This window comes from Priestia sp. FSL P4-0332 (assembly GCF_038005845.1).
Lineage (GTDB): Bacteria > Bacillota > Bacilli > Bacillales > Bacillaceae_H > Priestia.
The window spans coordinates 95,001-151,516 of record NZ_JBBOUA010000001.1; the positions used below are offsets into that span (position 1 = coordinate 95,001).

At 39.7% G+C, this 56,516-nt stretch carries 72 protein-coding genes and 2 other annotated features (1 of these 74 only partly in view); of the genes, 70 read left to right on the top strand and 2 right to left on the bottom strand.

The window, feature by feature from the left end:
• Positions 1-230 precede the first annotated feature (230 nt).
• The 70 genes from MKY06_RS00515 (at position 231) to MKY06_RS00860 (ending at position 55,056) form a co-directional block, all read left to right on the top strand.
• A complete protein-coding gene (locus MKY06_RS00515; protein WP_013054895.1) occupies positions 231-692 on the top strand; it encodes a CtsR family transcriptional regulator in 462 nt (153 codons plus the stop codon).
• A gap of 41 nt (positions 693-733) precedes the next feature.
• Positions 734-1,276, top strand: a complete 543-nt coding sequence (locus MKY06_RS00520) for a UvrB/UvrC motif-containing protein (protein WP_013054896.1) — start codon at positions 734-736, stop codon at positions 1,274-1,276.
• Positions 1,277-1,279: 3 nt separating this feature from the next.
• The gene (locus tag MKY06_RS00525) at positions 1,280-2,353 is read left to right on the top strand and encodes a protein arginine kinase (RefSeq protein WP_013054897.1); all 1,074 of its coding nucleotides are present in this window, start codon (positions 1,280-1,282) and stop codon (positions 2,351-2,353) included.
• A gap of 20 nt (positions 2,354-2,373) precedes the next feature.
• Positions 2,374-4,815 (top strand): ATP-dependent protease ATP-binding subunit ClpC, encoded by a 2,442-nt coding sequence (gene clpC / locus MKY06_RS00530; RefSeq protein ID WP_014462041.1) that lies wholly within the window; start codon positions 2,374-2,376, stop codon positions 4,813-4,815.
• 123 nt (positions 4,816-4,938) lie between these two features.
• A complete protein-coding gene (gene radA / locus MKY06_RS00535) occupies positions 4,939-6,315 on the top strand; it encodes a DNA repair protein RadA (RefSeq protein ID WP_013054899.1) in 1,377 nt (458 codons plus the stop codon).
• A 3-nt stretch (positions 6,316-6,318) separates the two neighbouring features.
• A complete protein-coding gene (gene disA / locus MKY06_RS00540; RefSeq protein ID WP_013054900.1) occupies positions 6,319-7,398 on the top strand; it encodes a DNA integrity scanning diadenylate cyclase DisA in 1,080 nt (359 codons plus the stop codon).
• A gap of 147 nt (positions 7,399-7,545) precedes the next feature.
• Positions 7,546-8,643, top strand: a complete 1,098-nt coding sequence (locus tag MKY06_RS00545; protein ID WP_013054901.1) for a PIN/TRAM domain-containing protein — start codon at positions 7,546-7,548, stop codon at positions 8,641-8,643.
• Positions 8,644-8,668: 25 nt separating this feature from the next.
• On the top strand, positions 8,669-9,370 hold the full coding sequence (ispD, locus tag MKY06_RS00550) for a 2-C-methyl-D-erythritol 4-phosphate cytidylyltransferase (RefSeq protein WP_029325232.1): 702 nt from the start codon (positions 8,669-8,671) through the stop codon (positions 9,368-9,370).
• Positions 9,367-9,846: a 2-C-methyl-D-erythritol 2,4-cyclodiphosphate synthase gene (gene ispF, locus MKY06_RS00555; RefSeq protein WP_013054903.1), complete on the top strand. Its 480-nt coding sequence runs from the start codon at positions 9,367-9,369 to the stop codon at positions 9,844-9,846. The genes ispD and ispF overlap by 4 nt, the downstream gene beginning before the upstream one ends.
• 105 nt (positions 9,847-9,951) lie before the next feature.
• Positions 9,952-11,409, top strand: coding sequence for a glutamate--tRNA ligase (gene gltX, locus MKY06_RS00560; RefSeq protein WP_013054904.1), 1,458 nt, complete (start codon positions 9,952-9,954; stop codon positions 11,407-11,409).
• 39 nt (positions 11,410-11,448) lie between these two features.
• Positions 11,449-11,672: a binding site (T-box leader), on the top strand.
• Positions 11,673-11,744: 72 nt separating this feature from the next.
• Positions 11,745-12,401: a serine O-acetyltransferase gene (cysE, locus tag MKY06_RS00565; protein ID WP_013054905.1), complete on the top strand. Its 657-nt coding sequence runs from the start codon at positions 11,745-11,747 to the stop codon at positions 12,399-12,401.
• The gene (cysS, locus tag MKY06_RS00570) at positions 12,391-13,788 is read left to right on the top strand and encodes a cysteine--tRNA ligase (RefSeq protein ID WP_013054906.1); all 1,398 of its coding nucleotides are present in this window, start codon (positions 12,391-12,393) and stop codon (positions 13,786-13,788) included. Before cysE ends, cysS begins: the two co-directional genes overlap by 11 nt.
• A 7-nt stretch (positions 13,789-13,795) precedes the next feature.
• A complete protein-coding gene (locus MKY06_RS00575; RefSeq protein WP_013054907.1) occupies positions 13,796-14,221 on the top strand; it encodes a Mini-ribonuclease 3 in 426 nt (141 codons plus the stop codon).
• On the top strand, positions 14,211-14,954 hold the full coding sequence (gene rlmB / locus MKY06_RS00580) for a 23S rRNA (guanosine(2251)-2'-O)-methyltransferase RlmB (RefSeq protein WP_013054908.1): 744 nt from the start codon (positions 14,211-14,213) through the stop codon (positions 14,952-14,954). Before MKY06_RS00575 ends, rlmB begins: the two co-directional genes overlap by 11 nt.
• Before the next feature lie 2 nt (positions 14,955-14,956).
• Entirely contained in the window at positions 14,957-15,466 is a 510-nt protein-coding gene (locus MKY06_RS00585) for an NYN domain-containing protein (RefSeq protein ID WP_013081364.1), read from the top strand.
• Between the two features lie 68 nt (positions 15,467-15,534).
• Complete coding sequence (gene sigH, locus MKY06_RS00590; protein WP_013054910.1) at positions 15,535-16,185, top strand: RNA polymerase sporulation sigma factor SigH; 651 nt, start codon at positions 15,535-15,537, stop codon at positions 16,183-16,185.
• 81 nt (positions 16,186-16,266) lie between these two features.
• Positions 16,267-16,416 carry a 50S ribosomal protein L33 gene (gene rpmG / locus MKY06_RS00595; protein WP_013054911.1) on the top strand — a complete coding sequence of 50 codons (150 nt, stop codon included), beginning with the start codon at positions 16,267-16,269 and terminating at the stop codon, positions 16,414-16,416.
• Positions 16,417-16,469: 53 nt separating this feature from the next.
• Complete coding sequence (secE, locus tag MKY06_RS00600; RefSeq protein ID WP_013054912.1) at positions 16,470-16,649, top strand: preprotein translocase subunit SecE; 180 nt, start codon at positions 16,470-16,472, stop codon at positions 16,647-16,649.
• 195 nt (positions 16,650-16,844) lie between these two features.
• Positions 16,845-17,378 (top strand): transcription termination/antitermination protein NusG, encoded by a 534-nt coding sequence (gene nusG / locus MKY06_RS00605; protein ID WP_013054913.1) that lies wholly within the window; start codon positions 16,845-16,847, stop codon positions 17,376-17,378.
• Between the two features lie 165 nt (positions 17,379-17,543).
• Positions 17,544-17,969, top strand: coding sequence for a 50S ribosomal protein L11 (gene rplK, locus MKY06_RS00610; protein ID WP_013054914.1), 426 nt, complete (start codon positions 17,544-17,546; stop codon positions 17,967-17,969).
• A gap of 110 nt (positions 17,970-18,079) precedes the next feature.
• Positions 18,080-18,775, top strand: coding sequence for a 50S ribosomal protein L1 (rplA, locus tag MKY06_RS00615; RefSeq protein ID WP_013054915.1), 696 nt, complete (start codon positions 18,080-18,082; stop codon positions 18,773-18,775).
• 65 nt (positions 18,776-18,840) lie between these two features.
• Positions 18,841-18,984 (top strand) — a sequence feature (ribosomal protein L10 leader region).
• A 40-nt stretch (positions 18,985-19,024) separates the two neighbouring features.
• Positions 19,025-19,525, top strand: coding sequence for a 50S ribosomal protein L10 (gene rplJ, locus MKY06_RS00620; RefSeq protein WP_013054916.1), 501 nt, complete (start codon positions 19,025-19,027; stop codon positions 19,523-19,525).
• A gap of 44 nt (positions 19,526-19,569) precedes the next feature.
• Positions 19,570-19,932, top strand: a complete 363-nt coding sequence (gene rplL / locus MKY06_RS00625) for a 50S ribosomal protein L7/L12 (protein WP_013054917.1) — start codon at positions 19,570-19,572, stop codon at positions 19,930-19,932.
• Between the two features lie 112 nt (positions 19,933-20,044).
• Complete coding sequence (locus tag MKY06_RS00630) at positions 20,045-20,647, top strand: class I SAM-dependent methyltransferase (RefSeq protein ID WP_013054918.1); 603 nt, start codon at positions 20,045-20,047, stop codon at positions 20,645-20,647.
• Positions 20,648-20,892: 245 nt separating this feature from the next.
• Positions 20,893-24,456, top strand: coding sequence for a DNA-directed RNA polymerase subunit beta (gene rpoB, locus MKY06_RS00635; RefSeq protein ID WP_013081368.1), 3,564 nt, complete (start codon positions 20,893-20,895; stop codon positions 24,454-24,456).
• 62 nt (positions 24,457-24,518) lie between these two features.
• Entirely contained in the window at positions 24,519-28,112 is a 3,594-nt protein-coding gene (gene rpoC, locus MKY06_RS00640; RefSeq protein WP_013054920.1) for a DNA-directed RNA polymerase subunit beta', read from the top strand.
• 131 nt (positions 28,113-28,243) lie between these two features.
• Complete coding sequence (locus tag MKY06_RS00645) at positions 28,244-28,492, top strand: 50S ribosomal protein L7ae-like protein (protein WP_013054921.1); 249 nt, start codon at positions 28,244-28,246, stop codon at positions 28,490-28,492.
• 99 nt (positions 28,493-28,591) lie between these two features.
• Positions 28,592-29,014 (top strand): 30S ribosomal protein S12, encoded by a 423-nt coding sequence (rpsL, locus tag MKY06_RS00650; protein ID WP_013054922.1) that lies wholly within the window; start codon positions 28,592-28,594, stop codon positions 29,012-29,014.
• Between the two features lie 50 nt (positions 29,015-29,064).
• Entirely contained in the window at positions 29,065-29,535 is a 471-nt protein-coding gene (rpsG, locus tag MKY06_RS00655; RefSeq protein WP_013054923.1) for a 30S ribosomal protein S7, read from the top strand.
• A gap of 57 nt (positions 29,536-29,592) precedes the next feature.
• Positions 29,593-31,671 carry an elongation factor G gene (gene fusA, locus MKY06_RS00660; protein ID WP_013054924.1) on the top strand — a complete coding sequence of 693 codons (2,079 nt, stop codon included), beginning with the start codon at positions 29,593-29,595 and terminating at the stop codon, positions 31,669-31,671.
• Positions 31,672-31,787: 116 nt separating this feature from the next.
• Positions 31,788-32,978, top strand: coding sequence for an elongation factor Tu (gene tuf, locus MKY06_RS00665; protein ID WP_013054925.1), 1,191 nt, complete (start codon positions 31,788-31,790; stop codon positions 32,976-32,978).
• Positions 32,979-33,293: 315 nt separating this feature from the next.
• Positions 33,294-33,602: a 30S ribosomal protein S10 gene (gene rpsJ, locus MKY06_RS00670; protein WP_013054926.1), complete on the top strand. Its 309-nt coding sequence runs from the start codon at positions 33,294-33,296 to the stop codon at positions 33,600-33,602.
• Between the two features lie 41 nt (positions 33,603-33,643).
• A complete protein-coding gene (rplC, locus tag MKY06_RS00675; RefSeq protein ID WP_013054927.1) occupies positions 33,644-34,273 on the top strand; it encodes a 50S ribosomal protein L3 in 630 nt (209 codons plus the stop codon).
• Positions 34,274-34,301: 28 nt separating this feature from the next.
• A complete protein-coding gene (rplD, locus tag MKY06_RS00680; RefSeq protein ID WP_013054928.1) occupies positions 34,302-34,925 on the top strand; it encodes a 50S ribosomal protein L4 in 624 nt (207 codons plus the stop codon).
• Positions 34,925-35,212 carry a 50S ribosomal protein L23 gene (gene rplW, locus MKY06_RS00685; protein ID WP_013054929.1) on the top strand — a complete coding sequence of 96 codons (288 nt, stop codon included), beginning with the start codon at positions 34,925-34,927 and terminating at the stop codon, positions 35,210-35,212. The genes rplD and rplW overlap by 1 nt, the downstream gene beginning before the upstream one ends.
• Before the next feature lie 27 nt (positions 35,213-35,239).
• The gene (rplB, locus tag MKY06_RS00690; protein ID WP_013054930.1) at positions 35,240-36,070 is read left to right on the top strand and encodes a 50S ribosomal protein L2; all 831 of its coding nucleotides are present in this window, start codon (positions 35,240-35,242) and stop codon (positions 36,068-36,070) included.
• A gap of 57 nt (positions 36,071-36,127) precedes the next feature.
• Positions 36,128-36,406 (top strand): 30S ribosomal protein S19, encoded by a 279-nt coding sequence (gene rpsS, locus MKY06_RS00695; protein ID WP_013054931.1) that lies wholly within the window; start codon positions 36,128-36,130, stop codon positions 36,404-36,406.
• A gap of 19 nt (positions 36,407-36,425) precedes the next feature.
• Positions 36,426-36,767, top strand: a complete 342-nt coding sequence (gene rplV / locus MKY06_RS00700) for a 50S ribosomal protein L22 (RefSeq protein ID WP_013054932.1) — start codon at positions 36,426-36,428, stop codon at positions 36,765-36,767.
• Positions 36,768-36,770: 3 nt separating this feature from the next.
• Positions 36,771-37,427: a 30S ribosomal protein S3 gene (rpsC, locus tag MKY06_RS00705; protein WP_013054933.1), complete on the top strand. Its 657-nt coding sequence runs from the start codon at positions 36,771-36,773 to the stop codon at positions 37,425-37,427.
• Positions 37,428-37,429: 2 nt separating this feature from the next.
• Entirely contained in the window at positions 37,430-37,864 is a 435-nt protein-coding gene (gene rplP / locus MKY06_RS00710) for a 50S ribosomal protein L16 (protein ID WP_013054934.1), read from the top strand.
• On the top strand, positions 37,854-38,054 hold the full coding sequence (rpmC, locus tag MKY06_RS00715; RefSeq protein WP_013054935.1) for a 50S ribosomal protein L29: 201 nt from the start codon (positions 37,854-37,856) through the stop codon (positions 38,052-38,054). The genes rplP and rpmC overlap by 11 nt, the downstream gene beginning before the upstream one ends.
• A gap of 25 nt (positions 38,055-38,079) precedes the next feature.
• A complete protein-coding gene (rpsQ, locus tag MKY06_RS00720) occupies positions 38,080-38,343 on the top strand; it encodes a 30S ribosomal protein S17 (protein WP_013054936.1) in 264 nt (87 codons plus the stop codon).
• A gap of 51 nt (positions 38,344-38,394) precedes the next feature.
• The gene (rplN, locus tag MKY06_RS00725; RefSeq protein WP_013054937.1) at positions 38,395-38,763 is read left to right on the top strand and encodes a 50S ribosomal protein L14; all 369 of its coding nucleotides are present in this window, start codon (positions 38,395-38,397) and stop codon (positions 38,761-38,763) included.
• Positions 38,764-38,812: 49 nt separating this feature from the next.
• Positions 38,813-39,124: a 50S ribosomal protein L24 gene (gene rplX, locus MKY06_RS00730; protein ID WP_013054938.1), complete on the top strand. Its 312-nt coding sequence runs from the start codon at positions 38,813-38,815 to the stop codon at positions 39,122-39,124.
• A 31-nt stretch (positions 39,125-39,155) separates the two neighbouring features.
• Complete coding sequence (gene rplE, locus MKY06_RS00735; protein WP_013054939.1) at positions 39,156-39,695, top strand: 50S ribosomal protein L5; 540 nt, start codon at positions 39,156-39,158, stop codon at positions 39,693-39,695.
• Positions 39,696-39,728: 33 nt separating this feature from the next.
• On the top strand, positions 39,729-39,914 hold the full coding sequence (locus MKY06_RS00740; protein WP_013054940.1) for a type Z 30S ribosomal protein S14: 186 nt from the start codon (positions 39,729-39,731) through the stop codon (positions 39,912-39,914).
• Between the two features lie 30 nt (positions 39,915-39,944).
• A complete protein-coding gene (gene rpsH, locus MKY06_RS00745) occupies positions 39,945-40,343 on the top strand; it encodes a 30S ribosomal protein S8 (RefSeq protein WP_013054941.1) in 399 nt (132 codons plus the stop codon).
• 30 nt (positions 40,344-40,373) lie between these two features.
• On the top strand, positions 40,374-40,913 hold the full coding sequence (gene rplF, locus MKY06_RS00750; RefSeq protein WP_013054942.1) for a 50S ribosomal protein L6: 540 nt from the start codon (positions 40,374-40,376) through the stop codon (positions 40,911-40,913).
• Positions 40,914-40,945: 32 nt separating this feature from the next.
• Positions 40,946-41,308, top strand: coding sequence for a 50S ribosomal protein L18 (gene rplR / locus MKY06_RS00755; RefSeq protein ID WP_013054943.1), 363 nt, complete (start codon positions 40,946-40,948; stop codon positions 41,306-41,308).
• A 20-nt stretch (positions 41,309-41,328) separates the two neighbouring features.
• A complete protein-coding gene (gene rpsE / locus MKY06_RS00760; RefSeq protein WP_013054944.1) occupies positions 41,329-41,829 on the top strand; it encodes a 30S ribosomal protein S5 in 501 nt (166 codons plus the stop codon).
• Positions 41,830-41,843: 14 nt separating this feature from the next.
• Complete coding sequence (gene rpmD, locus MKY06_RS00765) at positions 41,844-42,026, top strand: 50S ribosomal protein L30 (RefSeq protein ID WP_013054945.1); 183 nt, start codon at positions 41,844-41,846, stop codon at positions 42,024-42,026.
• A 33-nt stretch (positions 42,027-42,059) separates the two neighbouring features.
• On the top strand, positions 42,060-42,500 hold the full coding sequence (gene rplO, locus MKY06_RS00770) for a 50S ribosomal protein L15 (RefSeq protein WP_013054946.1): 441 nt from the start codon (positions 42,060-42,062) through the stop codon (positions 42,498-42,500).
• On the top strand, positions 42,500-43,792 hold the full coding sequence (gene secY, locus MKY06_RS00775) for a preprotein translocase subunit SecY (protein ID WP_013054947.1): 1,293 nt from the start codon (positions 42,500-42,502) through the stop codon (positions 43,790-43,792). Before rplO ends, secY begins: the two co-directional genes overlap by 1 nt.
• Positions 43,793-43,858: 66 nt before the next feature.
• Positions 43,859-44,512: an adenylate kinase gene (locus tag MKY06_RS00780; protein WP_013054948.1), complete on the top strand. Its 654-nt coding sequence runs from the start codon at positions 43,859-43,861 to the stop codon at positions 44,510-44,512.
• Positions 44,509-45,255, top strand: a complete 747-nt coding sequence (gene map / locus MKY06_RS00785; protein ID WP_014462024.1) for a type I methionyl aminopeptidase — start codon at positions 44,509-44,511, stop codon at positions 45,253-45,255. The genes MKY06_RS00780 and map overlap by 4 nt, the downstream gene beginning before the upstream one ends.
• 235 nt (positions 45,256-45,490) lie before the next feature.
• A complete protein-coding gene (gene infA / locus MKY06_RS00790; RefSeq protein WP_010285101.1) occupies positions 45,491-45,709 on the top strand; it encodes a translation initiation factor IF-1 in 219 nt (72 codons plus the stop codon).
• 37 nt (positions 45,710-45,746) lie between these two features.
• Positions 45,747-45,860, top strand: coding sequence for a 50S ribosomal protein L36 (gene rpmJ / locus MKY06_RS00795; protein WP_003156543.1), 114 nt, complete (start codon positions 45,747-45,749; stop codon positions 45,858-45,860).
• Between the two features lie 24 nt (positions 45,861-45,884).
• Positions 45,885-46,250: a 30S ribosomal protein S13 gene (gene rpsM / locus MKY06_RS00800; RefSeq protein ID WP_013054950.1), complete on the top strand. Its 366-nt coding sequence runs from the start codon at positions 45,885-45,887 to the stop codon at positions 46,248-46,250.
• A 23-nt stretch (positions 46,251-46,273) separates the two neighbouring features.
• The gene (gene rpsK, locus MKY06_RS00805; RefSeq protein ID WP_013054951.1) at positions 46,274-46,663 is read left to right on the top strand and encodes a 30S ribosomal protein S11; all 390 of its coding nucleotides are present in this window, start codon (positions 46,274-46,276) and stop codon (positions 46,661-46,663) included.
• Between the two features lie 180 nt (positions 46,664-46,843).
• The gene (locus MKY06_RS00810; RefSeq protein ID WP_013054952.1) at positions 46,844-47,788 is read left to right on the top strand and encodes a DNA-directed RNA polymerase subunit alpha; all 945 of its coding nucleotides are present in this window, start codon (positions 46,844-46,846) and stop codon (positions 47,786-47,788) included.
• 44 nt (positions 47,789-47,832) lie between these two features.
• Positions 47,833-48,195, top strand: coding sequence for a 50S ribosomal protein L17 (rplQ, locus tag MKY06_RS00815; protein ID WP_013054953.1), 363 nt, complete (start codon positions 47,833-47,835; stop codon positions 48,193-48,195).
• A 138-nt stretch (positions 48,196-48,333) separates the two neighbouring features.
• Positions 48,334-49,173 (top strand): energy-coupling factor ABC transporter ATP-binding protein, encoded by an 840-nt coding sequence (locus tag MKY06_RS00820; RefSeq protein ID WP_013054954.1) that lies wholly within the window; start codon positions 48,334-48,336, stop codon positions 49,171-49,173.
• On the top strand, positions 49,149-50,018 hold the full coding sequence (locus MKY06_RS00825; protein WP_013054955.1) for an energy-coupling factor ABC transporter ATP-binding protein: 870 nt from the start codon (positions 49,149-49,151) through the stop codon (positions 50,016-50,018). The genes MKY06_RS00820 and MKY06_RS00825 overlap by 25 nt, the downstream gene beginning before the upstream one ends.
• Positions 50,015-50,812, top strand: a complete 798-nt coding sequence (locus tag MKY06_RS00830; protein ID WP_013054956.1) for an energy-coupling factor transporter transmembrane component T family protein — start codon at positions 50,015-50,017, stop codon at positions 50,810-50,812. The genes MKY06_RS00825 and MKY06_RS00830 overlap by 4 nt, the downstream gene beginning before the upstream one ends.
• A gap of 18 nt (positions 50,813-50,830) precedes the next feature.
• Positions 50,831-51,571 (top strand): tRNA pseudouridine(38-40) synthase TruA, encoded by a 741-nt coding sequence (gene truA, locus MKY06_RS00835; protein ID WP_013054957.1) that lies wholly within the window; start codon positions 50,831-50,833, stop codon positions 51,569-51,571.
• A gap of 156 nt (positions 51,572-51,727) precedes the next feature.
• Entirely contained in the window at positions 51,728-52,165 is a 438-nt protein-coding gene (rplM, locus tag MKY06_RS00840; protein WP_013054958.1) for a 50S ribosomal protein L13, read from the top strand.
• A 22-nt stretch (positions 52,166-52,187) separates the two neighbouring features.
• Complete coding sequence (gene rpsI, locus MKY06_RS00845) at positions 52,188-52,580, top strand: 30S ribosomal protein S9 (RefSeq protein WP_013054959.1); 393 nt, start codon at positions 52,188-52,190, stop codon at positions 52,578-52,580.
• A gap of 111 nt (positions 52,581-52,691) precedes the next feature.
• The gene (locus MKY06_RS00850; RefSeq protein ID WP_013054960.1) at positions 52,692-53,114 is read left to right on the top strand and encodes a DUF2521 family protein; all 423 of its coding nucleotides are present in this window, start codon (positions 52,692-52,694) and stop codon (positions 53,112-53,114) included.
• A gap of 70 nt (positions 53,115-53,184) precedes the next feature.
• Positions 53,185-53,892, top strand: coding sequence for an N-acetylmuramoyl-L-alanine amidase CwlD (gene cwlD, locus MKY06_RS00855; RefSeq protein ID WP_013054961.1), 708 nt, complete (start codon positions 53,185-53,187; stop codon positions 53,890-53,892).
• Between the two features lie 90 nt (positions 53,893-53,982).
• Complete coding sequence (locus MKY06_RS00860; RefSeq protein WP_057275199.1) at positions 53,983-55,056, top strand: Mrp/NBP35 family ATP-binding protein; 1,074 nt, start codon at positions 53,983-53,985, stop codon at positions 55,054-55,056.
• A gap of 38 nt (positions 55,057-55,094) precedes the next feature.
• Here MKY06_RS00860 and MKY06_RS00865 read toward each other — a convergent pair whose 3' ends face one another.
• Entirely contained in the window at positions 55,095-56,003 is a 909-nt protein-coding gene (locus tag MKY06_RS00865) for a LysR family transcriptional regulator (protein WP_013054963.1), read from the bottom strand.
• 187 nt (positions 56,004-56,190) lie between these two features.
• Positions 56,191-56,516, bottom strand: the 3' portion of a protein-coding gene (gene gerD / locus MKY06_RS00870; protein ID WP_013054964.1) for a spore germination lipoprotein GerD. Its footprint extends 304 nt past the window's final position; 326 of the gene's 630 nt are visible here — the last part of the coding sequence; the start codon falls outside the window, past its right edge — the gene reads right to left on this strand; the stop codon is at positions 56,191-56,193.

Here is a 56,516-nt window from a genome sequence, read left to right on the forward strand (position 1 = left end):
AAAAAGGACTAGCTATTTTAGCTAGTCCTTTTTTGTTTACAATTTATTTGTTTTATGAAAAAGTATAGTAAGAACAATAAAATTCACGATTTGCAGGTTTTGAAATAAATTTTAGTGGCAACGATAAAAGTAAAGAATAAACTTTAATAGTACATAGTTGAAAATTTTTTCGTTTCCTTTTATATTTAAATTAAGGTCAAATATAGTCAAAGTCAGAAGGAGGGGGCAGCGTGCCAAATATCTCTGACATTATCGAACAGTATTTAAAACAAGTACTTGAATTAAGTGAAAGAGAAATTGTTGAAATAAGGCGCAGTGAGATTGCTGATAAATTTCAATGCGTTCCGTCGCAAATTAATTACGTTATCAATACCCGTTTTACAGTTGAGAGAGGTTATCTTGTAGAAAGTAAGCGAGGCGGCGGCGGCTTTATTCGTATTGCAAAAGTAAAAATGCATGATGCAGCGGATTTGTTTCAGCAAGTAATTGAGATGATTCAAAATGAAATTTCACAAGTAAGTGCTGAAAACGTCATTATTAGGTTAGTTGAAGAAAAAGTCATCACAGAACGAGAAGCAAAAATCATGTTGAGTGTTATCAATCGTTCAGTTATTAATATTGAACTTCCTTATCGTGATGAGCTAAGGGCTAATCTTTTAAAAGCAATGCTTAATTCATTACGCTACCGATAAACTCATGATCTATTTTATTTAGAACAGGGAGTGATGACAGGATGATTTGTCAGCAATGTGAAACGAGACCTGCAACTCTTCACTTCACAAAAATTATTAATGGTGAAAAGACGGAGATGCATGTATGTGAACAATGCGCTTCAGAAAATGGAGATACATTTTCTTTTTCAAATCAGCAAGGTTTTTCAATCAATAACTTACTAGCTGGCCTACTTAACCTAGATCCAGCAGTAACTGAAAATTATAAGCAACAAAGTCAGGAGGTTCTTTCTTGTCCTACTTGTGGTATGACATATCAAAAATTTGCTAAAATCGGCAGGTTTGGATGTGCAGATTGCTACAAAACATTTGAGCGACCTCTTATTCCTTTCTTGAAGAGGCTGCATGGAGGTAATTATCTGCATCATGGAAAAATACCAGCAAGAATTGCAAGTAATCTTCATTTAAAAAAGGAATTACAGGCATTAAGATTGAACTTAAAAGAGTATATCGAAAAAGAGGAGTTTGAGAAAGCAGCCGAACTCCGAGATCACATTCGATTACTAGAAAAGAAGATGAACGAATCGAGAGAGGAGGAAGCGTAATTCATGTCCCAGGATTTGTTCTTTTCCCAGCCTGTTAGCTCTTGGATGCGTCAAGAAGCTTCGAATTCAGATATTGTTCTAAGCAGTCGAATCAGGCTGGCTCGAAATTTAACTCATTATCTTTTTCCAACTCTCTTTTCTAAAGAACAAGCAGTTGAAGTGGTTCGAGTATTCGAGCAAGTTTTTCAAAAAAGTGAGAACACCAATCAGTGGAATTTGCATTTACTAAAGATGAACGAATTACAGCCTCTTCAAAAGCAAGTGTTGGTTGAAAAGCATCTTATCAGTCCTAACTTGGCTGAAGGAGATAACAACGGAGCTTGTTTTTTATCAGAAAAAGAAGATTTGAGTATTATGGTTAATGAAGAAGATCATTTACGCATACAATGTTTATTTCCAGGCCTTCAATTATCTGAAGCTTTAAGCACAGCGAATAAAGTAGATAATTGGATTGAGAAATACGTAGATTATGCGTTTGATGAAAATAGAGGGTATTTAACCAGCTGTCCCACAAATGTGGGTACTGGGCTACGTGCATCTGTGATGATGCATCTGCCGGCTTTAGTGATGACCCGTCAAATTCATCGTATTATTCCCGCTATTAACCAGCTCGGCTTAGTGGTGAGAGGAATTTATGGAGAAGGTAGCGAAGCTTTAGGGAATATCTTTCAAATTTCTAATCAGATAACCTTAGGGAAATCTGAAGAAGATATTGTGGCAGATTTAAATAGTGTCGTACAGCAGTTAATTACACAAGAGCACTCTGCACGAGACGCGCTGTTTAAAACATCTCATGTAGAGTTAGAAGATCGAGTGTATCGTTCATATGGAGTATTGGCCAATAGCCGTATTATTGAGTCAAAAGAAGCTTCACAATGTTTATCAGATGTTCGATTAGGAATCGATTTAGGGTATATAAAAGGACTGAGTCAAAATATATTGAATGAACTTATCATTATGACGCAGCCAGGCTTTTTACAGAAGTATTCGGGAGGTCCCCTAAAGCCTCAAGAACGTGACATTAAAAGAGCCACCTTAATTCGAGAACGTCTCACTATAAATAAAAACACAAATTAAACGTGGAGGGTGACGATTATATGATGTTTGGTAGATTTACAGAGCGCGCACAAAAAGTATTAGCTTTAGCACAGGAAGAAGCACTACGCCTAGGTCACAACAACATTGGAACAGAGCATATTTTATTAGGTATCGTTCGTGAAGGTGAAGGAATTGCAGCAAAAGCTCTTTCTGCTCTAGGCCTAAGCACTGAAAAAATTCAAAAAGAAGTGGAAGCATTAATTGGCAGAGGCCAAGAATTAACGCAGACCATTCATTATACACCTCGAGCGAAAAAAGTCATTGAACTTTCAATGGACGAAGCCCGAAAGCTTGGTCATTCTTATGTAGGAACAGAACATATCTTACTAGGCTTAATTCGTGAAGGTGAAGGCGTTGCAGCACGCGTTTTAAATAATTTAGGTGTCAGCCTAAATAAAGCTCGTCAGCAAGTGCTTCATTTATTAGGTAGCAATGAAGCTGCTTCAAGCCATCAAGGCGGAGGCTCTTCAAATGCCAATACACCTACGCTAGACAGCTTAGCACGCGATTTAACAGTTGTAGCGCGCGAAGGAAGTTTAGACCCTGTTATCGGACGTGGGAAAGAAATTCAGCGTGTTATTGAAGTGTTAAGCCGACGTACAAAAAACAATCCTGTATTAATTGGGGAGCCAGGTGTCGGTAAAACGGCAATCGCTGAAGGTTTGGCTCAGCAAATCGTCAACAATGAAGTTCCAGAAATTTTACGTGACAAACGCGTTATGACTTTGGATATGGGAACGGTCGTTGCTGGTACAAAATACCGCGGAGAATTTGAAGATCGCCTGAAGAAAGTAATGGATGAAATTCGTCAAGCAGGTAATATCATTCTCTTTATCGATGAGTTACACACATTAATTGGCGCTGGTGGCGCAGAAGGAGCTATCGATGCTTCTAATATTTTAAAACCTTCTCTTGCTCGTGGAGAACTTCAGTGTATCGGTGCCACCACTTTAGATGAATACAGAAAGTACATTGAAAAAGATGCAGCGTTAGAGCGTCGCTTCCAGCCAATTCAAGTGGATGAACCAACGTTGGAAGAGTCTATTCAAATCTTAAAAGGGCTTCGTGACCGTTATGAAGCGCATCACCGAGTATCTATTTCTGATGAGGCAATCGAGCAAGCGGTGAAACTATCAGATCGCTACATTTCCGATCGTTTCTTACCGGATAAAGCAATCGATTTAATTGATGAAGCTGGTTCAAAAGTGCGTTTACGTTCATTTACAACGCCGCCAAATTTAAAGGAATTAGAGCAAAAATTAGAATCAGTACGCAATGAAAAAGATGCGTCTGTTCAAAGTCAAGAATTTGAAAAAGCAGCATCTTTACGCGATACAGAGCAACGCCTACGCGAAGAATTAGAAGACACAAAGAAAATTTGGAAAGAGCAGCAAGGTAAAGAAAACTCAGCTGTAACCGTAGAAGATATTGCGATGGTGGTATCTAGCTGGACGGGTGTACCGGTCTCTAAACTGGCACAGGAAGAGACAGAAAGACTGCTGAACATGGAAGAGATTCTTCACTCTCGTGTAATTGGGCAAGAAGAAGCGGTAAAAGCAGTTGCAAAAGCTGTGCGCCGTGCTAGAGCAGGCTTGAAAGATCCAAAACGTCCAATTGGTTCATTCATTTTCTTAGGACCAACAGGGGTTGGTAAAACAGAGCTTGCACGTGCATTAGCGGAGTCAATCTTCGGCGATGAAGATGCAATGATTCGTATCGATATGTCTGAGTACATGGAGAAACATTCTACTTCACGCTTAGTAGGTTCACCTCCAGGGTATGTTGGATACGAAGAAGGCGGTCAGTTAACGGAAAAAGTAAGAAGAAAACCTTACTCAGTTGTTCTTTTAGACGAAATTGAAAAAGCGCATCCGGATGTATTTAACATTTTATTACAAGTGTTAGAAGATGGACGCTTAACAGATTCAAAAGGCCGTACAGTTGATTTCCGTAATACGATTTTAATTATGACATCAAACGTAGGTGCTGATACATTAAAACGAAGCAAGCACTTAGGGTTCACAGTAGAAGCAGAAGGGCAAGACTACAAAGATATGAAAGGAAAAGTAATGGCGGAAATGAAGCGCGCGTTCCGTCCGGAGTTCCTAAACCGTATCGATGAAATTATCGTCTTCCATTCATTAGAGAAACCTCACTTAGCTGAAATCGTTAAATTAATGGCGGATCAGTTAACAAAACGCTTAAAAGAGCAAGAAATTGATCTTGAATTAACAAAAGAGGCAATTGATAAGATTGCAGAGGAAGGTTTTGATCCAGAATACGGTGCTCGTCCACTTCGTAGAGCAATTCAAAAACATATTGAAGACCGTTTATCTGAAGAGCTGCTAAAAGGGGTTGTTCAAAAAGGTCAGAAAGTGACGCTAGATGTAGACAAAGGAGAATTTGTTGTTAAATCCTCCGCTCCAAGCAGCATCAGCTAAATTTACTCAAACCAAGACGAGGCATACGAAAAAACACGTATGCCTCCCTTTTTATTTTAGCTTAGGAAATAGTGTACAATAGAGATAGAAATCGATTGAATGAACGGAGAGATTGATAACATAATGGCGAAACGAAAAACAAAATTTGCATGTCAGCATTGCGGATATGAATCAGCAAAATGGATGGGGAAATGTCCCGGATGCGGAAGCTGGAATTCTATGGTAGAAGAAATGGAAGAAACGAAATCATCACGCCGAGGAGCTTTTTCCGGAGCTACTGCTTCTAAAGTTCAAAAACCTCAGTCAATTACAGCGATTGAATCTACAACAGAACCACGAATTTTTACACCTTCTGCAGAGTTAAATCGTGTATTAGGAGGAGGCATTGTCAGAGGGTCACTCGTTTTAATAGGGGGAGATCCGGGTATCGGAAAGTCTACTTTACTTTTGCAAACCTCTGCGCAGTTAGCAATGAAACAAAATAAAGTACTATATATTTCGGGAGAGGAATCAACCAAACAAACGAAGTTAAGAGCGGACAGGCTAGGTGTAAAAGCTGAAGAGCTTTATGTTCACGCAGAAACAAACTTAGAATTAATACTAGAGGCCATCTCAAGCATGCAGCCTGATTTTGTGGTGATTGATTCAATTCAAACCATTTACCATGCTGATGTGACATCAGCGCCAGGAAGCGTCTCACAGGTGCGAGAGTGTACGGCTGAACTAATGCGTGTTGCTAAAACGAATGGAATTGCCATCTTTATTGTGGGTCATGTAACGAAAGAAGGGGCCATTGCAGGTCCAAGACTTCTTGAACATATGGTGGATACGGTTCTTTATTTTGAAGGAGAGCGCCATCATACGTATCGTATATTAAGAGCGGTTAAGAACCGGTTTGGATCTACAAATGAAATGGGCATTTTTGAAATGAAAGAAAGTGGGCTAGAAGAAGTATTGAATCCATCTGAAATCTTTCTAGAAGAACGATCTCAGGGAGCAGCAGGATCGGTTGTTGTCGCTTCAATGGAAGGGACAAGACCCGTATTAGTAGAGCTGCAGGCGCTAATCAGTCCAACGAGCTTTGGAAACCCTAGAAGAATGGCGACGGGAGTAGATCATAATCGCGTTTCGCTTATCATGGCTGTCTTAGAAAAGCGTGTAGGAATGCTGCTGCAGAATCAAGATGCTTATTTAAAAGTAGCAGGTGGAGTGAAATTAGATGAACCAGCAATCGATTTAGCTGTAGCCGTTAGCATTGCTTCAAGCTTCAGAGATGCTGCTTCTAGCGCTACAGATGTTATTGTAGGAGAGGTAGGATTAACAGGTGAAGTACGCCGAGTGTCTAGAATTGAACAGCGCGTTCAAGAAGCGGTAAAATTAGGGTTCCAACGAATTATTATCCCGGAGAAAAATTTAGGAGGATGGAAAGTCCCAGATGGTATTGATGTGATTGGGGTATCAACAGTAGCGGAGGCTCTGCAATATACATTAGGAGGATAAGCAGTGGAAGGAGAAAAAACAACAGTTAGTCAAAAACAAATATCAGAAATTCTGCAGTTTGTAGCACCAGGAACCCCTATTCGTGACGGTATCGATAACGTCTTGCGGGCAAAGACGGGCGGCTTAATTGTTATGGGCTACAATGAACAAGTCAAAAAGATGGTAGATGGAGGATTTTCGATTAATTGTGCATTTACACCTGCGCATTTATACGAGTTAGCCAAAATGGATGGAGCGCTTATTTTAAACGACAGCGGAAGCAAGATATTATTTGCTAATGCTCAGCTCATGCCAGATCCCTCTACTCCTTCTTCACAGACAGGAATGCGTCACCGTACAGCAGAGCGCGTAGCTAAGCAGTCAGGTGTATTGGTGATAGCCATTTCACAAAGACGAAATGTGATTACGCTTTACAAAGGGTCTCTGCAGTATGTATTGAAAGACATTAGTGTTATTTTAGCAAAAGCGAATCAAGCGCTTGGGACACTTGAAAAGTACAAGGCGGTATTAGACGAATCGATTACAAGTCTCAGTGCATTAGAGTTTGAAGAGCAAGTAACTCATACAGATGTGCTGCAGTCGCTTCATCGTACAGAAATGGTTCTGCGTATTAAAAATGAAATTTTGAGCTATATTAGCGAGTTAGGAACAGAAGGAAGACTAATCCGTCTCCAAATGAATGAACTACTTTCCCACTTAGAGGAAGAAGCAACTTTATTAATCAAAGATTATATGTATGATCTCAGCTTTGACCCTTACCGAGTAATTGAACGCATGCAGCAGCCGTCAAATAATGTTCTTCTCGATGACCAAACGCTCCTTCGCTTAATGGGATATCCTATGTATACAAGCTTTGAAGACAGCGTTATTCCTAGAGGGTATCGAATGCTTCATAAAATTCCAAGACTTCCATCGATTATTATTGAAAATCTCATTGATGAATTAGGGGATTTAAAAACGATAGCAGATGCGTCGGTAGAAGAATTGGATGAGGTAGAAGGCATCGGTGAAATTCGAGCAAGGAAAATCAGAGAAGGCCTAAAAAGACTAAAAGAGCAGCATCTTACAAACCGTCAGCTATAGGATATTAATTGACATTAAATGTTTGATTCATTAAGATATTGTGAAAATACAAAAAAAGTGACAGTTTGTTTACAAATTCTGTTTTTTGGTTAAATAACAGGTTTCAATCATTGTAAACTGTTTATAATGATAAAGGGAGGTGAAGGCGTGTTAAAACGTTTTGTACAGTTATTTTTTATTATTACAGGTGGTACATTGGGCGTCTTTTTTATACCTGAACTTATTCAATTATTAAATCTGCAAGATGTAGCATTTCTAGAAAAGCCTTACGTCGATGCAATACTGGGAGCCATTTTGTTTTTCCTTGTCACGTTTTGGATTGTTGATTATATAGTTGAATTAATTCGCCGAGTGGAAGAGGCGTTACTGAAGGCGCCTGTAACGGATGTGCTTTTCGGGAGCTTAGGATTGATTTTAGGGCTTATTGTGGCCTACTTGGTCGGAGCTTTTTTAGGTAGAATTCAACTTCAAGTAGTAAGTACCATTTTACCAATCTTTCTAAGTATTCTTTTAGGTTACTTAGGGTTTCAAGTCGGGTTTAAAAAACGTGATGAACTTGTAAGCGTGTTTTCGATGCCGGCTCGAATTGGGAAGAAAAAAGGACAAGAAGAAGAAACAGATAACGAAGAATCATTAAAGTCTCTTAAGATTTTAGATACAAGCGTTATTATTGACGGCCGTATCGCAGATATTTGTCAAACAGGATTTTTAGACGGAACGATTGTTATTCCGCGCTTTGTGCTTGAGGAACTTCAGCATATTGCTGATTCGTCGGATGTTCTAAAACGAAACAGAGGTAGACGAGGTCTAGATATTCTAAACCGTATTCAAAAAGAACTGGCAATGAAGGTAGAAATTTATGAAGGCGATTTCGAAGACATTCAAGAAGTAGACAGCAAGCTGGTTAAATTGGCAAAGCTGACTTCCGGTTTGGTCGTGACAAACGATTTTAATTTAAATAAAGTATGTGAACTTCAAAATGTTGGCGTTTTAAATATCAATGACTTAGCAAATGCCGTCAAGCCAATTGTACTTCCAGGAGAAGAAATGAACGTATTGGTTATAAAAGACGGTAAAGAGCACAATCAAGGTATTGCCTATCTTGATGACGGTACAATGATCGTGGTAGAAGAAGGAAGAAATTATATTGGAAAGCAAATTGATGTACTGGTGACGAGCGTACTCCAAACCTCAGCAGGCCGTATGATTTTTGCGAAACCCAAGTTATTAGAAAAAGCACTGTGACGTAACAGGTAAAGGGAGTATACCTATGAAGTATGAAATTATCGTGTTAGCTGCAGGTCAGGGGAAGCGAATGAAAGCGGGGCGGAACAAACAATTTTTAACTATTCAAAACGTTCCGCTTATCATTCATACGCTGCAAAAATTCGAACAAGATCCTTGGTGCAGTGGAATTGTACTAGTCGTAAACGAAAAAGAAGTGGAGATTTTTGAAGAGTTATTAATCGAATATCCAATTCAAAAGGTTCAATCATTGACAGTTGGGGGCGATGAACGTCAACATAGCGTTTATAACGGTCTTAAAAGTTTAAAGCAGGCTCAGATGGTATTAATTCATGATGGCGCTCGTCCATTTGTTCAACAAAACACAATCCATGAGTTAGTAGAAAAAGCTGCTAGTGATAAGGCTGCTGTGCTGGCTGTTCCAGTAAAAGACACAATTAAGCGTGTGGAACAGGGTACTGTCATTGAAACAGTTGAGCGCTCTAGCTTGTGGGCTATTCAAACGCCGCAGGCTTTTCTTTTTGATGTAGTAATGAATGCACACGAAAAAGCAAAAACAAATGAATACTTAGGTACCGATGATGCAAGCTTAGTAGAAAGAGCGGGGCAAAAAGTATCGATTGTAGAGGGAAATTACGATAATATAAAACTAACAACACCAGAAGATTTGTTATATGCAGAAGCTATATTAACAAAGCTAAACAGGACTGAAGGAGTGGAAAAATGAACATTCGAGTAGGACAAGGTTTCGACGTACATGAATTTGCAGAAGGAAGACCTTTAATCATCGGCGGTTTAGAAATTCCGTATGAAAAAGGACTATTAGGCCATTCAGATGCAGATGTGCTGTTGCATACAATCGCAGATGCCTTATTAGGAGCGGCGGCTAAAGGAGATATCGGAAAGCATTTTCCGGATACAGACCCTGAATTTAAAGATGCTGATTCAGCAAAGCTTCTTCAACACGTATGGAAACTACTAAAAGATGAAGGCTATGAATTAAGCAATGTAGATTGCACAATTATCGCGCAAAAACCTAAAATGGCTCCTTACATTGAACCAATGAGAGAGCGTATTGCGCAGCTGTTAGAAGCAAGCATTTCTCAAATTAACGTCAAGGCAACAACAACAGAAAAGTTAGGTTTTACGGGACGTGAAGAAGGAATTGCCGCCCAAGCAGCCGTTTTAGTTTATCAAAAATAAAAACAGTTGACTTTGACAGATACCTATTTGGTGATAAAATTAGAACATGTCTAAAATATCTAAATACATACTATAAGTAATATTAAATTGGAGGTCATCTTAGTTATGTCAAGCGAAGTAAGAGTTCGTTATGCCCCGAGTCCAACTGGACATCTTCATATAGGGAATGCAAGAACAGCACTATTTAATTATTTATTTGCACGAAATCAAAACGGTAAATTTATTATCCGTATTGAAGATACAGATCAAAAGCGTAATATCGAAGGCGGAGAAGAAAGTCAGCTGCGCTATTTAAAATGGTTAGGTATTGAATGGGATGAGAGTATCGACGTAGGCGGCGAGTACGGTCCTTACCGCCAGTCTGAACGTACGGAAATCTATCAAAAATATACGGAAGAACTTCTTGAAAAAGGATTAGCTTATCACTGTTACTGTACGTCAGAAGAGCTTGAAAAAGAGCGTGAAGAACAGCAGGCAAACAGTCAAATGCCGCGCTATTCAGGGAAGTGCCGTAACTTAACAGCTGAACAGCGTGCTGAACTAGAAGCAGAAGGCCGTGAGCCAAGCATTCGCTTCCGTGTTCCTAGTAACAAAGAAATTAAATGGAATGATATTGTCAAAGATGAAGTATCATTTGAGTCTGAAGGCATTGGTGACTTCGTTATTGTGAAAAAAGACGGTACACCAACATATAATTACGCTGTAGCCATTGATGATTATCTAATGAAGATGACACATGTTCTACGCGGAGATGACCATATTTCTAATACACCGAAGCAAATTCTTGTGTATGAAGCTTTAGGCTGGACGCCTCCTGTATTTGGTCATATGACATTGATCGTAAATGAAAATCGCCGTAAGCTAAGTAAACGTGATGAGTCAATCATTCAGTTTATTGAGCAATATAAAGAATTAGGCTACTTGCCGGAAGCACTGTTTAATTTTATTACAATGCTTGGCTGGTCACCTGTGGGAGAAGAAGAAATCTTCTCTAAAGAACAGTTCATTGAAATTTTTGACCCAGCTCGTTTATCAAAATCTCCAGCACTATTTGATACAAGCAAATTACGTTGGATGAACAACCAATACATGAAACAATTGGATTTAGACGAGGTAGTAGCTTTATCAGTTCCTCACTTAGTGAAAGCTGGAAAAGTTGAAGAAACGCGCGATGCAGAAACAGAACAATGGGTACGTGACCTAGTCGCTCTATACCAAGAACAAATGAGCTTTGGCGCCGAGATTGTTGAACTTACTGAAATGTTCTTTAAGAAAGAAATTGATTACAGTGAAGAAGCAAAAGCAGTGCTTGCTGAAGAGCAAGTACCGGAAGTGTTAAAAGCATTTGCTGAAGAGATTTCTTCCTTAGAAGAATTCAGCGCTGATGAAATTAAGGCAGCAACAAAGGCTGTACAAAAAGCAACAGGTCAAAAAGGTAAAAAACTATTTATGCCAATTCGTGTAGCAACAACAGGCGAAACACACGGTCCTGAGCTTCCAAAAGCTATTTCTCTTTTAGGGAAAGAAACAGTTTTAGCTCGTTTAGAAAGCATTTATAGTTAACAAATTTCTATTTTGCCCATATGATAAAATAATCAAATATGGATATCGTTGAGAAGGAAGAGTAGGCAAGTTCATTGCATATCAGAGAGGGTTATCACCGGCTGAAAGTAACCTATGACAAAACTTGTTGAAGTGCGCCTTTGAGTCTTTTGTTGAATGCTACTAAGTAAGTAGGCAAAAGCGGGTACTTTCACGTTATGAGAGAAGAGTTGGGATCGTTTGTTGATCCAAACAGAGTGGAACCGCGTATATACGTCTCTGTGTCATTTGACATAGGGGCGTTTTTTTATACAATCAATGAGTAGATAGAGGAATAGCGGAATTGGGGTGAGATGATGCTAAAGTTGTTAAAGGAAGACATTGAGGCCATATTTGAACAAGATCCTGCAGCAAGAAGTTATATTGAAGTGATATTAACCTATTCGGGGTTGCATGCTATTTGGGCACATAGATTAGCTCACGGGCTTTTTAAAAGAAAGTGGTTTTTTCTGGCACGTGTAATCTCACAAATTAGCCGATTCTTCACAGGGATTGAAATTCATCCGGGTGCGAAAATTGGCCGCCGATTTTTTATTGACCACGGAATGGGAATTGTTATTGGGGAAACGTGCGAAATTGGAGATAATGTAACAGTATATCAAGGAGTAACACTCGGAGGAACAGGGAAAGAAAAAGGAAAGCGTCACCCGACGATCGAAGACAATGTCTTAATTGCAACAGGTGCTAAAGTACTAGGGTCGATTACGATTCATGCGCACTCCAAAATTGGAGCGGGCTCAGTTGTGTTAAATGACGTCCCAGAAAACTCAACGGTTGTTGGTATCCCTGGCCGAGTCGTCATTCAAAATGGCGTCCGGATTCCAAAAGATTTGAATCATCAAGATTTACCAGATCCAGATGCAGAGCGTTTCAAACAGCTAGAGAAAGAAATTTTACACCTGCAAAATCAATTAAAGGAATTAAAAGAAGGGAAGATTCACCATGGCAATTAAGCTATATAACACGTTAACACGTCAAAAAGAGACGTTTGTACCGCTAGAAGAAAACAAAGTCAAAATGTACGTGTGCGGACCGACCGTGTATAACTATATTCATATTGGAAATGCGCGTCCTGCGATCGTATTTGATACGGTGCGCCGCTATTTAGAATTTAGAGGCTACGATGTAGAGTATGTCTCAAACTTTACAGATGTGGATGATAAATTAATTAAGGCAGCAAAAGAGTTAGGAGAAGATGTTCCAACGATCGCAAACCGCTTTATCGATGCCTACTTTGAAGATACGTCAGCTCTTGGATGCAAGCATGCCGATGTGCATCCACGCGTAACTGAAAATATGGATATCATTATTGAGTTCATCGATGAACTGGTGAAAAAAGGATATGCATATGAGTCAGAGGGTGATGTATACTATCGTACACGTAAGTTTGAAGGATACGGAAAATTATCACATCAGTCTATTGATGAATTGCAATCTGGTGCTCGTATCGAAGTTGGAGAAAAGAAAGAAGATCCATTAGACTTTACTCTTTGGAAAGCAACCAAAGATGGAGAGATCGCATGGGATAGCCCTTGGGGTCAAGGAAGACCAGGCTGGCATATCGAGTGCTCTGCGATGGCACGCAAGTATTTAGGTGATACAATTGATATCCACGCAGGCGGCCAGGATTTAGCTTTCCCTCATCACGAAAATGAAATTGCCCAATCAGAAGCGCTCACTGGGAAATCGTTTGCGAAATACTGGCTTCATAACGGATATATCAATATTGATAATGAAAAGATGTCTAAATCACTAGGGAACTTCGTGTTAGTTCATGACATTATTAAAAAGCATGATCCTTCCCTACTTCGATTCTTTATTTTATCTGTTCACTATCGTCACCCAATTAACTATAACGAAGAAATTTTAGAGAATACGCGCAAAGGGTTTGAGCGTCTGCAAACAGCTTACGGCAACTTAACTCACCGTCTAGAGGCAGCAACAAATCTTCAAGAAGATGCTTCAGAATGGTTCGAAAAGCTAAAAGAGCTTCGCGAAACGTTTGTTGAAGAGATGGATGATGATTTTAATACGGCAAATGCCATTTCTGTTCTGTTCGAGCTAGCAAAGCAAGCTAACTTGTATTTGTTAGAACAAACAACGTCTACAGATGTAATTGAAGCCTTTATTAAAGAGTTTAAAGAATTAGGTGCTGCAATAGGCATTACGTTTGGAGAAGCTGAACTTCTAGACGAAGAAATTGATCAATTGATCCAAGGTCGTATTCAGGCTCGTAAAGATCGTAATTTCCAATTAGCAGATCAAATTCGAGATGAATTAAAGGCTAAAAATATTATTTTAGAAGATACGGCGCAAGGAACAAGATGGAAAAGAGGATAATAGTGTTATGAGCAGCAGTAAATTAGATGTAAAACAGCTAAATAGCTTAGCTCTTGCTTATATGGGTGATGCGGTGTTTGATTTACATGTTCGCCGCCACCTGTTGGTGTTAGGGACAGTGCGCCCTAACCAGCTTCATAATAAAGCTAAAAAATATGTATCAGCAAAAGCACAAGCGCAAATCGTATATTATTTTAAAAATGAAAACTTTTTTACTGAAGAAGAAGAAGGTGTACTGCGCCGAGGACGCAATGCAAAGTCCGGTACAGTCCCTAAAAACACAGATGTGCAAACGTATCGCTACAGTACGGCATTTGAAGCGGTCGTAGGCTATTTGTATCTTTTAGGTGAAGAAGAAAGAATGATGGAACTTATTACTAAAGCTATCTCTTTCGTCGATGAAGGAGAGGGAGGAATGAATCATGGAACATGAATTTATCATTGGACGTAATCCGGTCCTAGAAGCCCTAAAGTCTGGGCGCGACATTAACAAACTATGGATTGCCGAAGGATCGCAAGGCGGTTCTATGGGGCAAATCACGCAGTTAGCAAAACGTAATGGTGTATTGGTGCAGTTTGTACCGAAAAAGAAAATTGAGCAAATGGTAGACGGTATTCATCAAGGAGTAGCTGCACAAGTTGCTGCTTATCAGTATGCAGAGTTAGATGATTTATTTAACTTAGCGGAAAAACGTAATGAAAGTCCGTTTTTTCTTCTGTTAGATGAGCTTGAAGATCCCCATAATTTAGGTTCTATTATGCGAACAGCTGATGCCGTTGGCGCACACGGTATTATTATTCCAAAGCGCCGTTCAGTTGGATTAACCGCCACTGTAGCTAAGGCCTCTACAGGAGCAATTGAACATGTTCCCGTAGCAAGGGTAACAAACCTATCAAGGACGATTGATGAATTAAAAGATCGAGGCGTATGGATTGTTGGAACAGATGCGAAAGAAAGCGATGATTACCGCAACTTAGATGGAGGTATGCCGCTTACGTTAGTGATTGGAAGCGAAGGAAAAGGCATGAGTCGTTTGATTCGTGAAAAATGCGACTTCCTTGTACAGCTTCCAATGGTTGGGCATGTTACATCGTTAAATGCATCTGTAGCAGCTAGTCTTCTCATGTATGAGGTTTACCGAAAACGCCATCCTCTAGGTGAATAAGAATGGATATTCTACTGGTGGATGGTTATAACATGATAGGTGCGTGGCCCGACCTAAGAAAGCTTAGAGATAATGATTTAGCCGGTGCTCGAGACCTGTTAATCGAAAAGATGGCAGAGTATCAAGCATATATGGGTTATCGTGTCATTATTGTCTTCGATGCTCATATGGTCGAAGGAATTGAAAAGAAGGCAAAAAATCATAAGGTTGACGTTGTATTTACAAGAGAAAATGAAACAGCGGATGAGTACATTGAAAAGCTGGCTCAAGAGCTAAACAATGTAAAGACACAGATTCATGTTGCTACATCTGATTTTACGGAGCAGTGGGCAATCTTTGGACAAGGTGCGCTTAGAATTTCTGCTCGAGAATTGTACAACGAAATTGAGCAAATTGAGAAACATATTAATCTTGATGTGAAGTCTATTCAAAATCAAAAGCCAGCGGCACGCATTCAACTTTCCAATCAAGTAGCCGAAATTTTCGAAAAATGGCGCCGGGGACAGCGGTGAGGTTATTGACGGTACGGAATTAGCTACTGTATAATATTTCTATCTACTGTGCGGTCGGGGGGATCGATATGGGCGATAATTATGGGAGAAAACTGCATGCTCATTTCGAACAACAAGAGGATGAAACAGTTGTCGATCTTGTGCATAAAGGCGATATTGACGCATTAGAGTATTTGATTCATAAATACAAAAACTTTGTGCGAGCAAAGGCGCGGTCATATTTTTTAATTGGGGCAGACCGTGAAGATATTGTACAAGAAGGTATGATAGGGTTATATAAGGCAATTAGAGATTTTAGAGAAGATAAGCTAACTTCGTTTAAAGCTTTTGCTGAACTTTGCATTACGAGGCAAATTATTACCGCTATTAAAACCGCAACAAGGCAAAAACATATTCCATTAAACTCTTATGTATCATTGGACAAGCCAATATATGATGAAGAGTCCGACCGAACCTTAATGGATGTTATTTCGGGGACAAAAGTAGCAAATCCAGAAGAGTTGCTCATTAATCGAGAGAAGTTTGATGATATTGAATTAAAGATGGCTGAACTGTTAAGTGATCTTGAGCGAAAAGTTCTCGTTCTTTATTTAGATGGTCAATCTTATCAAGAGATTTCAGAAGAGTTAAACCGCCACGTCAAATCCATCGATAATGCACTTCAGCGTGTGAAGAGGAAATTAGAGCGCTACCTCGAGATTCGTGAAATCACAATGTAGCCTTCTATCCTCATATTGACATGCTAAGAAAGTCTGTGATACTTTTTTATAGACATTATCACTCTATAGGTGGTTGACATTATGCGTAAAAAAGTTGTACTTGCGTGTGTGCAATGCGCTAGTCGTAACTATACGACTATGAAAAACACACAGCAAAACGAAGATCGTTTAGAAATGAAGAAGTTTTGCAAAACGTGTAACGCACATACGATTCATCGTGAAACAAAGTAGATCAATAATCTGCACAGACTAATACCCCTTTTAATTTATTGGAGGTTACAAACATGAACCGTGTAGGAAATTTCTTGCGTGATGTTGGGCGTGAGATGAAGAAGGTAAGTTGGCCTAAAAAAAATGAGCTAACTCGTTATACAATTACTGTTATTTCTACAGTTGTATTTATGACACTCTTTTTTGTAGTAGTTGATTACGGAATTTCGTCACTTATTCGTTTAATCCCTTGAATAAATTGACTTAAATCATGGTATAATAAAGCTAAATTATGTTTTTTTCAGAAAAGCCCGGAGACGGGTTTTTTAATTTGCTTTAAGAATGATTGTGCTAGGAGTCAACTATTTTCCTAGTGCGTTGTCTGTGCAATAGATTAGGACATCTTATTTTATAGTGAGCTGGGAGGGAAGGACGTATAGTCCTCAGAAATGGAGAAAAATTGGTATGTAGTCCATACTTATTCTGGATATGAAAATAAAGTAAAAACAAATTTAGAAAAGCGCGTAGAAACAATGGGTATGCAAGATAAAATTTTCCGCGTTGTTGTTCCCGAAGAAGAAGAAAGAGAAATTAAGAACAACAAAGAAAAGATTACAAAGAAAAAAGTATTTCCAGGGTACGTGTTAGTTGAAATCATCATGACGGATGATTCATGGTATGTAGTTCGTAATACACCTGGCGTTACGGGCTTTGTAGGTTCAGCAGGTTCTGGATCAAAGCCAACTGCTCTTCTACCAGAAGAAGTAGAAATGATCTTAAAACAAATGGGCATGGACGAGAAGCATGCTGACTTTGACTTTGAACTAAAAGAAACAGTATTAGTTCAAGAAGGTCCGTTTGCAAACTTCGAAGGTACCATTGAAGAAATCGATACAGATAAACGTAAAGTTAAGGTTCATGTGGATATGTTCGGAAGACAAACGCCAGTAGAGCTAGACTTTACACAAATTGAAAAAATATAATCTGTAAGACCTTGCAATTCATGAAGTTTAATGTTAATATTTCATAAGTCAGTATGTCTCAAAACTAGAGACTAAAACAACTATTTCTTTATTTTATATATAAAGAACATTGAGTGGGAGGGCATCGCCCTATTACCACATCACGGACTTAAGGAGGTGTGTCTCGTGGCTAAAAAAGTAATTAAACTTGTTAAGTTACAAATTCCTGCAGGTAAAGCAAATCCAGCGCCACCAGTTGGTCCTGCATTAGGTCAAGCCGGTGTTAATATCATGGGTTTCTGTAAGGAGTTTAACGCTCGCACAGCTGATCAAGCTGGTCTTATCATTCCTGTTGAAATCACGGTATTTGAAGACCGTTCATTTACATTTATTACGAAAACTCCACCTGCTGCTGTACTACTTAAGAAAGCGGCTGGTATTGAGTCTGGTTCTGGTGAACCAAACCGTAATAAAGTTGCAACAGTCAAGCGTGACAAAGTGCGTGAGATTGCTGAAACTAAAATGCCTGACTTAAACGCTGCTAGCGTTGAATCTGCAATGCGCATGGTAGAAGGTACAGCGCGCAGTATGGGAATCGTAGTTGAAGACTAATTCCATTTGATTGGGTGTTAGAAGGTTGCGAGAAATGGAAGTTTTCCTATGCTCGCAACCTTTATTAGTGGGAGGTTATTCCGTTAAAACCACATAAGGAGGAAACAAAAATGGCTAAAAAAGGTAAAAAGTACGTTGAAGCTGCTAAGCTTGTAGATCGTACACAAACTTATTCAGTACAAGAAGCGATTGAATTAGTAAAGAAAACAAACACAACTAAATTTGATGCAACTGTAGAAGTAGCATTCCGTTTAGGAGTTGACCCTAAGAAAGCTGACCAACAAATTCGTGGTGCAGTAGTACTACCAAACGGTACAGGTAAAACTCAACGTGTATTAGTATTCGCTAAAGGCGAAAAAGCTAAAGAAGCTGAAGCTGCAGGCGCTGACTACGTTGGCGATGCTGACTACATCAACAAAATCCAACAAGGTTGGTTCGAGTTCGATGTAATCGTAGCTACTCCAGACATGATGGGTGAAGTTGGTAAACTTGGTCGTGTATTAGGACCTAAAGGTTTAATGCCAAACCCTAAAACTGGTACAGTAACATTTGATGTTCAAAAAGCAGTTAACGAAATCAAAGCTGGTAAAGTAGAATACCGCGTTGATAAAGCTGGTAACATCCACGTACCAATTGGTAAAGTATCTTTCGAAGAGAGCAAGTTAGTTGAAAACTTCACTACAATCTTCGAAACTATGGTAAAAGCTAAGCCGGCAGCAGCAAAAGGCACATACATGAAGAACGTAGCTGTTACTTCAACAATGGGCCCTGGTATCAAAGTTGATACTGCTTCATTCTCTGCTTAATAAATTTGGAAATAAATCGGTGTTGACTTTTTGAAAGTCCCTGATTATAATAGATAATGTTGTTAAAAAGAATAACATTTGTACCGTAGACAGTAGGTGCTGCAAAGCTTAATTTCCTACCGAGGTGTGTGAGATAAATTAGTGAAACGTTATGGTTCGCTTACTACACCTCCATGTCTTTATTGTCATGGAGGTTTTTTATTGCACCTTGTCTGAGTGTACGGAAGGAAATCTACAGGAGGTGTAAAGATGAGCAACGTAATTGAACAAAAGAAACAAGTCGTAGACGAAATTGCTGAAAAACTTCAAGCGAGTAACTCAATAGTTGTCGTTGACTACCGTGGTTTGAATGTTGCTGAAGTTACTGAACTTCGTAAGCAATTACGTGAAGCAGGCATTGAGTTCAAAGTTTACAAAAACACTTTAACTCGCCGTGCTGTAGAAAAACTTGAACTAACAGATCTTAATGATGCGTTAGTAGGTCCAAATGCAATCGCATTTGGTGGAGAAGATGTTGTTGCTCCAGCTAAAATTCTAAACAACTTCGCGAAAGAACACGAAGCGTTAGAAATCAAAGCTGGTGTAATTGAAGGTAATGTTGCATCTGTTGAAGAAATTAAAGCACTTGCAGAACTACCATCTCGCGAAGGCTTACTTTCTATGTTGCTTAGCGTGCTTCAAGCTCCAATTCGCAACCTTGCTCTTGCTACAAAAGCTGTGGCAGACCAAAAAGAAGAACAAGGTGCATAATCTAGTCTGTTATATATAACACAATCACAAGGAGGAAATTAACAATGACTCAAGAACAAATCATTGAAGCAGTTAAAAATATGACTGTTTTAGAACTTAACGATTTAGTAAAAGCAATCGAAGAAGAATTTGGCGTAACTGCTGCTGCTCCTGTAGCTGTAGCTGGCGGTGCTGCTGGTGAAGCTGCTGCTGAGAAAACTGAATTTGACCTAGTACTTGAAAGTGCTGGCGGACAAAAAATCAAAGTTATCAAAGTAGTACGTGAAATCACTGGTCTTGGCTTAAAAGAAGCTAAAGAAATCGTTGATAACGCTCCAAAAGCTCTTAAAGAAGGTATTTCTAAAGAAGAAGCTGAAGAAGCAAAAGCTAAACTTGAAGAAGTTGGCGCTTCTGTAGAAGTTAAGTAATTATTGCTTAACAACTGATATAAAAAAGCTCGCTTGTACAAGCGAGCTTTTTTGCTTCTGTCATCCTTTTCATTTATAGTAAAGAAGAACATATTGATTAGGAGGTTCTATTTTGACAGAACATTATTTTTCTAATACACCATCGTCTGCAAGTAATGAAGAGCGCTTTTCATTTGAATTGAGAGGAACCTCTTTTTCATTTACGAGTGACCGCGGTGTTTTTTCAAAAAAAGAGGTCGATTTTGGATCGCGCCTGTTAATTGAAACGTTTCAAATGCCCGAGAGTCCCGGCCCGCTTCTGGATGTTGGATGCGGATATGGTCCAATTGGGTTGGCACTTGCAAAAGAGGACAGCCAAAGAAACGTTCATATGGTTGATGTTAATGAACGTGCATTAGCACTAGCTCAAAAAAATGCTGAAGTTAATTCAGTATCAAATGTTTCAATCTATCAAAGCTCTTGCTATGAAAATGTGAAGGAAACGAATTTTGCAGCTATTCTTAGTAATCCGCCGATCCGTGCGGGTAAAAAAGTTGTTCATGAAATTCTAGAAAAATCATTAGATCACCTTGCTGACCAAGGAGAGCTTTGGATTGTGATTCAGAAAAAGCAAGGAGCGCCATCTGCTCTTGCGAAATTAGAATCTCTATTTAATGAAGTAGAAGTAGTAGAAAAGAAAAAAGGGTATTATATCATATGTGCTAAAAAATGTTGACTAATATTTTTTAGTATGTTAGCATTATAAAATGCCAATATATAAATATTCCATATAAGCTCGGGTTATACATAAAATAAAAGGTATAATTTTGAATTATATGGGAAAAACTAATAAAATCAATAGTACGTTTTTATGAAATTGTGGTTTTCTATTTAAAGAGACCATTTTTCTTTTGTTCAATAATAAACATATGGTTTATTATATATTTTGAATAATAACGCTTGATTTGAGGGGTGAATCAGTTGACAGGTCAACTAGTTCAGTATGGACGCCACCGCCAACGCAGAAGTTATGCTCGTATTAGTGAAGTTTTAGAGTTACCGAACTTAATCGAGATTCAAACGGCTTCATACCAATGGTTTTTAGATGAAGGTTTACGAGAAATGTTCCAAGATATTTCTCCAATTGATGATTTTACAGGTAACTTATCACTAGAATTTATTGATTACAGCTTAGGTGAGCCAAAGTATTCAGTAGGAGAGTCTAAAGAACGTGATGTAACTTATGCAGCACCTCTTCGTGTTAAGGTGCGGTTAATTAATAAAGAAACAGGTGAAGTAAAAGACCAAGATGTGTTCATGGGAGATTTCCCATTGATGACCGAAACAGGTACCTTTGTAATTAACGGTGCTGAGCGTGTTATCGTATCACAGTTGGTTCGTTCACCAAGTGTTTACTATAGTGGAAAGCTTGATAAAAACGGTAAAAAAGGATATACAGCAACTGTTATCCCTAACCGTGGTGCATGGCTAGAATATGAAACTGATGCAAAAGATGTAGTATACGTGCGTATTGATCGTACTCGTAAACTGCCAGTAACAGTGCTGTTACGCGCGCTAGGTTTCGGTTCTGACCAAGAGATTATCGATTTAATCGGTGATAATGAATACATCCGTAATACGCTTGAAAAAGATAATACGGAAACAACGGAAAAAGCGCTATTAGAAATCTATGAGCGTTTACGTCCGGGTGAACCACCGACAGTTGAGAATGCGAAGTCTCTATTAGTATCTCGCTTCTTTGATCCAAAACGATATGACTTAGCGAACGTAGGTCGCTATAAAATTAATAAAAAGCTTCATATCAAACATCGCTTATTTAATCAAAAGCTAGCTGAAACATTAGTTGATCCTGAAACAGGTGAAATTATTGCAGAAAAAGGCGCAATGATTGACCGCCGTCTGCTAGATCGCTTGATTCCGATGCTTGAAGGTGGAGTAAACTTCAAAACTTATAGTCCGGTTGGTGGAGTAGTAGAAGACGATGTTACATTACAATCTATTAAGATTTATGCGCCAAATGATCCAGAAGGTGAAAAAATCATCACTGTATCAGGTAACGCATATGTAACAGAAGAAGTTAAAAATATCACACCTGCTGATATTTTAGCATCAATCAGTTACTTCTTTAACTTGCTTCATCAAGTAGGAGACACAGATGATATCGACCACTTAGGTAACCGTCGTCTGCGTTCTGTAGGTGAATTGTTACAAAACCAATTCCGTATCGGTTTATCTCGTATGGAACGTGTTGTTCGTGAAAGAATGTCAATTCAAGACACGAATACAATCACACCTCAACAATTAATTAATATTCGCCCAGTTATTGCGGCGATTAAAGAGTTCTTTGGAAGTTCTCAATTATCACAGTTCATGGATCAAACGAATCCATTAGGTGAATTGACGCACAAACGTCGTCTTTCAGCTCTAGGACCTGGTGGTTTAACGCGTGAGCGCGCTGGTTTCGAAGTGCGTGACGTTCACTACTCCCACTATGGCCGTATGTGTCCGATTGAAACACCAGAGGGTCCGAATATCGGGTTAATCAACTCACTATCTTCTTATGCAAAAGTAAACAAATTCGGTTTCATCGAAACACCTTACCGTCGTATCGATCCTGAAACAGGTAAAGTGACAGAGCGAATTGACTACTTAACAGCTGATGAAGAAGATAACTATGTTGTAGCCCAAGCGAACGCTCGTCTAGGTGATGATGGTTCATTCTTAGATGAAAATGTCGTTGCACGTTTCCGTGGAGAAAACACGGTTATCCGTCGCGATCGTTTAGACTATATGGATGTATCACCAAAACAAGTTGTATCTGCCGCTACAGCATGTATCCCATTCTTAGAGAACGATGACTCTAACCGTGCATTAATGGGTGCGAACATGCAACGTCAAGCAGTACCTTTATTAAATCCTGAAGCACCAATCGTAGGTACAGGTATGGAATACGTATCTGGTAAAGACTCTGGTGCAGCCGTGATTTGTAAATATCCTGGCGTTGTAGAGCGCGTAGAAGCAAAACAAATTTTTGTTCGCCGCTATGAAGAAGTAGACGGACAAAAAGTTAAAGGTAACTTAGATCAATACAAATTATTAAAATTTGTTCGTTCTAACCAAGGTACTTGTTACAACCAGCGTCCAATTGTTTCAGTTGGCGACGAAGTAGTAAAAGGTGAGATCTTAGCCGACGGTCCTTCAATGGAAAAAGGTGAGCTTGCTTTAGGACGAAACGTAATGGTTGGTTTCATGACATGGGATGGTTACAACTATGAGGATGCCATCATCATGAGTGAACGCCTTGTGAAAGACGATGTATATACGTCTGTTCATATTGAAGAATATGAATCTGAGTCTCGTGATACGAAGCTTGGGCCTGAAGAAATTACGCGTGACATTCCAAACGTAGGTGAAGATGCGCTTCGCAACTTAGATGAGCGTGGAATCATCCGCATTGGTGCAGAAGTAAAAGACGGAGATCTTTTAGTTGGTAAAGTAACGCCAAAAGGTGTAACAGAACTAACAGCTGAAGAACGTCTTCTACACGCTATTTTCGGTGAAAAAGCGCGTGAAGTTCGTGATACTTCTCTTCGTGTACCGCACGGCGGCGGTGGAATCATTCTTGATGTTAAAGTCTTCAACCGTGAAGATGGCGACGAATTACCACCAGGTGTAAACCAATTAGTCCGTGTATATATTGTTCAGAAGCGTAAAATTTCTGAAGGTGACAAAATGGCCGGTCGTCACGGTAACAAAGGTGTAATTTCACGTATTTTACCTGAAGAAGATATGCCTTACCTACCAGACGGTACGCCAATTGACATCATGTTAAACCCATTAGGGGTACCATCTCGTATGAACATCGGTCAGGTGCTAGAGCTTCATTTAGGTATGGCTGCTCGTAAGCTTGGCATTCACGTTGCGTCTCCAGTATTTGATGGTGCGCGTGAGGAAGATGTTTGGGCAACAATCGAAGAAGCTGGCATGTCTCGTGATGCTAAAACAGTTCTATATGATGGTCGAACAGGTGAACCATTCGATAACCGTGTATCAGTAGGAATCATGTACATGATCAAACTTGCTCACATGGTAGACGATAAACTTCACGCTCGTTCTACTGGACCATACTCACTTGTTACACAACAACCACTTGGTGGTAAAGCGCAGTTCGGTGGACAGCGTTTTGGTGAGATGGAGGTATGGGCACTTGAAGCATACGGTGCTGCTTACACATTACAAGAGATCTTAACAGTGAAATCAGATGACGTAGTAGGTCGTGTGAAAACATACGAAGCAATTGTTAAAGGTGAAAACATTCCAGAACCTGGCATACCTGAATCGTTCAAAGTATTAATTAAAGAACTACAAAGTTTAGGTATGGATGTGAAGATGCTTTCTGCTGACGAGCAAGAAATTGATATCATGGACTCAGAAGAGGACCATGAGCAACCAACAGAATCAATTATTGCAGATAACGAAGAAAGTCTTTCTGAAGGACAAAAAGATCCTGTCACAAAAGAGTAAGGAATTACTTTCATATAAACGTTAAGGGAAAAAACCTGTAGATTAAAAGGGAGGTAGGCTCCTTGCTAGATGTAAATAACTTTGAGTATATGAAAATCGGTCTAGCTTCGCCAGATAAAATTCGTTCTTGGTCGTACGGTGAGGTAAAAAAACCTGAAACGATCAACTATCGTACGTTAAAACCTGAAAAAGACGGCTTATTCTGCGAGCGTATTTTTGGTCCACAAAAGGACTGGGAATGTCACTGCGGAAAATATAAGCGCGTTCGTTATAAAGGTGTTGTATGTGATCGTTGTGGCGTAGAAGTTACGCGCGCAAAAGTTCGTCGTGAACGCATGGGTCACATCGAGCTAGCTGCACCTGTTTCTCATATTTGGTACTTTAAAGGTATTCCTAGCCGCATGGGACTTGTCTTAGACATGTCCCCTCGTGCGCTAGAGGAAATCATTTATTTTGCTTCTTATGTAGTAACAGATGCTGGTGATACACCACTTGAAAAGAAACAGCTTTTATCAGAGAAAGAATACCGTGCGTATCGTGAGAAGTACGGACAAACTTTCCATGCAGCAATGGGTGCTGAAGCTGTTAAAAAATTATTGCATGACATCGATCTTGATAAAGAAGTAGATGCTTTGAAAGAAGAATTGAAAACTGCTCAAGGTCAACGTCGTACACGTGCTATTAAACGTTTAGAAGTACTAGAGGCTTTCCGTCATTCTGGTAACGAACCTTCTTGGATGATTTTAGACGTTCTACCGGTTATTCCGCCAGAACTTCGTCCAATGGTTCAATTAGATGGTGGACGCTTTGCTACGTCTGATCTAAATGATTTATATCGCCGTGTAATTAACCGTAACAACCGCTTAAAGCGTTTATTAGACCTTGGAGCTCCTAGCATTATCGTTCAAAACGAAAAGCGTATGCTTCAAGAAGCTGTAGATGCATTAATCGATAATGGTCGTCGCGGCCGTCCGGTAACAGGACCAGGTAACCGTCCATTAAAATCTCTTTCTCACATGTTAAAAGGTAAGCAAGGTCGCTTCCGTCAAAACTTATTAGGTAAACGTGTTGACTACTCTGGCCGTTCGGTAATCGTTGTAGGTCCGAACTTAAAGATGTATCAATGTGGTCTTCCAAAAGAAATGGCGTTAGAGCTTTTCAAACCTTTCGTAATGAAAGAGCTTGTTGAACGCGGTTTAGCTCATAACATCAAGAGTGCAAAACGTAAAATTGAACGTGTGCAACCTGAAGTATGGGACGTATTAGAATCGGTTATTAAAGAGCATCCAGTTCTTTTAAACCGTGCACCAACGCTACACAGACTAGGTATTCAAGCATTTGAACCTACGCTTGTAGAAGGTCGCGCTATCCGTCTTCACCCGCTTGTATGTACAGCATATAACGCTGACTTTGACGGTGACCAAATGGCGGTTCACGTTCCATTATCTGCAGAAGCACAAGCAGAAGCACGTATCTTAATGCTTGCTGCTCAAAATATCTTGAACCCTAAAGATGGTAAACCAGTTGTTACACCTTCACAGGATATGGTATTAGGTAACTACTACTTAACACTTGAGCGTGAAGAGGCAGTTGGAGAAGGTATGGTGTTCAAAGATACCAACGAAGCACTATTAGCGTACCAAAACGGTTATGTGCATCTTCATACACGTGTAGCTGTGTATGCAGGTTCTTTAAACAACGAAACGTTTACAGAAGCACAAAATCAACAATTGCTTGTTACAACGGTTGGTAAATTAGTTTTCAACGAAATTTTACCAAAATCGTTCCCATACATTAACGAACCAACAAGAGAAAACTTAGAAGTGAAAACTCCTGAGAAGTACTTTGTTGAAAAAGGTGCAGATGTGAAGGAATTCATCAAGAATCAACCGGCTATCGCACCGTTCAAGAAAAAAATCTTAGGTAATATCATCGCTGAAGTATTTAAACGTTTCAAAATTACTGAGACTTCTAAAATGCTTGACCGTATGAAAGACCTAGGTTTCAAATATTCTACTAAAGCTGGTATTACAGTTGGTGTAGCTGATATCGTGGTTTTAGGAGAAAAAGAAGTTATCTTAACAGAAGCGCAAGCTAAAGTAGATAACGTACTAAAACAATTCCGTCGCGGTTTAATTACTGAAGATGAGCGTTATGATCGTGTTATCTCTGTATGGAGCAGTGCGAAAGACGTTATCCAAGGTAAATTAATGGCATCATTAGACAAACGCAACCCAATCTTCATGATGAGTGACTCTGGTGCCCGTGGTAACGCATCTAACTTCACTCAGCTTGCAGGTATGCGTGGACTAATGGCCAACCCGTCTGGTCGTATCATTGAGTTACCAATCAAATCTAGTTTCCGTGAAGGTTTAACAGTATTAGAGTACTTTATCTCTACCCATGGTGCACGTAAAGGTCTTGCCGATACGGCTCTTAAAACAGCTGACTCAGGTTACCTTACTCGTCGTCTGGTTGACGTGGCACAAGACGTTATCGTACGTGATGACGACTGTGGTACAGACCGCGGTATTTTGGCTGTTGCAATCAAAGAAGGAACAGAAGAAATTGAGAAACTTGATGAGCGTCTAATTGGACGTTATGCAAGAAAAACAGTACTTCACCCAGGAACAAACGAAGTGTTAGTGAAAGAAAACGAACTAATTACAGAAGACCTAGCTGAAACAATTGTGGATGCTGGTGTTGAAGAAGTATGGATTCGTTCTGCATTCACTTGTAACACTCGCCACGGTGTATGTAAAAAATGTTACGGTCGTAACCTTGCAACTGGTTCAGAAGTTGAAGTGGGTGAAGCAGTTGGTATCATCGCTGCTCAATCTATCGGTGAGCCAGGTACACAGTTAACGATGCGTACATTCCATACAGGTGGGGTTGCTGGAGACGATATCACTCAAGGTTTACCGCGTATCCAAGAGATCTTCGAAGCGCGTAACCCTAAAGGTCAAGCCGTTATTTCTGAAATTGAAGGTACAATTGCCGGCATTTCTGAAGGACGCGATCGTCAACATGAAATTACTGTTCAAGGAGAGATTGAAACTCGTTCTTACACAGCTCCGTACAGTGCACGTCTGAAAGTTATTGAAGGACAGCGCATTGCACGTGGTCAAGAATTAACAGAAGGTTCAATTGATCCTAAAGAATTACTAAAAGTAAAAGACATCACGGCTGTACAAGAGTACTTGCTTCGTGAGGTGCAAAAAGTTTACCGTATGCAAGGGGTAGAAATTGGAGATAAACACGTAGAGGTAATGGTTCGCCAAATGCTTCGTAAAGTGCGCGTAATGGATTCAGGAGATACAGATGTATTACCAGGTTCATTACTTGATATTCACCAATTCACTGATGCAAATGAAAAAGTATTACTTGAAGGCAATCGTCCAGCGACAGGCCGTCCTGTATTACTTGGTATTACAAAAGCATCTCTTGAAACTGATTCCTTCTTATCTGCTGCATCATTCCAAGAAACAACGCGTGTTCTTACGGATGCTGCAATCAAAGGAAAACGTGATGAGTTGCTTGGACTTAAAGAGAATGTTATCATTGGTAAGCTAGTTCCGGCTGGTACAGGTATGACGAGATATCGTAATGCTGAACCGATCAAAAACCAAGCTGAAGAAACGGTAACAATCGACTAATTATAAAATCATTACTCTAGAATGGATGTTTTTTAAAAAAACTACAAAACGTTAGTTGACATCCATTCTAGGGAATGATACTATATCAAAGGTGCTCCTATAAACTACCTGTTACTTTGGAGGATATGATAATGTCTTATGAAAAAGTATTACAGGCTGATCATATTATTGTAGGAACAAAGCAGACGGTGAAAGCATTAAAAAAAGGTACAGTAAAGGAAGTCATCATTGCTGAAGACGCTGATTTTTATGTCACATCTATTGTGGCAAAAACGGCACAGCAAGAAAACGTTCCGTATACGTATGTCCCTTCTATGCGAAAGCTTGGTCAAGCTTGTAGGATAGAAGTTAACGCTGCAACTGTTGCAATTATTAGTTAACACGTTTTTGAACTTTTAGTTTCAAAGACTTTGTTTTTTGCTAAAAAATGAACCACCTGGATGTGTGGTCTTACAAAAGGCGAAAGGAGGAAAATTTAAATGCCTACTATTAACCAATTAATCCGTAATGGTCGTGTGAGTAAAGGTAAAAAATCTGACTCACCTGCTTTAAACAGAGGTTACAACAGCTTCAAAAAAGCTCAAACTAACCAATCTTCTCCACAAAAACGTGGTGTATGTACACGTGTGGGTACTATGACACCGAAGAAACCGAACTCGGCTCTTCGTAAATATGCTCGTGTACGTTTAACAAACGGTATCGAGGTAACAGCTTATATCCCAGGTATTGGTCACAACTTACAAGAACACAGCGTGGTACTTATCCGCGGTGGACGTGTAAAAGATTTACCAGGGGTACGTTACCATATCGTACGTGGTGCACTTGATACTGCTGGTGTGGATGGCCGTATGCAAGGTCGTTCTAAATATGGTACTAAGCGACCAAAAGCAGCTAAAAAATAATAGCTTAACAATTAATAGATAAACTTTTAAAAGTGAAAGGAGGAAGTAGAATGCCACGTAAGGGACCTGTTGCAAAAAGAGACGTATTACCAGATCCGATTTACAATTCTAAGCTTGTATCTCGCTTAATCAACAAAATGATGCTTGATGGAAAGCGCGGTAAGTCACAAGCTATTCTTTATAGAGCATTCGATTTAGTACAAGAGCGCAGTGGTAAAGAAGCTATGGAAGTATTCGACCAAGCTCTTAAAAACATCATGCCTGTACTAGAAGTTAGAGCACGCCGTGTAGGGGGTTCTAACTACCAAGTTCCTGTAGAAGTACGTCCAGAGCGTCGTACTACTCTAGGTCTTCGTTGGTTAGTAAACTATGCTCGTCTTCGTGGAGAAAAAACGATGGAAGAGCGTTTAGCTAACGAAATCCTTGATGCAGCTAACAACACTGGTGCTGCAGTTAAGAAACGTGAAGATACTCACAAAATGGCAGAAGCTAATAAAGCATTTGCTCATTACCGTTGGTAATCTTTTAACGAAACTTTTTGAAAAACAAACTAAAATATGGAAGGAGAAATACCTAAGATGGCAAGAGAGTTCTCCTTAGAAAACACTCGTAATATTGGGATCATGGCTCACATTGATGCTGGTAAAACAACAACAACTGAGCGTGTTCTTTATTATACTGGCCGTATCCATAAAATTGGTGAAACTCATGAAGGAGCTTCACAAATGGACTGGATGGAGCAAGAGCAAGAACGTGGTATCACTATCACGTCTGCTGCGACAACTGCTTCTTGGAAAGGTCACCGCGTTAACATCATCGATACTCCTGGACACGTAGACTTCACTGTTGAAGTTGAGCGTTCATTACGTGTACTTGATGGCGCTGTGGCAGTTCTTGATGCTCAATCTGGTGTTGAGCCTCAAACAGAAACAGTATGGCGTCAAGCGACTACGTACGGTGTTCCCCGTGTCGTATTCGTTAACAAAATGGACAAAATTGGTGCTGACTTCTTGTACTCTGTAAAAACGATCCACGATCGTTTAGGTGCAAATGCTCACCCAATCCAATTACCAATTGGTGCTGAAGATGAGTTCGAAGCAATCATTGACCTAGTGGAAATGAAAGCATACTTCTACGAAGATGACTTAGGTACTCGTTCAGAAGCTCGTGAAATTCCTGAGGAATACAAAGAGCAAGCTGAAGAATACCGTGCAAGCTTAGTAGAAGCTGTTGCAGAACTTGACGAAGAATTAATGATGAAGTACTTAGATGAAGGCGAGCTTACAGTTGAAGAACTAAAAGCTGGTATCCGTAAAGGTACTTGTGACGTTGAATTCTACCCAGTTATCTGTGGTTCAGCATTCAAAAACAAAGGTGTACAATTAATGCTAGATGCGGTAATTGATTACCTACCATCTCCAGTTGATGTACCAGCAATCCAAGGTATCGTACCTGAAACAGAAGAAGAAGTTACGCGTGAGTCTAGCGACAACGCTCCTTTCTCAGCATTAGCGTTCAAAGTTATGACGGACCCTTATGTTGGTAAATTAACGTTCTTCCGTGTTTACTCTGGTGTACTAAGCTCTGGTTCATACATCAAAAACTCTACAAAAGGTAAGCGTGAGCGTGTAGGTCGTATCCTACAAATGCATGCTAACTCTCGTGAAGAGATTTCTGAAGTATACGCTGGAGATATCGCGGCAGCTGTAGGATTAAAAGATACTTCTACTGGTGATACTCTATGTGACGAAAAGAGTCTTGTAATTCTTGAGTCTATGGAATTCCCAGAGCCAGTTATCTCTTTATCTGTTGAGCCAAAATCAAAAGCTGACCAAGATAAAATGACTACAGCTCTTCAAAAGTTACAAGAAGAAGATCCAACTTTCCGTGCGGAAACTAATACAGAGACTGGTCAAATCATCATCTCTGGTATGGGTGAGCTTCACCTTGATATCATCGTTGACCGTATGCGTCGCGAATTCAAAGTAGAAGCAAACGTTGGTGCTCCTCAAGTAGCTTACCGTGAAACTTTCCGCGCTGGTGCGAAAGTTGAAGGTAAATTCGCTCGTCAATCTGGTGGTCGTGGACAATTCGGTCACGTTTGGATTGAGTTCGAACCTAACGAAGAAGGAAAAGGCTTTGAATTTGAGAACAAAATCGTTGGTGGTGTAGTTCCACGTGAATACATCCCTGCAGTTCAAGCTGGTCTTGAAGATGCATTACAAAACGGTGTTCTTGCTGGTTATCCATTAATCGATATCAAAGCTGCTTTAGTTGATGGATCTTACCATGACGTTGACTCAAGTGAGATGGCGTTTAAAATTGCCGCTTCTATGGCTCTTAAAAACGCAGTATCAAAATGTAACCCAGCTATCCTTGAACCAATGATGAAGGTTGAAGTTGTTATCCCTGACGAATACTTAGGAGATATCATGGGTGACATTACGTCTCGTCGTGGACGTGTAGAAGGTATGGAAGCACGCGGTAACGCTCAAGTTGTACGTGCATTCGTTCCACTTTCTGAAATGTTTGGTTATGCAACTGCATTACGTTCAAACACTCAAGGTCGCGGAACATATTCTATGCACTTCGATCACTACGAAGAAGTTCCTAAATCAATTTCAGAAGAAATTATTAAAAAAAATAAAGGTGAATAATTGATTTTCACTCTTTATTGAAGTATAACTACTTATGTACGCTGTGAAAGTGGAGCTCATTCCCTTTCACGGCCTCATAAAACATAAACTACATGAATTTTAAGGAGGATTTTCGAATGGCTAAGGAAAAATTCGACCGTTCAAAAACACATGCCAATATCGGTACAATTGGTCACGTTGACCATGGTAAAACAACTTTAACAGCTGCTATCACTACTGTTCTTGCTAAGAAAAGTGGTAAAGGTGCAGCAATGGCTTACGACATGATCGACGCTGCTCCAGAAGAGCGCGAGCGTGGAATCACAATCTCAACTGCACACGTTGAGTATGAAACTGACACTCGTCACTATGCACACGTTGACTGCCCAGGACATGCTGACTATGTTAAAAACATGATCACTGGTGCTGCTCAAATGGATGGCGGTATCTTAGTAGTATCTGCTGCTGATGGTCCAATGCCACAAACTCGTGAGCACATCCTTCTTTCTCGTCAAGTAGGTGTACCTTACCTAGTTGTATTCTTAAACAAATGTGACATGGTAGACGACGAAGAGCTACTTGAATTAGTAGAAATGGAAGTACGTGACCTTCTTTCTGAATACGACTTCCCTGGTGACGATGTACCAGTAATCAAAGGTTCTGCTCTTAAAGCTCTTGAAGGCGACGCTGATTGGGAAGCTAAAATCATCGAGCTTATGGACGCTGTTGATGAGTACATCCCAACTCCAGAACGTGACACTGAAAAACCATTCATGATGCCAGTTGAGGACGTATTCTCAATCACTGGTCGTGGTACAGTTGCTACAGGTCGTGTAGAGCGTGGACAAGTTAAAGTTGGTGACGTTATCGACATCATCGGTTTAACTGAAGAGCCAAAATCTACTACTGTAACAGGTGTAGAAATGTTCCGTAAGCTTCTTGACTATGCTGAAGCTGGCGACAACATCGGTGCTTTACTTCGTGGTGTAGCACGTGAAGAAATCCAACGTGGACAAGTATTAGCTAAACCAGGCTCAATCACTCCACACACTAAATTTACTGCTGAAGTATACGTTCTTTCTAAAGACGAAGGTGGACGTCACACTCCATTCTTCACAAACTACCGTCCACAGTTCTACTTCCGTACAACTGATGTAACTGGTATTTGTAACTTACCTGAAGGCGTAGAAATGGTAATGCCTGGCGACAACATCGAAATGACTGTTGAACTTATCGCTCCAATCGCGATTGAAGAAGGTACTAAATTCTCAATCCGTGAAGGTGGACGTACAGTAGGCGCTGGCGTTGTAGCTAAAATCAGCGAGTAATTTCTCGTTTCAGTAAAGGGAGTAGGGTAACCTACTCCTTTTTTATTTGGTGATAAAAGGTAAAGATAGTTTTTACTATTACACTTGCAAAATGATCTCCTTTTATATATAATGAAAAAAGTGTGCGACACATGAAAAAGTTTTTTAACTTTATTGTTGCAATATGAACCCATTTTTAGTATAATAAAAATGTTGGTCTTTGACTGCGATGATGCGGAAGGTTGCCGACACACCCGGCCGCTTTGCCATGGCGAGTGTGGGGAAATTTCCGCGGAGAATGTCTATTGTAAAATAGGCGAAAAAGGAGGGAAAATAATGGCAAAAGAAAAAATTCGCATTCGTTTAAAAGCATATGATCACAGAATTCTTGATCAATCTGCTGAGAAAATCGTAGAAACTGCAAAACGTTCTGGTGCGGCTGTATCTGGTCCGATTCCATTACCGACTGAAAAATCAATTTATACAATTCTACGTGCAGTACACAAATATAAAGATTCTCGTGAGCAGTTCGAAATGCGCACGCATAAACGCTTAATTGATATCGTGAATCCAACACCACAAACTGTTGATTCATTAATGCGTTTAGACTTACCATCTGGTGTAGATATCGAAATTAAACTTTAATTTAAAATAAAGAATGAAAAGATACTTAGGAGGTGTGACTAATGGCCAAAGGAATCTTAGGAAGAAAGATCGGTATGACTCAAGTATTTGCTGAAAATGGTGACTTGATCCCAGTAACAGTAATTGAAGCTTCTGCTAACGTAGTTCTTCAAGTTAAAAACGCTGAGACAGACGGTTACGAAGCAATCCAATTAGGTTTCGAAGATATCCGTGAAAAACTATCTAACAAACCTGCAAAAGGACATGCTACTAAAGCTAATACTGCTCCTAAGCGCTTCATCCGTGAGTTACGCGGTGTGGACGCTTCAGCATATGAAGTTGGTCAAGAAGTCAAGGTTGATATTTTCGCAGAAGGCGATGTAATTGATGTAACAGGAATCTCAAAAGGTAAAGGTTTCCAAGGTGCTATTAAACGCCACGGACAATCTCGCGGACCTATGTCTCATGGTTCTCGCTACCACCGTCGCCCAGGTTCAATGGGTCCTGTAGCTCCAAACCGCGTATTCAAAGGTAAATTATTACCAGGACGCATGGGTGGAGAGCGCATCACTGTGCAAAACTTATCAATCGTTAAAGTTGACGCAGAACGCAATCTTTTATTAGTAAAAGGTAACGTGCCAGGAGCTAGAAAATCTCTAGTTACTGTTAAATCTGCAGTTAAATCTAAATAATAATTCTTCGAGAAAGGAGGAATAACCAATGCCAAAAGTAGCATTGTTTAACCAAAACGGTGAAAACGTTGGAGAAATCGAACTTCAAGATGCCGTTTTCGGTATCGAACCAAACAACAAAGTACTTTTCGACGCGATCGTAATGCAACGCGCATCTCAACGTCAAGGTACTTCTAAAGTTAAAAATCGTTCTGAAGTAAGAGGCGGTGGCCGTAAGCCATGGCGTCAAAAAGGTACTGGTCGTGCTCGTCAAGGATCTATCCGTTCTCCACAATGGCGTGGTGGTGGCGTAGTATTTGGTCCAGTTCCAAGAAGCTATAGCTACAAATTACCTAAAAAAGTTCGTCGTTTAGCAATTAAGTCTGCATTATCAACTAAAGTTCAAGATAACAGCATCGTTGTTCTTGAAGCTCTTTCTTTTGATGCTCCAAAAACAAAAGAAATGGTAGCAGTTCTTAAAAACCTAACAGTAGAACGCAAAGCATTAGTAGTAACTGCTGATCTTAACGAAAACGTTGCACTTTCAGCACGTAATATTCCTGGTGTAACAGTTGTTGCAGCTAATGGTTTAAGCGTATTAGACGTTATGAACCATGATAAGCTTGTAATCACTAAAGACGCAGTTGAAAAAGTAGAGGAGGTGCTTGCATAATGAAAGATCCTCGTGATATTATTAAGCGCCCCGTAATTACAGAACGTTCAACAGACTTAATGGCTGAGAAAAAATATACGTTTGATGTTGATGTAAGAGCTAATAAAACTGAGGTTAAAGATGCTATCGAAAAAATCTTTGACGTAAAAGTTGAAAAAGTAAACATCATGAACTACAAAGGTAAATTCAAGCGTGTAGGTCGCTACAGTGGTCTTACTAACCGTCGTCGTAAAGCGGTAGTAACACTAACTCAAGAGAGCAACGAAATCGAATTCTTCGAAGCTTAAGATTACTAGAGAAGGAGGGAAATTGAGATGGCGATTAAAAAGTATAAACCAACCTCAAATGGTCGTCGTGGCATGTCAGTTTCTGATTTCGCTGAAATTACTACTGACAAACCAGAAAAATCGTTACTTGCACCTGTCAAGAGAAAAGGTGGTCGTAACAACCAAGGTAAATTGACTGTTCGTCACCAAGGTGGTGGGCACAAGCGTCAATACCGTATCATCGATTTTAAACGCGATAAAGATGGAATACCTGGACGCGTTGCTACAATCGAATATGATCCAAACCGTTCAGCTAACATCGCATTAATTCATTATGCTGATGGTGAAAAACGTTACATCCTTGCTCCTAAAAACCTAAAAGTAGGTTTAGAAGTTATGTCAGGTCCTGAAGCTGACATTAAAGTAGGTAACGCGCTTCCTTTAGCTAACATTCCTGTTGGTACAGTAGTACACAACATCGAATTGAAACCTGGTAAAGGTGGACAATTAGTTCGTTCTGCAGGTACATCTGCTCAAGTACTTGGTAAAGAAGGTAAATACGTATTAGTACGTTTAACTTCTGGTGAAGTACGCATGATTCTTGCAACTTGTCGTGCAACTGTAGGTCAAGTTGGTAACGAACAACACGAGTTAATCAACATCGGTAAAGCCGGTCGTTCTCGTTGGTTAGGTATCCGTCCAACTGTACGTGGTTCTGTAATGAACCCTAACGATCACCCACACGGTGGTGGTGAAGGACGTGCTCCAATCGGACGTAAGTCTCCAATGAGTCCATGGGGTAAACCAACACTTGGTTACAAAACTCGTAAGAAGAAAAACAAATCCGATAAATTTATCGTTCGTCGTCGTAAAAAATAACGGGATTGAGCTACGGTTCAAACGAACCGTAGGACAATCACGAAGGGAGGTTCATTTATGGGTCGCAGCTTAAAGAAAGGACCTTTTGTAGATGACCATTTAATCAACAAAATTGAGAAGTTAAACGAAACTGACAGCAAGCAAGTAGTAAAAACTTGGTCTCGTCGTTCAACTATCTTCCCTCAGTTCATTGGTCATACAATTGCTGTATATGACGGTCGTAAACATGTACCAGTTTATGTTACTGAAGACATGGTAGGTCACAAACTTGGTGAATTCGCACCATCTCGTACTTACAAAGGTCACGCAAGTGATGATAAGAAAACAAGACGCTAATATGAGAGGAGGCTTTTAAATGCAAGCTAAAGCTGTCGCGAGAACAGTACGTATTGCTCCTCGTAAAGTTCGTTTAGTTGTAGATTTAATTCGAGGTAAGCAAGTGGGTGAAGCGCTAGCAGTGCTACTTCACACGCCAAAGGCTGCTTCTCCAGTCGTTGAGAAAGTATTAAAATCTGCTATTGCCAATGCAGAACACAATTATGAAATGGACGCTAACAATTTAGTTATTACTGACGCTTTTGTTAACGAAGGTCCAACTTTAAAACGTTTCCGTCCACGCGCTATGGGACGTGCAAGCCAAATCAACAAGCGCACAAGCCACATCACAATCGTGGTATCAGAAAAGAAGGAGGGATAATTCATGGGTCAAAAGGTAAATCCGGTCGGTCTTCGCGTCGGTGTCATCCGTGATTGGGAATCAAGATGGTTCGCTGGCAAAGACTACGCTGACTTATTACATGAAGACTTAAAAGTACGTGAATATATCGCTAAACGTTTAAACGATGCAGCTGTTTCTAAAGTTGAAATCGAACGCGCTGCTAACCGCTTAAACGTAACGATCCACACTGCAAAACCTGGTATGGTAATTGGTAAAGGTGGTACTGAAGTAGAATCACTTCGTAAAGCTCTTAACCAATTAACAGGCAAGCGTGTACACATTAACATCCTTGAAATTAAACGAGCAGATTTAGATGCTAAACTAGTAGCTGAAAACATCGCTCGCCAACTTGAGAACCGTGTATCATTCCGTCGTGCTCAAAAGCAAGCTATTCAACGTAGTATGCGTGCTGGCGCACAAGGTATCAAAACAATGGTATCTGGTCGTTTAGGCGGAGCTGATATTGCTCGTTCTGAATATTACAGTGAAGGTACAGTTCCACTTCATACACTTCGCGCTGATATTGACTATGCTCACGCTGAAGCAGATACTACTTATGGTAAACTTGGTGTGAAAGTATGGATCTATCGTGGAGAGGTTCTTCCTACTAAAAAGAAAACTGAGGAAGGAGGAAAATAATTATGTTATTACCAAAACGCGTTAAATATCGTCGCGAACACCGCGGAAAAATGCGTGGACGCGCTAAAGGTGGTACGGAAGTACATTTCGGTGAATTCGGTTTACAAGCTACTGAAGCTTCTTGGATTACAAACCGTCAAATCGAAGCTGCTCGTATCGCAATGACTCGTTACATGAAACGTGGCGGTAAAGTATGGATTAAAATTTTCCCTTCTAAACCTTATACTGCTAAGCCTCTAGAAGTCCGAATGGGTTCTGGTAAAGGTGCTCCTGAAGGTTGGGTAGCAGTTGTTAAACCTGGAAAAGTAATGTTTGAAATTTCAGGTGTATCTGAAGAGGTTGCACGTGAAGCTTTACGTTTAGCTGCACACAAGCTACCTGTAAAATGTAAGTTTGTAAAACGTGAAGAAATTGGTGGTGATTCTAATGAAAGCTAATGAAATTCGTGACCTTACCACTGCTGAAATTGAACAAAAAGTTAAGGCTTTAAAAGAAGAGTTGTTTAACCTTCGTTTCCAATTAGCGACTGGACAATTAGAGAATACTACTCGTATTCGCGAAGTGCGCAAATCGATCGCTCGTATGAAAACTGTAGTTCGTGAAAGAGAGATTGCTGCTAATAAATAATTAAGTCTGAGAGGAGGCTTTCAGAATGAGTGAACGCAACCAACGTAAAGTTTACACTGGCCGCGTAGTTTCTGACAAAATGGATAAGACTGTTACTGTTCTTGTTGAAACTTACAAAAAGCATTCGCTTTATGGCAAGCGTGTAAAATACTCAAAGAAATTCAAAGCTCACGATGAAAACAATACAGCTCAACTAGGCGATATCGTGAAGATCATGGAAACTCGTCCGTTATCAGCTACTAAACGTTTCCGTCTAGTAGAAGTTGTAGAAAAAGCTGTTATCATCTAATAGTTAAGATAGATCGGATAAGAATGATTCATCCGAAGGGAGGTTTCGTACATGATTCAACAAGAATCTCGTTTAAAAGTTGCAGACAACTCTGGTGCACGTGAGGTACTTACTATTAAAGTACTTGGTGGTTCAGGTCGCAAGACAGCAAACATTGGTGATGTTATCGTTTGTACGGTGAAACAAGCAACACCAGGAGGCGTTGTTAAAAAAGGTGACGTTGTTAAAGCTGTTGTTGTACGTACAAAAAGTGGTGTTCGCCGTACTGACGGTTCTTACATCCGTTTCGACGAAAATGCTTGCGTAATCATCCGTGACGACAAAGGACCACGTGGTACTCGTATCTTCGGACCAGTTGCTCGTGAATTACGTGATAACAACTTCATGAAGATCGTATCATTAGCTCCAGAAGTTATCTAATTGATATATAGAACAAATACAAAATGCCTTTTAAGGAGGTGCGAATAGGATGCATGTTAAAAAGGGCGACAAAGTAGTGGTTATCTCTGGTAAAGACAAAGGTAAGCAAGGTGAAGTACTTGCAGCTTTCCCAAAGAAAGACCGTGTACTTGTTGAAGGCGTGAACGTTGTTAAAAAACACTCTAAACCTTCTCAAGTAAATCCACAAGGTGGAATCGTTAGCCAAGAGGCACCTATCCACGTATCAAACGTAATGCCGTTGGATCCTAAATCTGGTGAGCCAACTCGTGTTGGGTACCAAGTTATCGATGGCAAAAAGGTACGTGTAGCAAAAAAATCTGGTGAAACTTTAGATAAATAATTAATGAAATGTGAAGGGAGGTTTAGTTCACATGAACCGTCTTAAAGAGAAATTTACAAAAGAGATTACTCCTGCTCTAGTTAGCAAGTTTAATTATGAATCTGTAATGCAAGTGCCAAAAATCGACAAGATCGTAATCAACATGGGTATCGGTGATGCTGTTTCTAACTCAAAAGCTTTAGATAACGCTGTTGAAGAACTAGCTGAAATCACTGGTCAAAAACCTGTTGTAACTCGTGCGAAAAAATCTATCGCTGGTTTCCGTCTTCGTGAAGGTATGCCAATCGGTGCGAAAGTTACTTTACGCGGCGAGCGTATGTACGAATTCTTCGATAAACTAGTATCAGTATCACTTCCACGTGTGCGTGATTTCCGTGGTGTATCTAAAAAAGCATTTGATGGTCGTGGAAACTACACGTTAGGTGTTAAAGAACAATTGATCTTCCCAGAGATCGATTATGATAAAGTAACTAAAGTTCGTGGTATGGATATCGTTATTGTTACAACAGCAAACACTGATGAAGAAGCTCGTGAGCTTTTAACTCAGTTCGGTATGCCATTCCAGAAGTAATAACTGCCAACGTTAAGCAGAGGAGGCGAAAATGTGGCTAAAAAATCAATGATTGCGAAGCAAAAACGCCAGCAAAAATTCCAAGTACAAGAGTATACACGTTGCGAACGTTGTGGACGTCCACACTCAGTACTACGTAAATTCAAGCTTTGCCGTATTTGTTTCCGTGAGCTTGCTTATAAAGGTCAAATTCCTGGTGTTAAAAAAGCTAGTTGGTAAAACCCAAGTTTGGGAAGGAGGTAAATTAATATGGTAATGACTGATCCTATTGCAGATTTACTAACTCGTATCCGCAATGCGAACATGGTTCGTCATGAGAAAATTGAAGTTCCTGCTTCTAACATTAAGAAGCAAATTGCAGAAATCCTTAAGCGTGAGGGTTTCGTACGTGATGTAGAATACATCGAAGACAACAAACAAGGTATTATCCGTATCTTCTTAAAATACGGTTCAAATAACGAACGTGTAATTACAGGCTTAAAACGTATCAGTAAACCTGGTCTACGTGTTTATGCAAAAACTAACGAAGTACCACGTGTACTTAACGGTTTAGGTATCGCAATCGTTTCTACTTCTCAAGGTGTTTTAACTGACAAAGAAGCTCGTCAAAAGCAAACTGGTGGAGAAGTATTAGCGTACGTTTGGTAATAAGTTTTAAATGTGAATGGAGGTGTAACTATGTCACGTGTTGGTAAAAAGCCTTTAGAACTTCCAGCAGGTGTTACAGTTACGAACGAGAGCAACACTGTAACTGTAAAAGGACCAAAGGGTGAATTAACTCGTACATTCCACCCTGAAATCGAAATTAAAGTTGAAGACAACGTACTAGTTGTTAATCGTCCTAGCGACAATAAAGAGCACCGCGCTCTTCACGGAACTACTCGTAGCCTTTTAGGTAACATGGTTGAAGGTGTTACTAAAGGATTCGAACGTGGTTTAGAATTAGTCGGTGTAGGTTACCGTGCACAAAAATCTGGTAGCAAATTAGTATTGAGCGTTGGATACTCTCACCCAGTTGAGATTACTCCTGAAACAGGAATCGAAATCGAAGTTCCTTCTCAAACTAAGATCGTTATTAAAGGTATTGATAAAGAACGCGTAGGTGCATTAGCTGCAAATATTCGTGACGTTCGTCCACCAGAGCCTTACAAAGGTAAAGGTATTCGTTACGAAGGCGAATATGTACGTCGTAAAGAAGGTAAAACTGCTAAGAAGTAATGCCGGTTAGGTAAAAGAAAGGAGTGCCCGAAATGATCACGAAGCTTGATAAAAACAAAGTTCGTAAAAAAAGACATGCTCGTGTTCGTGCGAAGTTATCTGGAACTGCAACTCGTCCGCGTTTAAACGTGTTCCGTTCTAATCAACATATTTACGCACAAGTTATCGACGATTTAAATTCAGTAACAATCGCAAGTGCTTCAACGTTAGATAAAGACCTGACTTTAGAAAGCACTGGTAACACTGAAGCTGCTATCAAAGTTGGCGAATTAGTCGCTAAACGCGCAGTAGAAAAAGGTGTAAACGAAGTAGTATTCGACCGTGGCGGTTATTTATATCATGGCCGTGTTAAAGCATTAGCTGACGCTGCTCGTGAAGCTGGATTACAATTCTAATTGTAAAAGGAGGGAAAATCATGCGTCGTATTGATCCAAATAAATTAGAGCTTGAAGAACGTGTTGTTACCGTTAACCGCGTAGCTAAAGTTGTGAAAGGTGGACGTCGTTTCCGCTTCGCTGCATTAGTTGTAGTTGGTGACAAAAACGGTCACGTTGGATTCGGTACTGGTAAAGCACAAGAGGTACCAGATGCAATCCGTAAAGCTATTGAAGATGCGAAGAAAAACTTAATTACTGTACCTATGGTTGGTACAACTATTCCACACGAAATCCTTGGACAATTTGGTGCAGGTCAAATTTTCTTAAAACCTGCTTCTGAAGGTACAGGAGTTATCGCTGGTGGCCCAGTTCGTGCGGTACTAGAATTGGGTGGAGTAAGTGATATTCTATCTAAATCTTTAGGTTCAAACACTCCAATCAACATGGTACGTGCAACTCTTAACGGTTTAGCTAACCTAAAACGTGCTGAAGATGTTGCAAAACTACGTGGCAAGACTGTAGAAGAACTGTTAGGATAAGGGAGGGATATAGAATGGCAAACAAACTAGCAATTACCCTTACTCGTAGCGTAATTGGTCGTCCAGAAGATCAACGTGTAACTGTTCGTACACTTGGCCTACGTAAGTTAAATCAAACTGTCGTTCAAGACGATAATCCTGCAATTCGCGGAATGATTAACAAAGTAGCTCACCTTGTTACAGTAAAAGAGCAATAAGTATAAATTGTCACTCTAAGGAGGTGCTCCGGAATGAAACTTCATGAATTGAAACCAGCTGAAGGTTCACGTAAAGTACGTAACCGTGTAGGTCGTGGTACTGGTTCAGGTAACGGAAAGACTTCAGGTAAAGGTCACAAAGGGCAAAACGCTCGCTCTGGCGGTGGCGTAAGACCTGGCTTCGAAGGTGGTCAAACTCCTTTATTCCGTCGTCTTCCAAAACGTGGGTTCACTAATATCAATCGCAAAGAATACGCGATCGTTAATTTAGAAGCTCTTAACCGTTTTGAAGATGGAACTGAAGTAACACCAGAATTATTAATCGAAACTGGTTTAGTAAGCAAAGCAAAAGCTGGCGTTAAAGTACTAGGAAACGGTACATTAAACTCTAAGCTAACTGTTAAAGCTGCTAAATTCTCTTCAACTGCTAAAGAAGCTATCGAAGCTGCTGGCGGTACAGTTGAGGTGATCTAATGTTTCAAACAATCTCCAATTTAATGCGCGTGCGTGAAATAAGACAAAAAATCTTTTTCACTTTGTTAATGTTAATTGTCTTCCGAATTGGTACATTTATTCCTGTACCAAGTGTTAATACGGATGTACTAAAATTGCAAGATGGGTTAAATGTATTCGGAGTTCTGAATACATTTGGCGGCGGCGCGTTAAAAAACTTCTCCATTCTTGCTATGGGCATTATGCCTTATATTACAGCATCCATCATCGTCCAATTATTGCAGATGGATGTTGTACCTAAGTTTACAGAATGGTCAAAGCAGGGAGATGTTGGGCGCCGTAAATTAGCTCAAGTAACTCGTTATGGAACAATTGTGCTTGGATTTATCCAGGCTTTAGGTATGTCTATAGGATTCAACAATATTTCGGGCGGACAATTGATCGCTAATCCAGGAATTTCTACGTATCTTCTAATTGCTACAGTGTTAACGGCAGGTACTGCCTTCTTAATGTGGTTAGGAGAGCAGATTACTGCAAAAGGCGTAGGTAATGGTATTTCTATCATTATCTTTGCTGGGATTGCAGCTGGTATTCCGACAACATTAAATCAAATTTATGCACAGCAATTTGAAGACGTTGGGGATCAATTATTCATTCGTATCGTAACGGTAGTTTTAATTGCAATTGCAGTTTTAGCTATTATTGTTGGGGTTATTTATTTCCAACAAGCGCTACGAAAAATTCCTATTCAATATGCAAAGGGTTCAGCTGGTCGTAATCCTGTTGGAGGTCAATCCACTCATTTACCGTTAAAAGTAAATGCTGCTGGGGTTATTCCTGTTATCTTTGCAGTTTCATTTATTATTACACCACCAACAATTGCATCATTTTTCGGTCCAAATGATGTAACGACATGGATTCAGAATACATTTGACTATACTAAGCCAATTGGTATGATAGTGTATGTAGCGTTAATCATTGCTTTTTGTTACTTCTATACATTTGTTCAAGTTAACCCTGAACAAGTAGCAGAGAACTTGAAAAAGCAAGGTGGCTACATCCCAGGCATCCGTCCTGGTAAAAGCACACAAGCTTATTTAACGAAAGTGTTATATCGTCTGACATTAATCGGCTCGATATTCCTTGCGTTAATTGCTGTGTTGCCGGTTCTGTTCATCAAAATTGCAAACTTACCATCATCTGCTCAGATCGGCGGTACTAGTTTGTTAATTGTTGTCGGTGTAGCTCTTGAGACAATGAAACAGCTTGAGAGTCAATTAGTGAAACGCCATTATAAGGGATTTATTAAGTAAAGCTGTTTAGTGGGAAGCAAGCTGCTTTCCCATTAAACGGATAAGATACTGAGGGGGAAGCAAGAAATGAATTTAGTGTTAATGGGCCTTCCTGGTGCTGGGAAAGGTACTCAAGCAGAAAAAATCGTTGAGCATTACGATATCCCTCATATCTCAACAGGAGATATGTTCCGAGCTGCAATTAAAGAAGGAACGCAACTAGGTTTAAAAGCTAAATCATTTATGGATCAAGGTAACCTTGTTCCTGATGAAGTAACAATTGGAATTGTGCGCGAGCGTTTAAACAAACAAGATTGTGAAAACGGCTTTTTACTTGATGGCTTCCCAAGAACAGTAGCCCAAGCAGAAGCTCTTGAAACAATTACAAAAGAACTAAACAAGCAAATTGATTATGTGATTAATATTGATGTAGATCAAAGCATTTTAATGGAGCGTCTTACTGGACGCCGCATTTGTAAAGATTGCGGAGCTACTTACCACTTAGTATTCAATCCTCCTGCGAAAGAAGGAGTTTGTGACAAATGTGGCGGAGAGCTTTACCAACGTGCAGATGACAATGCTGAGACGGTTTCAACTAGACTTTCAGTTAATGTTAAACAATCTCAACCTCTACTTGATTTCTATCAAGAAAAAGGTTATCTACGCAATATTAATGGTAATCAAGATATTAACATTGTGTTTGAGGATGTTCGTCAATTACTTGCTGGGGTTAAGCAATGATCATTTGCAAGACACCAGAGGAAATTGAGGTCATGCGTGAAGCTGGACGAATCGTGGCTTTAACTCATCAAGAGTTAAAAAAGCATATCGCTCCAGGTATTACGACTATAGAATTGGATGCAATTGCTGAAAATTTTATTCGTCAACATGATGCAATTCCGTCTTTTAAAGGGTATAATGGTTTTCGCGGCAGTGTATGTGCTTCTGTGAATGAAGAATTAGTTCATGGTATTCCGGGTGAACGCAAGCTTAATGAAGGGGATATCATCAGTTTAGACATCGGAGCTAAATTCGGTGGCTATCACGGTGATTCAGCTTGGACATATGGAGTAGGAAAGATTTCATTAGAAAATCAAGAGCTGCTTGATGTGACTGAGCAATCTCTCTACAAAGGATTAGCAGAAGCTAAGCCGGGTGAGCGTTTGTCGAATATTTCACATGCTATTCAACAGTACGCAGAATCACGTAACTTTTCGATTGTAAGAGAATATGTTGGCCATGGGGTCGGCAAAGACTTACATGAAGATCCGCAAGTACCTCATTATGGTCCACCGAATAAAGGACCGCGTCTACGTCCAGGCATGGTATTGGCAGTTGAGCCAATGGTGAATGCTGGTATGCGATATGTAAAAACATTACCTGATAACTGGACAGTTGTCACAGTAGATGGTAAAATGTGTGCGCACTTCGAACATACTATTGCAATTACTGAGACGGGATATGAAATTCTGACAGCATTGTAATGTTAAAGGATGTTATCTCTATCCATTCCTCGCTAGATGCACTGGACAGTAAACAGTAATTATCTAAATTCACGATGATCGTTTTTCGTCTGAATTGCTGTTAAAATGGTAAAGATGTATATTAGCGTCAATCATCTTGAATTTAATGATTACGATCTCCGGATGTTCAGAACAGGTTCTTTTTAAGTCGTTTAATGATAGCTTGTTACTGTTTCAAAGAAAGGAGAGCACTTTAATGGCAAAAGACGATGTAATTGAAGTTGAAGGTACAGTTGCTGAGACTTTACCTAACGCTATGTTCAAGGTAGAATTAGAAAATGGTCATACAGTACTTGCTCACGTATCAGGAAAAATTCGCATGCATTTCATTCGAATCTTACCTGGTGATAAAGTAACTGTAGAATTGTCACCATACGATTTAACTCGCGGTAGAATTACGTACCGTTTCAAATAAAACCTATGCACTCCGTACTATCAAGGAGGTATGAAACATGAAAGTCAGACCATCAGTTAAACCAATCTGCGAAAAATGTAAAGTTATCCGTAGAAAAGGTAAAGTAATGGTAATTTGTGAAAACCCTAAGCATAAACAAAAACAAGGTTAATCAATAAGGAGGTGCACTATTCATATGGCACGTATTGCTGGTGTTGATATTCCTCGTGACAAGCGTGTAGTAATTTCATTAACATACATTTTCGGTATTGGTCGTCCAACTGCTGAAAAAGTTCTAGCTGAAGCTGGAGTTTCTGAAGATACTCGCGTTCGTGACTTAACAGAAGAAGAATTAGGTAAAATTCGTGATATTTTAGATAGCTATAAAGTAGAAGGCGATCTTCGTCGTGAAGTTTCTTTAAACATCAAACGTTTAATTGAGATTGGTTCATACCGTGGTATCCGCCACCGTCGTAGTTTACCAGTTCGTGGTCAAAACAGTAAAAACAATGCTCGTACACGTAAAGGCCCACGCCGTACTGTAGCGAACAAGAAGAAATAATTAGTAAGGGAGGTCATTAACAGATGGCACGTAAAACTAATACACGTAAACGTCGCGTGAAAAAGAATATTGAAGCTGGTGTAGCTCATATTCGCTCAACGTTTAACAACACTATTGTAACAATTACAGATGTTCACGGTAATGCGATTGCTTGGTCTAGTGCAGGCGCACTTGGCTTCAGAGGTTCTCGTAAATCTACTCCATTTGCTGCGCAAATGGCTGCTGAAACTGCTGCTAAAGTTTCTATGGATAACGGAATGAAAACTCTTGAAGTTACAGTTAAAGGCCCTGGTGCTGGTCGTGAAGCAGCTATCCGTGCTCTTCAAGCTGCAGGTTTAGAAGTAACAGCTATTAAAGATGTTACTCCTGTACCTCACAACGGATGCCGCCCACCAAAACGTCGTCGTGTATAATTAATATGTATAGATTCTATTTCGTTGTCTATAATGATGATGGTGTAGAATTTATTCATGCAACGAAATGTTTTCCATTTGTTGTGCACATTCGGGAACTGTCTAATAGGGAATTTCGGTTAGGCATTTGAGAAATCAGCCGTCTAGCCGAGGTTTCGACGTTTTGAAGGAGGGTTTATATTGATAGAGATTGAAAAGCCAAAAATCGAAACGGTAGAAATCAGCGATGATAGAAAGTACGGTAAATTCGTCGTCGAACCACTTGAGCGTGGATATGGTACTACTTTGGGTAACTCCTTACGTCGTATCCTATTATCCTCACTCCCTGGTGCAGCTGTAACATCTATTCAAATTGAAGGTGTATTACATGAATTTTCAACAGTTCCTGGAGTTGTTGAAGATGTAACAAACATCATTTTAAACGTTAAAAAGTTAGCGTTAAAGATTTACTCTGATGAAGAGAAAACACTTGAGATCGATGTTAAAGGTCCTGGTACAGTAACGGCTGCTGACATTCAAGCAGACAGCGATATCGAAGTTCTAAATCCGGATCTTCATATTGCAACACTTGAGTCAGATGCTCATTTCCGTATGAGACTTACTGCTCGCACAGGTCGAGGTTATAATCCTGCCGATGCTAACAAGCGTGAAGACCAACCAATTGGTGTACTTCCAATTGATTCAATCTATACGCCTGTTACTCGCGTATCGTATTATGTAGAGAATACTCGTGTTGGTCAAATGACAAATTACGATAAGTTAACGTTGGATGTTTGGACTGACGGTAGCATCGAGCCAGAAAAAGCTGTTGCTTTAGGTGCAAAGATTCTAACGGAACACTTAAATATCTTCGTTAACTTAACAGATGAAGCTCAAAAAGCAGAGATTATGGTAGAAAAAGAAGAAGACCAGAAAGAAAAAGTTCTAGAGATGACGATCGAGGAACTAGATTTATCTGTTCGTTCTTACAACTGCTTAAAACGAGCAGGCATCAATACTGTACAAGAGCTTGCTAATAAAACAGAAGAAGATATGATGAAAGTTCGTAACTTAGGCCGTAAATCTTTAGAAGAAGTTAAAGCTAAACTTGAAGAATTAGGTTTGGGTCTACGTAAGGACGACTGATTATATCTACCTGTTTAACTACTTAACAAAGGAGGGGACCTCACATGTCTTACCGTAAATTAGGTCGTACAAGCGCACAACGCAAGGCGCTTCTTCGTGATTTAACAACTGATTTAATCATCAGTGAACGCATTGAGACAACTGAAGCTCGTGCAAAAGAATTACGTTCAACTGTTGAAAAAATGATTACTTTAGGTAAACGTGGAGATCTACACGCTCGTCGTCAAGCTGCATCTTACATCCGTAATGAAGTAGCTAACGAAGAAGCTGGTCAAAGCGCTTTACAAAAACTATTCAGCGATATCGCTACTCGCTACGAAGATCGCCAAGGCGGTTACACTCGTATCTTAAAAGTTGGACCTCGCCGTGGTGACGGTGCTCCAATGGTTATCATTGAATTAGTTTAATATTTTTAATACAGATAGAAAAGGGCGAGACAGTGTGTAACTAGTCGTTGCCCTTTTTTTATACCTAAAACCGGGTAAATAGTGTAAAAAATCAATGTAGGCAATGCTGCAATAGAAAAAGCTGAGAGGAAGATAGCGTTGAAAGAAATGTCTTTAGAGGTAAAAGATTTATGCTTTCGATACGATCCTGAAGCAGACCTAACATTAGATCACCTTTCTCTCTCTGCTTATAAAGGTGAATGGTTAGCGATAGCTGGACATAATGGATCTGGTAAGTCGACGCTGGCACGAATTCTAAACGGCCTTTTGCTACCTGAAAAAGGAACGGTTCGAGTGGGCGATACTCTTTTATCTGAAGAAACAATATGGGATGTGCGCAAGCAGATTGGAATGGTGTTTCAAAATCCAGATAATCAATTTGTTGGCTCAACCGTTCAAGATGATATTGCGTTTGGGCTTGAAAACAACGGGATTCCATTTGAGATTATGGAAAAACGTATACCTGAAGCAATCGAAATGGTCAATATGAGTGCTTTTCTGGATCAAGAGCCTCATCAGCTATCAGGTGGACAAAAACAGCGTGTGGCCATTGCGGGTATAATTGCCGTACAGCCATCTGTCATCATTCTAGATGAAGCAACATCTATGTTAGATCCTATTGGGCGAACTGAAGTGCTTGAAACTGTTAGAAAATTAAAAGAAGAAAAACAACTGACGGTTATTTCAATTACTCACGATTTAGATGAAGTAGCAATGGCTGACAGAGTCGTTGTGATGAACAAAGGGAAGATATATGCAACAGGTACTCCACGCGAAGTATTTGCATTAGGTTCCAAGTTAACGGATATTGGACTAGACTTGCCGTTTTCCGTTAAACTAAGCCATCGTTTTGCTTCCGTAGGAATTCCTTTATCAAAAATTCATTTAACAGATGAGGACTTGGTGGACGAACTATGGACATTATATTCAAAGAAGTAGAGCATCGTTATCAAGTTAATACACCATTTGAACGAATTGCTCTACATGACTTAAATTTAAACATTCAATCAGGTACATTTTTGGCTGTTATTGGCCATACTGGTTCTGGGAAATCAACAATCATACAGCATCTGAATGCCTTATTGAAGCCAACTGCTGGTGAAATTCAAATCGGTGAGCGCACCATTAAAGCCAATCGAAAAGAAAAGAATTTAAAAGCTATTCGTCAGCAAGTAGGCGTGGTGTTTCAATTTCCAGAACATCAGCTTTTTGAAGAAACGGTGGAAAAAGATATAGCTTTTGGACCAATGAATTATGGCGTTTCGGAAGAAGAAGCAAAGCAAAAAGCAAGAGAGCTTATCAAGTTAGTAGGGTTGCCAGAAGACATTCTCACCAGATCTCCTTTTGATTTGAGCGGTGGACAAATGCGTCGTGTAGCGATAGCAGGTATTTTAGCGATGAATCCTAATGTGCTAATTTTAGATGAACCAACTGCTGGATTGGACCCTAGAGGGCGTCAAGAAATTATGAATATGATTTATCGTCTTCATAAAGAAAAAGGCTTGACGACGATTCTCGTGACTCACAGCATGGAAGATGCAGCTATGTACGCTGATGAGCTAATTGTGATGAATAAGGGAACGGTTGCGATGAAAGGGTCACCTAGAGAAGTGTTTGGTCAGCATACGCAGCTAAAAGAATATGGATTGGATGTTCCAGAATCGCTTCGCTTTATGCTGAAGCTGCAAGAGAAATTTCAGCTTGAAGCATCGGATACGGTAATTACCTTTTCTGAAGTGGTAGAGAAAGTGCAGCACCTTATGCAGCAAGGTGAACGATTATGATGAACTCAATCATTATTGGTAAGTATGTGCCGGGTCAATCGGTTGTCCATCGAATGGATCCTCGGGCCAAGCTGCTTCTTGTGTTTGCGTATGTATTAATTGTGTTTTTAGCAAATAACCCTATCGGCTATGCTTTTTTAGGTGTGTATACCCTTATGATAGTGGCCATGAGTAAAGTGCCCCTTTCGTTTATTTTAAGAGGGTTAAAGCCCGTTATGTTTATTATTATCATCACGTTTCTTTTGCACATTTTTATGACAAAGGAAGGTCCTCTTTTATTTGAATGGGGATGGTTTTCTGTCTATAAAGGCGGCCTTATTCAAGGTGTTTTAATTTCCTTGCGCTTCTTGTTCTTAATTTTAATTACGACGATGCTAACTTTAACGACTACGCCTATTGAAGTAACAGATGGAATGGAAAGCTTGCTGAATCCATTTAAAAAGCTCAAGCTTCCCGTACACGAATTAGCTTTAATGATGTCCATTTCTCTTCGCTTTATTCCTACATTGATGGAAGAGACAGATAAAATTATTAAAGCGCAGACAGCACGAGGAGTGGACTTTAGCAGCGGCCCCGTTACGGATCGTTTGAAAGCTGTCGTTCCTTTGCTTGTTCCTCTATTTATAGGTTCATTTAAGCGTGCTGAAGAGCTAGCTATTGCCATGGAAGCAAGGGGTTATAAAGGCGGAGAAGGGCGTACAAAGTATCGTCAATTGAAATGGGGAAGCATAGATACAATTATGCTTTTACTTCTGCTGGCAGTAGCAGTTGTTTTAGTGCTGATTAGAACGTAAAGATTGTTTGGTGAAAAGATGAAACGTTTAAAATGTATAGTTGCATACGACGGCACACACTTTTCAGGTTATCAAGTTCAGCCCAATAAGCGAACTGTTCAACTGGAGATTGAAGCCGTTTTAGAGAAAATGCATAACAAAAAAGTGCCGATTTACGCCTCTGGACGAACGGACACAAATGTTCATGCACAGGGGCAAGTCATTCATTTTGATACAAACCTAAATATTCCATGTGATAAGTGGAAAAAAGCATTGAATTCAATGCTACCAGATGATATTGTAATGAAGAATGTATGTGAAGTTGATGCACATTTTCACGCCCGGTATGACGTTACTTCAAAAGAGTATCGCTATCATATTTTGCGCGGCGAAGATCGAAATCCTTTCACTCGTTCTTATGCATACCATTACCCTTATCCATTAGACTACTCAAAAATGAAAAAAGCCATCACATATTTACTCGGTACACACGACTTTACAAGCTTTTGTTCAGCGAGAACAGAAGTGGAAGATAAGATTCGTACGATTTACAAGATTGATATGTATGAAGAGAATAGTCAGCTTGTGTTTAGATTCGTTGGAAGTGGCTTTCTGTATAATATGGTTCGTATTCTTGTTGGAACGCTTTTAGAAGTAGGACAAGGCCGTATTGAACCAGATGCTATAAAAGATATTCTAGAAAGCAAATCACGTCCTCGTGCAGGGAAAACTGCGCCTTCGCAAGGACTATATTTATGGCGCGTTTTCTATGACAACTAAACCTGGTGTAACATTTTCTTGACATTAGTAGCTTAAAGATATAATATATCATATGGTATGTATTTTAACCCCACGGTTAGCCCCGGAAATTAATCGTGTTGAAATAGAAGGTTGAAATAATTTTATAATTGATGATGAAAATTAGGAGGGAAACTCATGCGTACAACTTTCATGGCGAAAGCAAACGAAGTAGAGCGTAAATGGTATGTTGTCGATGCTGAAGGTAAAACTTTAGGTCGTTTAGCAAGTGAAGTAGCATCAATCTTACGCGGTAAACATAAACCAACTTTTACACCACATGTTGATACTGGTGATCACGTGATCCTTATCAATGCGTCAAAAATCGAACTAACAGGTAAAAAATTAACTGATAAAATTTATTACCGTCACAGCATGCACCCAGGTGGTTTGAAACAACGTACAGCATTAGAAATGCGTACTAACTACTCTGAGAAAATGCTTGAATTAGGAATCAAAGGCATGCTTCCAAAAGGTAGCCTAGGCCGTCAAATGTTCAAAAAATTACATGTGTATGCTGGTGAAACACATCCACATGAAGCACAAAAACCAGAAGTTTACGAACTTCGCGGATAATTAATAAGAGGAGGTTATTATCTTGGCACAGGTACAATATTACGGAACTGGTCGTCGTAAAAGCTCTGTTGCTCGTGTACGTTTAGTACCAGGTAACGGTCGCGTAACAATCAACGGTCGTGAAATCGAAGAATACATTCCATTTGCTGCACTACGTGAAGTAGTAAAACAACCACTTGCTTTAACTGAAACTGTAGGTAACTATGACGTATTTGTAAACGTTAATGGTGGAGGTTATGCAGGTCAAGCTGGCGCTATTCGTCACGGAATCTCTCGTGCTTTATTAGAAGCAGACCCTGAATACCGTGGAACATTAAAACGTGCTGGTCTATTAACTCGTGACGCTCGTGCGAAAGAACGTAAAAAATACGGTCTTAAAGGCGCTCGTCGTGCACCACAATTCTCAAAACGTTAATTTTATATTACGTTTCAAGCCTTGGTCTTTGGACCAGGGCTTTTTTTATTTGTTGTTTGCGTATGAGACGAAGGCTTGTGCAGACAATATGTAAAAAAGGGAGGCGTTATCGTGAATGAGGTTACATATTTAAAAGAAAAACGTTATGAAAAAGAAATGAAATATGAACGCAAAGTCCTAAGGGAACTGTCGTTTGATTTGCTTCAAGAGAGGCTGCGCCGTTATTTTCATCCAATGTTTCAGTGGAATATGCTAGGAGACGAACATGTGGAGGAGTACTGTCTTGATATTGCCATCGAATCATTTTTATTAGGTGCCCGGGTGAGTAAACGTGGTAAAGGCTACGAAGACTTTCAGAAGCACAGTAAGCAAGAAGAGTCTCTTTTAATTGATACATTGTACGGAGCCGTCAGCATGTCTGTAACAGATCTTTATCAAGATGGTCTGTATTATTTGTGTCAAGGATATGTGCAAGACTGGTGGAAAGAAGGTTATCGAACCGCAGAAAAAAGACGTCGGTTACGTTTGCATTAAAAAGTACTCATAATTCCCGTTCTTGTCCCATATAGAAATAAATAGGTGAGGCAAGAAGGGAAGGGATAAAATGTCTAAAGTAAAAATAATGAGCACAATTATAGCGCTTCTCGTTCTTTTTGTCATTGTACAATATCAGATAGATCATAGAACATCATCCGGTTCGCTTTCACTTCCTCTTAGCGGGAAAGTTATTGTACTAGATCCTGGACACGGCGGTGTTGATGGAGGAGCCGTAGGAGGGGATGAAGTGCTTGAAAAAGAAATAACTCTTAAAATTTCGTTAATGCTTCGGGACTATCTGCAAGAGCAAGGGGCACTTGTTATTATGACAAGAGAAAAAGACGAAGACCTAGCGGCCAAAGACACAAGAGGATACAGTCGCAGAAAAGTAGAAGACTTAAAAAATCGCTTAACGATGATTAATAAATCCAATGCTGATTTGTACTTAAGTATTCACTTGAATGCTATTCCATCCTCTGCGTGGAGAGGGGCTCAAACTTTCTATTACGGGTCCCTAAAAGAAAACGAGCAAGTGGCCAAACTCATTCAACAAGAGCTAAGAAATAATCTGGATAATACGAGTCGTGAAGCAAAAGCTATTCAAACGCTTTACCTTCTTAAGCATTCCAAGCCACCAGGTGCTTTGGTTGAAGTAGGATTCTTATCAAATCCTACAGAACGTAAAATGCTTCAATCGAAACGCTATCAAAAAAAGTTAGCTGAATCCATTTATGAAGGAGTCAGCCGGTATTTTACTGGAGAAAAGCCCAAATAAAAAGCATAGCATCCTTCTATTCAGAAAAATCTAATATGTATGATATACTTGATAGTATAAATAAATAGATTTTAACATGGTGGTGGGAGTATGCTAACGGAAAAGCAAGTAAAAGAAGTAGTAGGGGAAATTACGGATCCATTTTTAAATAAAAAACTATCAGAAACAGATGCGATTAAAGAAATAACAATCAAAGCTGAAAAACAGCATATAAGCCTGAAGATTGCTGTTGCAAAAACAGGTACTAGTGAACAGCTGGGCCTTCAAGGCACGATTGTAGAAGAATTAAAAAAAGCAGGTGTACAGTCGGTTGGACTGCGATTTGTTGAGTTTACGCCTGAAGAACTTCAGCAGTACCGCGCTGAGCAACCGAATACTGGCAACTTACTAACTAGTCCGAATGCACCTGAATTTATTGCTATTGCCAGCGGTAAAGGAGGCGTTGGTAAATCAACAGTCTCTGTTAACTTGGCCGTTTCTCTAGCTCGTTTAGGAAAGAAAGTTGGTTTAATTGATGCTGACATCTATGGATTCAGCGTCCCAGATATGATGGGAATCACACAGCGTCCTGTAGTAGAAGGTGAAAAGATTATTCCAGTTGACCGTTTCGGAGTAAAAGTTATTTCCATGGGCTTCTTTGTAGAAGATAATTCACCCGTTATTTGGCGAGGACCTATGCTTGGAAAAATGTTGACGAGCTTTTTTACAGAAGTTGAATGGGGAGAATTAGATTATCTTTTACTAGACTTACCTCCCGGAACAGGTGATGTCGCATTAGACGTTCACTCCATGCTTCCTGCTTGTAAAGAAGTCATTATTACGACACCACATCCTACAGCCGCATTTGTTGCAGCTAGAGCGGGTGCTATGGCTTTGAAAACTGATCATGAGGTAATTGGAGTTGTAGAAAATATGGCCTACTTTGAAAGCCAGCTAACAGGGGAAAAAGAGTATGTATTTGGTAAAGGCGGAGGTCCAAAACTTGCTGAGGAACTTCAGACAGAGCTTTTAGGACAGCTTCCGTTAAGTCAGCCCGACTGGAATGAAGAAGATTTTGCACCTTCCATTTACGATGAATCGCATCGTTTAGGTAAAATATATGGAGAGATTGCAAGCAAGATTGCATTTATTTGCGAAAATGAAAAAGCAGCAACAGGAAAATAACAAAAAGCACGCGCTGTTCGAGCGCGTGCTTTTTGTTATTATACAGAGAGTTCAATCTGCGCCTTTTTTAAATCAAATGCAAGGTTTTGTTTTAAGAGAGCTAAAAATGTTTTTCCAGCTGTACTTACGGTGTGAGACTGGTGCTTTAAAATGCCGATTGCAGGCCCGTCATGCAAGTCATGAATTGTTTTAACCACCACTTGATCTGGCGGAAGAGTTGCGCTTATTTGTGGAACAACGGCTATTCCTAAGTTTTCTTTTACAAAATGCTGAAGTGTGCTAATAGTGCCTAACTGGACTTTAGCAGGCAGCTGGCCTGTTCGCTCAAAGAGTAGCTGCTCAATTTTCTTTTGAACGGAAGATTGCCCAGCTGTAATCAGCGTTTCGTGTATTAAATCTTTTGCAAAGATTGTTTTTCTTTTTGTTAGAGCATGATTGAATGGTAGTAGCAGCACAAGTTTTTCCGTTAGTAATGCCTCAAATTCTATATCTCTGAACGATTCTGAGACAGTGCCAATCGCGAAATCAATTTCTTGATTGCGTATATGTTGATGAAGGTGCTTTTCGTCTGCAACGAGTAAGCTAATTTCTGTGTTGGGATATCTTTTTTTAAATAATGAGAGAATGGAAGGCAGTCGACTGCTTGCTGTAGGTTCCGCAGCACCTATACGGATCGTGCCAGCTTCGCCTGTTGAATAATCCTTTAAGGTGTTATTTAGATATTCATATTCCTTTAGTAAAATATTTGCCCGCTCGTAAAAGATTTTACCTGCTTCAGTAAGTTTAATGCTTTTTCCTCGTTCTAAAAGCTTAAATCCTAGTTCGGATTCTAACTTTTGAATGTGCAGCGTAATGGTAGGCTGAGAGTACTTTAAATATTCAGCGGCTAATTGAAAGCTTCCTAAACGAACAATGGTTTGAAACGTTTTAATAACGCGAAATTCCATCAAATTCCCTCCTTTTGCTATAAAACGATTGTGTTAATTTCTAATATTTTACCATAAAGCTAAGAATTAAAGTTTACAATTCCAATAAAAATACTAAGTATTAAAAAATATAAAGAAGTCATTTAGGTTTTTTAATAAAAATAAATGACATAATTAAATACGCACCTCATATGAGATGCGTATTTAATCACTGCTGTTGCTGTTCTCCGCCTGAATCAGATCCAGAGGAAGAAGAACCACCGTCGTCGCTGCTTTGTTTTTGTCCACCTTGTGTTTCTTCAGCAGCTTTCAAAAGAATGTCTTGAATTTTAGATTGATAAAGAGGGCTATCAAACGTTTCGGTCATAATCTTTTGTAAATAAGTGCGATATTCTTTACTCTTTAAAACAGTCAGTACTTCTTTTTCCATAGCCGGATCCTTTAAAACATCTTGAAGCATTCCTTGATATTCAGGATCTTTCATCAGTTGTTTGATGACCGTCTTATTTTCTTTTTCCAAACTTTTAGCAAAGC

Coding starts and splice junctions, on each gene's coding strand:
- rplB (WP_013054930.1), top strand. CDS start 35,240: ATGGCGATTAAAAAGTATAAACCAACCTCAAATGGTCGTCGTGGCATG.
- rpsH (WP_013054941.1), top strand. CDS start 39,945: ATGGTAATGACTGATCCTATTGCAGATTTACTAACTCGTATCCGCAAT.
- MKY06_RS00830 (WP_013054956.1), top strand. CDS start 50,015: ATGATGAACTCAATCATTATTGGTAAGTATGTGCCGGGTCAATCGGTT.
- rplO (WP_013054946.1), top strand. CDS start 42,060: ATGAAACTTCATGAATTGAAACCAGCTGAAGGTTCACGTAAAGTACGT.
- rplV (WP_013054932.1), top strand. CDS start 36,426: ATGCAAGCTAAAGCTGTCGCGAGAACAGTACGTATTGCTCCTCGTAAA.
- rplQ (WP_013054953.1), top strand. CDS start 47,833: ATGTCTTACCGTAAATTAGGTCGTACAAGCGCACAACGCAAGGCGCTT.
- rpsM (WP_013054950.1), top strand. CDS start 45,885: ATGGCACGTATTGCTGGTGTTGATATTCCTCGTGACAAGCGTGTAGTA.
- rpmC (WP_013054935.1), top strand. CDS start 37,854: ATGAAAGCTAATGAAATTCGTGACCTTACCACTGCTGAAATTGAACAA.
- MKY06_RS00645 (WP_013054921.1), top strand. CDS start 28,244: ATGTCTTATGAAAAAGTATTACAGGCTGATCATATTATTGTAGGAACA.
- rpsL (WP_013054922.1), top strand. CDS start 28,592: ATGCCTACTATTAACCAATTAATCCGTAATGGTCGTGTGAGTAAAGGT.
- rplD (WP_013054928.1), top strand. CDS start 34,302: ATGCCAAAAGTAGCATTGTTTAACCAAAACGGTGAAAACGTTGGAGAA.
- secE (WP_013054912.1), top strand. CDS start 16,470: ATGAACCGTGTAGGAAATTTCTTGCGTGATGTTGGGCGTGAGATGAAG.
- rpsG (WP_013054923.1), top strand. CDS start 29,065: ATGCCACGTAAGGGACCTGTTGCAAAAAGAGACGTATTACCAGATCCG.
- tuf (WP_013054925.1), top strand. CDS start 31,788: ATGGCTAAGGAAAAATTCGACCGTTCAAAAACACATGCCAATATCGGT.
- rlmB (WP_013054908.1), top strand. CDS start 14,211: ATGGAACATGAATTTATCATTGGACGTAATCCGGTCCTAGAAGCCCTA.
- MKY06_RS00825 (WP_013054955.1), top strand. CDS start 49,149: ATGGACATTATATTCAAAGAAGTAGAGCATCGTTATCAAGTTAATACA.
- rpsS (WP_013054931.1), top strand. CDS start 36,128: ATGGGTCGCAGCTTAAAGAAAGGACCTTTTGTAGATGACCATTTAATC.
- ispF (WP_013054903.1), top strand. CDS start 9,367: ATGAACATTCGAGTAGGACAAGGTTTCGACGTACATGAATTTGCAGAA.
- cysS (WP_013054906.1), top strand. CDS start 12,391: ATGGCAATTAAGCTATATAACACGTTAACACGTCAAAAAGAGACGTTT.
- MKY06_RS00865 (WP_013054963.1), bottom strand. CDS start 56,003: ATGGAATTTCGCGTTATTAAAACGTTTCAAACCATTGTTCGTTTAGGA.
- rplC (WP_013054927.1), top strand. CDS start 33,644: ATGGCCAAAGGAATCTTAGGAAGAAAGATCGGTATGACTCAAGTATTT.
- cysE (WP_013054905.1), top strand. CDS start 11,745: ATGCTAAAGTTGTTAAAGGAAGACATTGAGGCCATATTTGAACAAGAT.
- clpC (WP_014462041.1), top strand. CDS start 2,374: ATGATGTTTGGTAGATTTACAGAGCGCGCACAAAAAGTATTAGCTTTA.
- rplP (WP_013054934.1), top strand. CDS start 37,430: ATGTTATTACCAAAACGCGTTAAATATCGTCGCGAACACCGCGGAAAA.
- ispD (WP_029325232.1), top strand. CDS start 8,669: ATGAAGTATGAAATTATCGTGTTAGCTGCAGGTCAGGGGAAGCGAATG.
- fusA (WP_013054924.1), top strand. CDS start 29,593: ATGGCAAGAGAGTTCTCCTTAGAAAACACTCGTAATATTGGGATCATG.
- cwlD (WP_013054961.1), top strand. CDS start 53,185: ATGTCTAAAGTAAAAATAATGAGCACAATTATAGCGCTTCTCGTTCTT.
- rpsE (WP_013054944.1), top strand. CDS start 41,329: ATGCGTCGTATTGATCCAAATAAATTAGAGCTTGAAGAACGTGTTGTT.
- rplL (WP_013054917.1), top strand. CDS start 19,570: ATGACTCAAGAACAAATCATTGAAGCAGTTAAAAATATGACTGTTTTA.
- rpsJ (WP_013054926.1), top strand. CDS start 33,294: ATGGCAAAAGAAAAAATTCGCATTCGTTTAAAAGCATATGATCACAGA.
- rpmG (WP_013054911.1), top strand. CDS start 16,267: ATGCGTAAAAAAGTTGTACTTGCGTGTGTGCAATGCGCTAGTCGTAAC.
- rpmD (WP_013054945.1), top strand. CDS start 41,844: ATGGCAAACAAACTAGCAATTACCCTTACTCGTAGCGTAATTGGTCGT.
- MKY06_RS00860 (WP_057275199.1), top strand. CDS start 53,983: ATGCTAACGGAAAAGCAAGTAAAAGAAGTAGTAGGGGAAATTACGGAT.
- rplR (WP_013054943.1), top strand. CDS start 40,946: ATGATCACGAAGCTTGATAAAAACAAAGTTCGTAAAAAAAGACATGCT.
- MKY06_RS00520 (WP_013054896.1), top strand. CDS start 734: ATGATTTGTCAGCAATGTGAAACGAGACCTGCAACTCTTCACTTCACA.
- rplE (WP_013054939.1), top strand. CDS start 39,156: ATGAACCGTCTTAAAGAGAAATTTACAAAAGAGATTACTCCTGCTCTA.
- rpsC (WP_013054933.1), top strand. CDS start 36,771: ATGGGTCAAAAGGTAAATCCGGTCGGTCTTCGCGTCGGTGTCATCCGT.
- rplA (WP_013054915.1), top strand. CDS start 18,080: ATGGCTAAAAAAGGTAAAAAGTACGTTGAAGCTGCTAAGCTTGTAGAT.
- truA (WP_013054957.1), top strand. CDS start 50,831: ATGAAACGTTTAAAATGTATAGTTGCATACGACGGCACACACTTTTCA.
- MKY06_RS00525 (WP_013054897.1), top strand. CDS start 1,280: ATGTCCCAGGATTTGTTCTTTTCCCAGCCTGTTAGCTCTTGGATGCGT.
- sigH (WP_013054910.1), top strand. CDS start 15,535: ATGGGCGATAATTATGGGAGAAAACTGCATGCTCATTTCGAACAACAA.
- rpmJ (WP_003156543.1), top strand. CDS start 45,747: ATGAAAGTCAGACCATCAGTTAAACCAATCTGCGAAAAATGTAAAGTT.
- MKY06_RS00585 (WP_013081364.1), top strand. CDS start 14,957: ATGGATATTCTACTGGTGGATGGTTATAACATGATAGGTGCGTGGCCC.
- rplM (WP_013054958.1), top strand. CDS start 51,728: ATGCGTACAACTTTCATGGCGAAAGCAAACGAAGTAGAGCGTAAATGG.
- rplF (WP_013054942.1), top strand. CDS start 40,374: ATGTCACGTGTTGGTAAAAAGCCTTTAGAACTTCCAGCAGGTGTTACA.
- rplN (WP_013054937.1), top strand. CDS start 38,395: ATGATTCAACAAGAATCTCGTTTAAAAGTTGCAGACAACTCTGGTGCA.
- nusG (WP_013054913.1), top strand. CDS start 16,845: ATGGAGAAAAATTGGTATGTAGTCCATACTTATTCTGGATATGAAAAT.
- infA (WP_010285101.1), top strand. CDS start 45,491: ATGGCAAAAGACGATGTAATTGAAGTTGAAGGTACAGTTGCTGAGACT.
- rplX (WP_013054938.1), top strand. CDS start 38,813: ATGCATGTTAAAAAGGGCGACAAAGTAGTGGTTATCTCTGGTAAAGAC.
- gltX (WP_013054904.1), top strand. CDS start 9,952: ATGTCAAGCGAAGTAAGAGTTCGTTATGCCCCGAGTCCAACTGGACAT.
- rpsK (WP_013054951.1), top strand. CDS start 46,274: ATGGCACGTAAAACTAATACACGTAAACGTCGCGTGAAAAAGAATATT.
- rpsQ (WP_013054936.1), top strand. CDS start 38,080: ATGAGTGAACGCAACCAACGTAAAGTTTACACTGGCCGCGTAGTTTCT.
- secY (WP_013054947.1), top strand. CDS start 42,500: ATGTTTCAAACAATCTCCAATTTAATGCGCGTGCGTGAAATAAGACAA.
- MKY06_RS00780 (WP_013054948.1), top strand. CDS start 43,859: ATGAATTTAGTGTTAATGGGCCTTCCTGGTGCTGGGAAAGGTACTCAA.
- MKY06_RS00575 (WP_013054907.1), top strand. CDS start 13,796: ATGAGCAGCAGTAAATTAGATGTAAAACAGCTAAATAGCTTAGCTCTT.
- rplJ (WP_013054916.1), top strand. CDS start 19,025: ATGAGCAACGTAATTGAACAAAAGAAACAAGTCGTAGACGAAATTGCT.
- map (WP_014462024.1), top strand. CDS start 44,509: ATGATCATTTGCAAGACACCAGAGGAAATTGAGGTCATGCGTGAAGCT.
- rplW (WP_013054929.1), top strand. CDS start 34,925: ATGAAAGATCCTCGTGATATTATTAAGCGCCCCGTAATTACAGAACGT.
- radA (WP_013054899.1), top strand. CDS start 4,939: ATGGCGAAACGAAAAACAAAATTTGCATGTCAGCATTGCGGATATGAA.